The sequence below is a fragment of the Pseudomonas sp. 8(2025) genome (assembly GCF_052665325.1).
This window is the reverse complement of sequence record NZ_JBQOIE010000006.1, coordinates 1-54,872: the sequence shown is the minus strand read 5'-3', so window position 1 is coordinate 54,872 and position 54,872 is coordinate 1. Positions and strand designations below refer to the sequence as shown.

Annotated in this window: 55 protein-coding genes and 3 pseudogenes (1 of these 58 running past the window's edge); 25 read left to right on the top strand and 33 right to left on the bottom strand. The window is 62.2% G+C overall.

All coding sequences use genetic code 11. The features are described 5' to 3' along the window. The 5 genes from ACUXVH_RS13555 to ACUXVH_RS13535 form a co-directional block, all read right to left on the bottom strand. Window positions 1–199 carry the 5' portion of an HsdM family class I SAM-dependent methyltransferase gene (locus ACUXVH_RS13555; RefSeq protein ID WP_445495095.1) on the bottom strand. Its footprint begins 1,241 nt before the window's first position, so 199 of the gene's 1,440 nt are visible here — the first part of the coding sequence; its start codon is at window positions 197–199; the stop codon falls past the left edge of the window. After that, a complete protein-coding gene (locus ACUXVH_RS13550; RefSeq protein WP_445495093.1) occupies window positions 192–773 on the bottom strand; it encodes an HNH endonuclease in 582 nt (193 codons plus the stop codon). The genes ACUXVH_RS13555 and ACUXVH_RS13550 overlap by 8 nt, the downstream gene beginning before the upstream one ends. Further along, window positions 770–1,405, bottom strand: coding sequence for a hypothetical protein (locus ACUXVH_RS13545; RefSeq protein WP_445495091.1), 636 nt, complete (start codon window positions 1,403–1,405; stop codon window positions 770–772). Before ACUXVH_RS13545 ends, ACUXVH_RS13550 begins: the two co-directional genes overlap by 4 nt. Next, window positions 1,402–3,933 carry an ATP-binding protein gene (locus ACUXVH_RS13540; protein WP_445495089.1) on the bottom strand — a complete coding sequence of 844 codons (2,532 nt, stop codon included), beginning with the start codon at window positions 3,931–3,933 and terminating at the stop codon, window positions 1,402–1,404. The genes ACUXVH_RS13545 and ACUXVH_RS13540 overlap by 4 nt, the downstream gene beginning before the upstream one ends. 409 nt (window positions 3,934–4,342) lie before the next feature. Next, on the bottom strand, window positions 4,343–4,624 hold the full coding sequence (locus ACUXVH_RS13535) for a fructose-bisphosphate aldolase (RefSeq protein WP_445495087.1): 282 nt from the start codon (window positions 4,622–4,624) through the stop codon (window positions 4,343–4,345). A gap of 454 nt (window positions 4,625–5,078) precedes the next feature. On the opposite strand from ACUXVH_RS13535, the gene ACUXVH_RS13530 reads away from it, so the two are divergent. The 3 genes from ACUXVH_RS13530 (at window position 5,079) to ACUXVH_RS13520 (ending at window position 7,283) form a co-directional block, all read left to right on the top strand. Then, window positions 5,079–6,047 (top strand): hypothetical protein, encoded by a 969-nt coding sequence (locus ACUXVH_RS13530; protein ID WP_065363265.1) that lies wholly within the window; start codon window positions 5,079–5,081, stop codon window positions 6,045–6,047. Then, a complete protein-coding gene (locus ACUXVH_RS13525) occupies window positions 6,047–6,733 on the top strand; it encodes a hypothetical protein (protein ID WP_065363266.1) in 687 nt (228 codons plus the stop codon). The genes ACUXVH_RS13530 and ACUXVH_RS13525 overlap by 1 nt, the downstream gene beginning before the upstream one ends. Window positions 6,734–6,803: 70 nt before the next feature. Beyond that, window positions 6,804–7,283 carry a DUF4265 domain-containing protein gene (locus ACUXVH_RS13520; RefSeq protein WP_019094115.1) on the top strand — a complete coding sequence of 160 codons (480 nt, stop codon included), beginning with the start codon at window positions 6,804–6,806 and terminating at the stop codon, window positions 7,281–7,283. Window positions 7,284–7,373: 90 nt separating this feature from the next. Here the strand turns inward: ACUXVH_RS13520 and ACUXVH_RS13515 are convergent, their stop codons facing one another. The 7 genes from ACUXVH_RS13515 to ACUXVH_RS13485 form a co-directional block, all read right to left on the bottom strand. Next, a complete protein-coding gene (locus tag ACUXVH_RS13515; protein ID WP_445495084.1) occupies window positions 7,374–8,693 on the bottom strand; it encodes an MFS transporter in 1,320 nt (439 codons plus the stop codon). 48 nt (window positions 8,694–8,741) lie between these two features. Then, window positions 8,742–9,689, bottom strand: coding sequence for a LysR family transcriptional regulator (locus ACUXVH_RS13510; RefSeq protein WP_072444464.1), 948 nt, complete (start codon window positions 9,687–9,689; stop codon window positions 8,742–8,744). A 25-nt stretch (window positions 9,690–9,714) separates the two neighbouring features. Beyond that, a complete protein-coding gene (locus tag ACUXVH_RS13505; RefSeq protein WP_065363269.1) occupies window positions 9,715–11,139 on the bottom strand; it encodes an FAD-binding oxidoreductase in 1,425 nt (474 codons plus the stop codon). Window positions 11,140–11,347: 208 nt separating this feature from the next. Then, a complete protein-coding gene (locus tag ACUXVH_RS13500) occupies window positions 11,348–12,559 on the bottom strand; it encodes a pyridoxal phosphate-dependent aminotransferase (protein ID WP_065363270.1) in 1,212 nt (403 codons plus the stop codon). Further along, the gene (locus ACUXVH_RS13495) at window positions 12,556–13,179 is read right to left on the bottom strand and encodes an RraA family protein (RefSeq protein WP_065363271.1); all 624 of its coding nucleotides are present in this window, start codon (window positions 13,177–13,179) and stop codon (window positions 12,556–12,558) included. Before ACUXVH_RS13495 ends, ACUXVH_RS13500 begins: the two co-directional genes overlap by 4 nt. Window positions 13,180–13,181: 2 nt before the next feature. Next, window positions 13,182–13,844, bottom strand: a complete 663-nt coding sequence (locus ACUXVH_RS13490; protein WP_065363272.1) for an RraA family protein — start codon at window positions 13,842–13,844, stop codon at window positions 13,182–13,184. After that, window positions 13,841–14,509, bottom strand: coding sequence for an RraA family protein (locus ACUXVH_RS13485; protein WP_065363273.1), 669 nt, complete (start codon window positions 14,507–14,509; stop codon window positions 13,841–13,843). Before ACUXVH_RS13485 ends, ACUXVH_RS13490 begins: the two co-directional genes overlap by 4 nt. A gap of 103 nt (window positions 14,510–14,612) precedes the next feature. Here ACUXVH_RS13485 and ACUXVH_RS13480 point away from each other — a divergent pair, with 103 nt between their 5' ends. The 3 genes from ACUXVH_RS13480 (at window position 14,613) to ACUXVH_RS13470 (ending at window position 17,176) form a co-directional block, all read left to right on the top strand. Beyond that, window positions 14,613–15,506: a LysR family transcriptional regulator gene (locus ACUXVH_RS13480; RefSeq protein WP_072452796.1), complete on the top strand. Its 894-nt coding sequence runs from the start codon at window positions 14,613–14,615 to the stop codon at window positions 15,504–15,506. A gap of 124 nt (window positions 15,507–15,630) precedes the next feature. Further along, window positions 15,631–16,449 (top strand): alpha/beta fold hydrolase, encoded by an 819-nt coding sequence (locus ACUXVH_RS13475; RefSeq protein ID WP_065363275.1) that lies wholly within the window; start codon window positions 15,631–15,633, stop codon window positions 16,447–16,449. Window position 16,450: 1 nt separating this feature from the next. Then, complete coding sequence (locus ACUXVH_RS13470) at window positions 16,451–17,176, top strand: alpha/beta fold hydrolase (protein WP_065363276.1); 726 nt, start codon at window positions 16,451–16,453, stop codon at window positions 17,174–17,176. Between the two features lie 87 nt (window positions 17,177–17,263). Here the strand turns inward: ACUXVH_RS13470 and ACUXVH_RS13465 are convergent, their stop codons facing one another. The 3 genes from ACUXVH_RS13465 to ACUXVH_RS13455 all read right to left on the bottom strand — a co-directional run bounded on the left by ACUXVH_RS13465 (window position 17,264) and on the right by ACUXVH_RS13455 (window position 21,565). Then, entirely contained in the window at window positions 17,264–19,447 is a 2,184-nt protein-coding gene (locus tag ACUXVH_RS13465; protein WP_065363277.1) for a TonB-dependent siderophore receptor, read from the bottom strand. A gap of 231 nt (window positions 19,448–19,678) precedes the next feature. Continuing rightward, entirely contained in the window at window positions 19,679–19,957 is a 279-nt protein-coding gene (locus ACUXVH_RS13460; protein WP_065363278.1) for an Arc family DNA-binding protein, read from the bottom strand. Between the two features lie 216 nt (window positions 19,958–20,173). Continuing rightward, window positions 20,174–21,565, bottom strand: a complete 1,392-nt coding sequence (locus ACUXVH_RS13455) for an aldehyde dehydrogenase family protein (RefSeq protein WP_065364682.1) — start codon at window positions 21,563–21,565, stop codon at window positions 20,174–20,176. Between the two features lie 101 nt (window positions 21,566–21,666). On the opposite strand from ACUXVH_RS13455, the gene ptrR reads away from it, so the two are divergent. Further along, window positions 21,667–22,545 carry a putrescine utilization regulator PtrR gene (ptrR, locus tag ACUXVH_RS13450; protein ID WP_065364683.1) on the top strand — a complete coding sequence of 293 codons (879 nt, stop codon included), beginning with the start codon at window positions 21,667–21,669 and terminating at the stop codon, window positions 22,543–22,545. A gap of 12 nt (window positions 22,546–22,557) precedes the next feature. Here the strand turns inward: ptrR and ACUXVH_RS13445 are convergent, their stop codons facing one another. From ACUXVH_RS13445 to ACUXVH_RS13435, 3 genes are all read right to left on the bottom strand, one after another. Further along, window positions 22,558–23,178, bottom strand: a complete 621-nt coding sequence (locus ACUXVH_RS13445) for a LysE family translocator (protein ID WP_065363279.1) — start codon at window positions 23,176–23,178, stop codon at window positions 22,558–22,560. A gap of 208 nt (window positions 23,179–23,386) precedes the next feature. Next, on the bottom strand, window positions 23,387–24,415 hold the full coding sequence (locus ACUXVH_RS13440) for a hypothetical protein (RefSeq protein ID WP_065363280.1): 1,029 nt from the start codon (window positions 24,413–24,415) through the stop codon (window positions 23,387–23,389). 104 nt (window positions 24,416–24,519) lie between these two features. Then, entirely contained in the window at window positions 24,520–25,518 is a 999-nt protein-coding gene (locus tag ACUXVH_RS13435; RefSeq protein WP_015636235.1) for a bile acid:sodium symporter family protein, read from the bottom strand. An 85-nt stretch (window positions 25,519–25,603) separates the two neighbouring features. Here ACUXVH_RS13435 and ACUXVH_RS13430 point away from each other — a divergent pair, with 85 nt between their 5' ends. Next, on the top strand, window positions 25,604–26,401 hold the full coding sequence (locus tag ACUXVH_RS13430; protein WP_015636234.1) for an AraC family transcriptional regulator: 798 nt from the start codon (window positions 25,604–25,606) through the stop codon (window positions 26,399–26,401). 174 nt (window positions 26,402–26,575) lie between these two features. Here ACUXVH_RS13430 and ACUXVH_RS13425 read toward each other — a convergent pair whose 3' ends face one another. From ACUXVH_RS13425 to ACUXVH_RS13410, 4 genes are read right to left on the bottom strand one after another with little or no spacing between them, the layout of a single operon-like run. Next, window positions 26,576–27,028, bottom strand: coding sequence for a response regulator (locus ACUXVH_RS13425; protein ID WP_015636233.1), 453 nt, complete (start codon window positions 27,026–27,028; stop codon window positions 26,576–26,578). Continuing rightward, window positions 27,025–29,352, bottom strand: a complete 2,328-nt coding sequence (locus tag ACUXVH_RS13420) for an ATP-binding protein (protein ID WP_026020087.1) — start codon at window positions 29,350–29,352, stop codon at window positions 27,025–27,027. The genes ACUXVH_RS13425 and ACUXVH_RS13420 overlap by 4 nt, the downstream gene beginning before the upstream one ends. Beyond that, a complete protein-coding gene (locus ACUXVH_RS13415) occupies window positions 29,349–30,017 on the bottom strand; it encodes a response regulator (protein WP_011062112.1) in 669 nt (222 codons plus the stop codon). The genes ACUXVH_RS13420 and ACUXVH_RS13415 overlap by 4 nt, the downstream gene beginning before the upstream one ends. After that, entirely contained in the window at window positions 30,014–31,174 is a 1,161-nt protein-coding gene (locus ACUXVH_RS13410) for a sensor histidine kinase (RefSeq protein WP_065363281.1), read from the bottom strand. Before ACUXVH_RS13410 ends, ACUXVH_RS13415 begins: the two co-directional genes overlap by 4 nt. 173 nt (window positions 31,175–31,347) lie before the next feature. Here ACUXVH_RS13410 and ACUXVH_RS13405 point away from each other — a divergent pair, with 173 nt between their 5' ends. After that, window positions 31,348–31,869, top strand: a complete 522-nt coding sequence (locus ACUXVH_RS13405; RefSeq protein WP_053152622.1) for an SgcJ/EcaC family oxidoreductase — start codon at window positions 31,348–31,350, stop codon at window positions 31,867–31,869. 46 nt (window positions 31,870–31,915) lie between these two features. On the opposite strand, the gene ACUXVH_RS13400 is transcribed toward ACUXVH_RS13405, so the two are convergent. Next, complete coding sequence (locus ACUXVH_RS13400; RefSeq protein WP_011062109.1) at window positions 31,916–32,917, bottom strand: AraC family transcriptional regulator; 1,002 nt, start codon at window positions 32,915–32,917, stop codon at window positions 31,916–31,918. A gap of 246 nt (window positions 32,918–33,163) precedes the next feature. On the opposite strand from ACUXVH_RS13400, the gene ACUXVH_RS13395 reads away from it, so the two are divergent. Further along, on the top strand, window positions 33,164–33,937 hold the full coding sequence (locus tag ACUXVH_RS13395; protein WP_011062108.1) for an EAL domain-containing protein: 774 nt from the start codon (window positions 33,164–33,166) through the stop codon (window positions 33,935–33,937). Between the two features lie 27 nt (window positions 33,938–33,964). Here the strand turns inward: ACUXVH_RS13395 and ACUXVH_RS13390 are convergent, their stop codons facing one another. Next, window positions 33,965–34,354 (bottom strand): YceK/YidQ family lipoprotein, encoded by a 390-nt coding sequence (locus tag ACUXVH_RS13390; RefSeq protein ID WP_011062107.1) that lies wholly within the window; start codon window positions 34,352–34,354, stop codon window positions 33,965–33,967. A gap of 60 nt (window positions 34,355–34,414) precedes the next feature. After that, window positions 34,415–34,714 carry a YceK/YidQ family lipoprotein gene (locus tag ACUXVH_RS13385; protein WP_041118988.1) on the bottom strand — a complete coding sequence of 100 codons (300 nt, stop codon included), beginning with the start codon at window positions 34,712–34,714 and terminating at the stop codon, window positions 34,415–34,417. A 92-nt stretch (window positions 34,715–34,806) separates the two neighbouring features. Here ACUXVH_RS13385 and ACUXVH_RS13380 point away from each other — a divergent pair, with 92 nt between their 5' ends. Beyond that, entirely contained in the window at window positions 34,807–35,118 is a 312-nt protein-coding gene (locus tag ACUXVH_RS13380; protein WP_041118987.1) for a hypothetical protein, read from the top strand. On the opposite strand, the gene ACUXVH_RS13375 is transcribed toward ACUXVH_RS13380, so the two are convergent. Continuing rightward, on the bottom strand, window positions 35,119–35,655 hold the full coding sequence (locus tag ACUXVH_RS13375; RefSeq protein WP_065363282.1) for a DinB family protein: 537 nt from the start codon (window positions 35,653–35,655) through the stop codon (window positions 35,119–35,121). It lies immediately after the preceding gene. A 239-nt stretch (window positions 35,656–35,894) separates the two neighbouring features. Here ACUXVH_RS13375 and ACUXVH_RS13370 point away from each other — a divergent pair, with 239 nt between their 5' ends. The 9 genes from ACUXVH_RS13370 (at window position 35,895) to ykgO (ending at window position 46,087) form a co-directional block, all read left to right on the top strand. After that, entirely contained in the window at window positions 35,895–37,169 is a 1,275-nt protein-coding gene (locus ACUXVH_RS13370) for a cystathionine gamma-synthase family protein (RefSeq protein ID WP_065363283.1), read from the top strand. Window positions 37,170–37,322: 153 nt separating this feature from the next. Beyond that, window positions 37,323–38,759 (top strand): amino acid permease, encoded by a 1,437-nt coding sequence (locus tag ACUXVH_RS13365; protein ID WP_011062102.1) that lies wholly within the window; start codon window positions 37,323–37,325, stop codon window positions 38,757–38,759. Window positions 38,760–38,800: 41 nt separating this feature from the next. Further along, window positions 38,801–39,691: a LysR substrate-binding domain-containing protein gene (locus tag ACUXVH_RS13360; protein WP_011062101.1), complete on the top strand. Its 891-nt coding sequence runs from the start codon at window positions 38,801–38,803 to the stop codon at window positions 39,689–39,691. A 16-nt stretch (window positions 39,692–39,707) separates the two neighbouring features. Further along, complete coding sequence (gene thrC / locus ACUXVH_RS13355) at window positions 39,708–41,084, top strand: threonine synthase (RefSeq protein WP_065363284.1); 1,377 nt, start codon at window positions 39,708–39,710, stop codon at window positions 41,082–41,084. Window positions 41,085–41,106: 22 nt separating this feature from the next. Then, window positions 41,107–41,544 carry an Lrp/AsnC family transcriptional regulator gene (locus ACUXVH_RS13350; RefSeq protein WP_065363285.1) on the top strand — a complete coding sequence of 146 codons (438 nt, stop codon included), beginning with the start codon at window positions 41,107–41,109 and terminating at the stop codon, window positions 41,542–41,544. Between the two features lie 375 nt (window positions 41,545–41,919). Next, entirely contained in the window at window positions 41,920–42,963 is a 1,044-nt protein-coding gene (locus ACUXVH_RS13345) for a homoserine dehydrogenase (RefSeq protein WP_065363286.1), read from the top strand. A gap of 10 nt (window positions 42,964–42,973) precedes the next feature. Further along, a complete protein-coding gene (locus tag ACUXVH_RS13340) occupies window positions 42,974–44,380 on the top strand; it encodes an aldehyde dehydrogenase family protein (protein ID WP_011062097.1) in 1,407 nt (468 codons plus the stop codon). Between the two features lie 156 nt (window positions 44,381–44,536). Further along, entirely contained in the window at window positions 44,537–45,751 is a 1,215-nt protein-coding gene (locus tag ACUXVH_RS13335; RefSeq protein WP_065363287.1) for a TPM domain-containing protein, read from the top strand. 186 nt (window positions 45,752–45,937) lie between these two features. After that, complete coding sequence (ykgO, locus tag ACUXVH_RS13330) at window positions 45,938–46,087, top strand: type B 50S ribosomal protein L36 (RefSeq protein ID WP_011062095.1); 150 nt, start codon at window positions 45,938–45,940, stop codon at window positions 46,085–46,087. Window positions 46,088–46,167: 80 nt separating this feature from the next. Here ykgO and ACUXVH_RS13325 read toward each other — a convergent pair whose 3' ends face one another. Next, complete coding sequence (locus tag ACUXVH_RS13325) at window positions 46,168–46,362, bottom strand: hypothetical protein (RefSeq protein ID WP_011062094.1); 195 nt, start codon at window positions 46,360–46,362, stop codon at window positions 46,168–46,170. Window positions 46,363–46,585: 223 nt separating this feature from the next. Between ACUXVH_RS13325 and ACUXVH_RS13320 the strand changes: the two genes are divergently transcribed. Together ACUXVH_RS13320 and ACUXVH_RS13315 are read left to right on the top strand one after the other, a co-directional pair. Then, a complete protein-coding gene (locus ACUXVH_RS13320) occupies window positions 46,586–47,470 on the top strand; it encodes a LysR substrate-binding domain-containing protein (protein WP_011062093.1) in 885 nt (294 codons plus the stop codon). 186 nt (window positions 47,471–47,656) lie between these two features. Beyond that, entirely contained in the window at window positions 47,657–48,493 is an 837-nt protein-coding gene (locus tag ACUXVH_RS13315; RefSeq protein WP_011062092.1) for a bifunctional allantoicase/(S)-ureidoglycine aminohydrolase, read from the top strand. Between the two features lie 240 nt (window positions 48,494–48,733). On the opposite strand, the gene ACUXVH_RS13310 is transcribed toward ACUXVH_RS13315, so the two are convergent. Next, the gene (locus ACUXVH_RS13310) at window positions 48,734–48,934 is read right to left on the bottom strand and encodes a hypothetical protein (protein ID WP_019094218.1); all 201 of its coding nucleotides are present in this window, start codon (window positions 48,932–48,934) and stop codon (window positions 48,734–48,736) included. 544 nt (window positions 48,935–49,478) lie between these two features. On the opposite strand from ACUXVH_RS13310, the gene ACUXVH_RS13305 reads away from it, so the two are divergent. After that, window positions 49,479–50,135 carry an HD domain-containing protein gene (locus ACUXVH_RS13305; RefSeq protein WP_065363288.1) on the top strand — a complete coding sequence of 219 codons (657 nt, stop codon included), beginning with the start codon at window positions 49,479–49,481 and terminating at the stop codon, window positions 50,133–50,135. Between the two features lie 3 nt (window positions 50,136–50,138). On the opposite strand, the gene ACUXVH_RS13300 is transcribed toward ACUXVH_RS13305, so the two are convergent. After that, window positions 50,139–50,915 (bottom strand): hypothetical protein, encoded by a 777-nt coding sequence (locus ACUXVH_RS13300; protein ID WP_255313401.1) that lies wholly within the window; start codon window positions 50,913–50,915, stop codon window positions 50,139–50,141. Window positions 50,916–51,321: 406 nt separating this feature from the next. Here ACUXVH_RS13300 and ACUXVH_RS13295 point away from each other — a divergent pair. Together ACUXVH_RS13295 and ACUXVH_RS13290 are read left to right on the top strand one after the other, a co-directional pair. Beyond that, window positions 51,322–51,830: pseudogene (locus tag ACUXVH_RS13295) on the top strand (glycoside hydrolase family 19 protein); the annotation flags it as partial. Continuing rightward, window positions 51,829–52,137: pseudogene (locus tag ACUXVH_RS13290) on the top strand (lysis system i-spanin subunit Rz); the annotation flags it as partial. The pseudogenes ACUXVH_RS13295 and ACUXVH_RS13290, both read left to right, overlap by 2 nt. Before the next feature lie 94 nt (window positions 52,138–52,231). On the opposite strand, the gene ACUXVH_RS13285 reads toward ACUXVH_RS13290, so the two are convergent. From ACUXVH_RS13285 to ACUXVH_RS13270, 4 genes and pseudogenes are all read right to left on the bottom strand, one after another. Continuing rightward, entirely contained in the window at window positions 52,232–52,495 is a 264-nt protein-coding gene (locus tag ACUXVH_RS13285; protein WP_073698917.1) for a hypothetical protein, read from the bottom strand. Between the two features lie 245 nt (window positions 52,496–52,740). Then, window positions 52,741–52,992: pseudogene (locus ACUXVH_RS13280) on the bottom strand (SOS response-associated peptidase family protein); the annotation flags it as partial. Window positions 52,993–53,182: 190 nt separating this feature from the next. Beyond that, window positions 53,183–54,160 carry a fimbrial protein gene (locus tag ACUXVH_RS13275; RefSeq protein WP_176707088.1) on the bottom strand — a complete coding sequence of 326 codons (978 nt, stop codon included), beginning with the start codon at window positions 54,158–54,160 and terminating at the stop codon, window positions 53,183–53,185. 295 nt (window positions 54,161–54,455) lie between these two features. Next, window positions 54,456–54,872: hypothetical protein (locus ACUXVH_RS13270; protein WP_445495060.1), on the bottom strand; the 417-nt coding region annotated here is incomplete at its 5' end.

Below are 54,872 nucleotides of genomic sequence, written 5' to 3'. Positions count from 1 at the left end.
CCGCAAGGTTGCCAACCCCACAGCACGGATCTAATGAAGTTAGCTTTTTTGTCGTATTGTCTGTGAACATAGTCGCCATTATTTGTGAGACTCTAGCGGGAGTGAAATACTGTTCCGCTAGTTTCTTTTTTTCATCAGCGATATGGTTTTGCGCAAAAATACGAGAAGACTCAATGTCCTCTAGAAAAAAATTATTCACGCTTTAAGAATCCTGCATATTTAAAATACTCTATTGTAAGTTCACATAAAGCTTTGATTTCAGCGTCGTCTCGTCCGCCAAGTTTTGCAAGTCGCGTAAGTTGGTCTTCCATTCGCTCCATTAACCAGCAAATTTGTCGTCTGCGCAAGTTTAGTTTTAGTCTTTTGTGGATGTAACTACCTAAGGGGGTTAACGCTAAAATCGTGCCGTCTTGGTTTCTTGCTAAGTGTTCATTATAAATTTCGCTGCAAGGATCAATATATCCGATGTCACCCATGAATGAAGTATTTGGGTTGTCTCCTGGCCAGTCATCACTCTTTCCTAAGTTGCAAATAGGGCAGCAGTATACAAGGTTGTTATATTCGTTCTTCAGTAAGTCAAATTTTGATTTTGGCGCGAAATGATCGATATGGAAGCCTGTGCGGCCTCCAGAGTAATAGTCTGGCGTGTCGCAATACCCGCATTTTGAAATAAAGTCCTCTCGTAATTCTGGCTTGTATAACGAATAGCGAGATTTTTTTTGTATTGTGGTGCGTCGAATGGGTCTAGTGGCTTTTATAGGAAGCGGCATCATTTTTTCTCCTCCCGACTTAAAAGCTGATCTACTTGGCTTATTAGCTCTGTCAAAAGTTTAATGCTGCGCTCTTCTTTTAATTCTTCAGGTAGAGCGTGAGATGTCATGCCATGCTCTTCGATGTAGTTGTCAAGCTCAATTATTCGTTTTCTTTGCTGTGCGGTCAGCTCGTTATTCATTATGGCTAATAATGACTCTAGCTCTTCTTCTGCTCTACTCAACTTTACTCGATGATCCTCAATGACCTTAGCTATCTGCGAACGAAAAAGAGATTTTAAATTATCCTCTCCCATCATTACAGCCTTAGCTTGGACTAGGCGTGCGTCATGGGTGGCCTCAAGTGCGTCCGGTGCATGTGAAGTGAGTAAAAAGCACGGAATATGCTTGTTCCGCTCCTGCAATAATTCGATAAGTGCTTGGCCATTAAACCCCACAGTTGCTTTTTCGTTGAGCATGAAATCAGTTATGACTGCATCTGGTGGCGAATTTAAGATGTCATCTACTATATCGCTTAGTTCAGATTCATTGACGACTTGAATGGTTTCTAGTGAAAAGTGGCCATCTACAAAGTCCTGAAAATAAACAATATCATCAGGATCTTCATCAATATAAACTATTCTTCCGTTGTTCATCCCTTTAGCTCCATAAACAAAGCGAATCCATCTTCTTGGCCAAGTGTTGCTCTGCCTCCATATTCTTCAACGGTTTTTTCAATCAACCACATGCCAAGCCCTGTGCCAGTTTCCTCTCCCAGATTGTTGGTTTTAGTTGTAAATGTAGGCCGAAAAATATCTTGAGGGTCCAAAATATCTTTGGAAAGGCCTGGGCCGGTGTCATTATAAGAGAAGTAAATTTTTTCATTTTTACTTTCGGCTTTTATGGATATATTTCTGCGTCCGGAAAAGCCAGGGCGCTTAAAGGCGTCGGCAGAGTTTATAATTAGATTGTTGAATATGCAGTCTAGGTCTATTTCATATGCTCTTAGAGACAGCGCTTTATCGTTGACCTGGACATCCAAGAATACTTGTCTGTCTTCTAGTGTGCTGGTCCACTCATCGCGAAGATTTTCCAAATAGGTCTTTATATTTATTTTTACTCGCTTTCTTTTATCTTTTCTAATGGTTCTTAATGAGTATTTAATCCAGTTTTTAACACGTTCATCATCTCGCTTTAGCATCTCTATCCGTTTGAATGGATTTTTAAAGTCCTGGATCGTGAGGCGGGCGTTCTTATCCATATCTGAATAAGCTAAAATTAGAGTCGCTAATTGATCAAAGCGATTTCCAAGTCTGGCGTTTAGACTATCAAGTTCATGAGTAAAGGATGCTATTGTAATACCACTTGATGCAAAAACTCTCAGGAGTGAGTTCTCCTTTTTCATGTCCTCTAAACGATCATCAATTTCACGAGTTCGCGCTTTTTCTTTCAAAAGAGCTAATGCTAGTTTTGTTGAGTCGTCTTGTGTCTCGTTATGTTCCTTTTTTATATTTTCGAATATTTTTTGTGCAAGTTTTTCAGCGTCCTCTTCTTGTTTTGGGTCTAGTTCCTCGTCGGTAGGTACTCTTTTCTTTTCTAGGCTGTATAGGTAGAACTCACGATATAAAGCGCTACGGTCTTTTTCGAATTCTTTGACTAATGCTTCAATTATTGACTTAAATAGTCCAAATGATTCGTTCTCCTGAATACCTTCTCGGCTTGATTTGTCCTCAAGTCCTAAGTTGTTTATTCTGGAAATATTAATAACTCCTGAGATGTTATTTGGAGTTACTTTCCATCGTCCGGAACGAAGGGCTGAGGGATCCTCTGCCTGTCGACGACCTAATCCCAGCCAGTCCCAGGAGGCTTTACCAATTTCACCATATGGTCTGACTCTAAAGTTATCTCGATATATACGGATCCCATTATTATGTTCTAGCCAACGTTTCCGAGCATCACTATTATAGGTGCGGTGAAAGAACATTTCAGTGCTTTTTTGGTCACTTGTTCGTTTGAGGAAGTACAGTGTGAAGTTGAATTTACCGATTAGTTTATGAGCGGAGCTATTGTGCTCTTTCAATCCAGGAATAAGCTCGTATAAGCTTTTGCTATATTTGAGAGGGTGGCCAAGAAGACTCTCTCTGGTATACATAGGGTTTTTAAAAAATGGCCTTGCTAATACTTCATCTTTTAGTCTCTCTGTATCTATTTCTTTTCTTATTGCATCAAATGTGATGATGCCATCTTGATCCATGCTGGCGCTTAATTTGTAGTCATAATCATCGCAGATGCTAGGTAATACTTGTCCAAATTCACTTTTTTGACGTTGACTGTAGACGAATACATCAAAGCCACCTGCTTCCACGGGAGGGACGAGTGACTCAAGCTCAGAGAAGATTTTTTGTATGTTTTGCGCTCGCCATTGGTCTCTAACATTAGAGACTTTAATGTGGGTTCCCTTGCTTTTGGTATCGATTTTTTTTTCGAATTCGGTGTTTTTTGTTATTAGTTCTTGAAAGTTGTTTTCTATTGAGGCGATGCTATTTCCTAGTTCTGCATTCACACCATTAATTGTAATTCCCTGCTTATCAAAGTCTCCCCAGTTTACCTTCCAAAGTAGAGAGTTTTCTAATGTGATGTTTTTTGTTAAAAGTTCGCAGTTTCCCCCGAGCCGGTCAAGGGCAAACCTCCCAATCCCTTTTGCACCAGATTTTACTCGGCCGGTATTGGAAATAAAATCTTCGTTTTTATTATCTGTGCCAATTGTCATCCATGCGCGTTCAATGACCTCCTCGCTCATGCCCTCACCATCATCTATGATATAGATGTTGATGTTTTCTAGTAGTTTTTTGTCGATTGTTGATCTTTCTTCTGTTGTAAAGTTTTCTTTGTGTTTTTCATTGGAGAAAATGTATGAGTTTGTCGTGCTTTCTAAACTATAAGAGTCGATGGCTTTATGTATGTTGAGCTTTGTTAATAGTGTCTCAAATTCTTTGTAGTCGTTTTGTTCTAAAGTTTGTGGTAGTTCAGAAAATTTATCTTCAAAGTAGACGATGCAGTTTTTTGCATCTGCATCGTAACTATTTTTAACAAGCTCTATAATTGCACCCTCGGCAGAGGAGACGTTTTCTCTACCTATTAGTCTCGCGGTTCGGGCAGATACATTGAAAGGTATTTTTCTCATTAGTCCCTCACTTAGGTGCTTTCCTGGCGTTGTCTGAGCATTTTTCTGCTCAGTCTAAGGAGCTTTAGCTTTACGCGTATTGAACTGGTTACTCGAGGTTTTTGGCTCATACTGGATTGCGACGCTAGCAAAATGCTAGTACCTAGTCTATCTATTCAAACCTGTCTTTTCGTTTATAGCTGACATGAGCTCAATACAGCTAGGTAGGTGCCTCCAGAAGGTCTTGCATGCGATGGTTCTAAAGTCCTGTTGTCAATCAATTTTGTGCTTTGCATTCTGACGTTCAGGATCAGCAGTGTGTTTTCTCCGGGTGCTATCAGAATCGGATTTCCGGAGTATTCAAGCAGAAAAAAGCCAGTCAGCTTATCTGACTGGCATCAGCTCTTGAACTTGCCATCTTCGCTCTGAGTCATCCGTCGTTGGCGTGTGTTTCGATCACCATGAGCACATCTCGAGCGTCCTGAAGCAGCAGTCGCGCAGTATTGACTACGATGCCGATGTCCTTCTCGCTTGAGTCTCGCAACGTAGTACAGGCCATGAGATTCAGATAGTCGAGGGTTGTCAGCAAACGCTCGTTGGCACAGGCACAGAGATCTGCCAACGGCGCGTGGCTATCGATAAACAGCACTGGAATGTCACTGGCGATTGGAGTCAGGGGGATAAAACGTTGGGACTCGTCTTGAGTCTTCATGGCATTACTCCTCGTATCGAAAAGTACGGCTGCCGTTCGCTGCGAATCGAATGGGTGGCAGCTGTGCGCGGGTTCGCAGACCGAAGATACGAGAACTCGGCAGATCCGAAGATCTCCCGCACACAGCCGCCATAAAGCAAACTCCGGACGCGAGGAGCGGCCGGTGTTTTATGGTGCTTGGGTTAATCGTATCTGTAGGGCTGCGAAACCCTGTCGTTGGCCGGAGCCAGCAGACGGGGCGAACTATAAGCTTGGGTATTAATGGGTGCAACAGCGGAGCTGTAGGAAGCGTCTTGATTGTGGGTAGGGAAGGGCTGTTTTGCTGATTTTTGTCGTAAGGAGAGATTCTGAGCTCTTCGTATCTTTCGTCAGCGATTACGCGACCTCATACCATCAGATGCTCACCTGATTTTGCTATCCTGCGCCCCTTTTCCCCACCGCAAGGAGCGCAGGCATGACCCAGCCCATTGGCAGCAGTTCACAAACAAGGGCTGGCCAACAGCGTCACCTGCCACACCTCCTTTTGCGCCTGACCGCAGCTCTCTTGCTCGGCCTCGGGCTAATCACTCCAACCGCCCAAGCCAACCCCACCACCACCTACCGCGGCACCCTCGGCGACACTCCGGTTGAACTGGCGCTCACCTACGACTCCCAATACGGCGGCGGTATGTCCGGCTATTGGTTTTCCGAGTCCGAGCGCCTGCCGATGGCGTTGGAGTCCACCCCTTTCCATCCTGGCTCCGCGCTCTTGATCAACATCATGGACAACCCGACCCTGCCCGCAACGGCGGTGTCGTTGCAGCCGTTCGCCGAGGGGGCAGAGGCGCTGCAGGGCAGTCTGGTGGATCTGCGCACGGGCACGCAGCAGCCGTTGCAGTTGCAGCGGGTGAGGCGCTTTGGCGACAGTCAGCGGGAGGCCTTTGAGGGGGAGTTGTTGCAGCCGGTGTTCGATCGGGATTTCTATTTCAGTGTGCATGCCGCGCGCAAGGCCGGGGAGGAGGTGGCGCAGGTGGACAGTATCCGGGTGATCAGCCGGGCCACCGGTAAGCGGGTGCAGGAGATTAGCGGGCAGTGGTGTCTGTCGTCCGTGGGCACCAGGACGCTGACCTTCGGGCATTTCCATGCCGAGGCGCGGATGGACTTTCAGGTCCAGGGCTATCGCGTGGGGGAGGCGGATGGCCAGGTGTGGTGCTCGCCCACGCAGTACTACCTGTACAGCCGGGATCTGCGGACCTATCGGCGTCATCCGCAGTTGGAGCAGTTCGCGGTGGAGGGTGATCTGCGCTTTTCCCCCAGTGGGCAGATGGAGTTCAGCAAGCAGGACTTTATCAATTACGACAAGCGCACTCGGCGTTGGGATTATTACCGGGTGATCACCCCTGAGCGTTTGGAATATCTGTCGTCGGGCGAGGAGCGTTTCTGATGCGCGGGTTTGATTTTGCTCGGGGGCTGATGGTGCTGGTGTTGGCGCTGTGGTTGTTGCCGGCGCAGGCGTCCCACGGGGTGTATGAGGGGACCTTGGGCAAGCAGGCGATTGTCTTGACCCTGGGTAGCCAGAATGCGGTCTACCAGGGCACCTATGCCTATCAGCGCTATCGCACGCCGATCCGCCTCAAGCCGACCTTCAGCTACAGCAACAAGACGCTGGCCATGGATGAGCTGGACGAGCAGGGCTTGCCGGTGGCGCGTTTGCAGTTCAATGACTTGATGAATTCCCGCCAGCAGGGGCAGGTGCGCGGCACCTGGACCAGTTATCGCACGGGCAAGTCCTTGCCCATTGCGCTGAAGCTGGTGGGGCTGGTGGATTCGGATCGCTCGTGGCCGCAGCCGGTCACCACGCTGCTGCAGAGTGCTTCCACTAAACGCTGGTATTTCCAGGTGCCGATGCCGGGCAATGATCAGCGAATCACGACGGTGGAGGTGATGGACAAGGCCACCGGCAAGTTGCTGCAGAGCCTGGCGGTTGCGGCGCCGGGGTGTCGCAACCTGGGGGTGGATACCTTGCAGGTGCAGGCTGAGGGGGAGCAATTGCGGATCGGCTTTCAGGACTGCACGTTGCCGGGGTTTGCGTGGAATGCGGGCAGTGGGCGTTTTGAGCCCTTGCCCTGAGACAGGGGATGGAAGCGCTGGGTAGCAGAACAAGGGTCAGGTGTTGAACGTGGAAACTGTGGAGCCTCGTATGGACGACAAGCAATCCCCTGTGCTGATTCAGGTGTACATGGCCGATGACGATGGCGCCGTTCGCGAGGAACTGCTGGCGCGGCGCATCGATGAGGATACCTACGAGTTGCTCTCCTCACCGGGCCTGGCGCAGAACCTGGCGCGGGGCGATATCGTTTCCATCCGCAATCCCGATGCGCCGGCGCAAGTGCTGAAGCGGGGCGGGAATTTCTGCATTCAGATCTATGCCGATTACATTGATCCGGCGGTGATCTCGGCACTCGAAAGCGATGTCATTCGTGAGCTGAATGGGACTCTGGATGGGGTGTGCGAGGGGACGCTGGCGTTGGCGGTCCCTGCAAAAAACGGGATGGAGAACATCAACAGGTTTTTTGATGGTTTTCGTGAGCAAACCGGGATCGAGTGGTACTACGCCAATGTCTATAAAAACCTCGATGACGATGAGGACGAGACGCTGTTGAACTGGTGGCTTGACTGATTCAGGTGCTCGGCGATGGTGTTATTTGTGCCGGCGAGTGCGGTCTTGTGGACGCCTTCGCCGGCAAGCCGGCTCCTACAGGGGGGCGCGTCAGGCAGTTTGTAGTCGTGCTGTCTTGCGTACGGGGTTGACCATCAAGCCCAGCCCGCCGCCGATCAGCAGGATGGCCGCCATGAAGTACATTGCGGTCTGGGTGTTTCCCGTTACCTGGGTCAGCCAGCCCACCACGATGGTGCTGAAGAACCCCGCCACATTGCCCAGGGTGTTGATCAATGCCACGCCCGCCGCGGCGGCCGCGCCGCCCACTACGGCGGTGGGCAAGCCCCAGAACACCGGCAGGCTGCTGATCATGGCGGCGGTGCCGACGATCAGGCCGAACATGGCCAGTATCAGGTTGTCACCAAAGAAGGTGCCAAACGCCACGCCTAGCGCACCAATCCCCGCGCAGACCGCCAGGTGCCAGCGGTACTCGCCGTGGCGGTCCGAGCTGCGGCCCACAATGACCATGGCCACCGCTGCGGCGGCGTAGGGCAGGGCGGTGAGGGCGCCGATGGCCCAGGGCTGTTGCACACCGCTGTTGCGGATGATGGTGGGCAGCCAGAAGCTGATGACGTATTGGCCCAGCACCAGGCAGAAGTACACCGCGCCCAGCAGCCAGATCTGGGGGTTGAGCAGGCCGTCGCGCAGGCGGTGGCTCTGTTTGTTGGCAGCTTCGCGGTCGATGGCGGCCTGCATGCCGTGGCGCTCTTCGGGGGTGAGCCAGTGGGCGTCGGCGATGCGGTCGCGCAGGAGGAAGAACACCGCGGCGCCGAGGGCCACGGCGGGCAGGCCTTCGATGACGAACAGCCATTGCCAGCCGGCATAGCCGGAGACGCCGTTAAGGTGTTGCAGGATCAGCCCGGAGATCAGTGAGCCGAACAGGCTGGAAATCGGCAGGGCCATGATGAACAGGGCGGTCATCACCCCTCGGCGCTGGCTGGGGAACCAGGTGGTGAGGTAGAAGATGATGCCGGGGAAGAAGCCGGCTTCGGCAATGCCGATCAGCAGCCGCAACACGTAGAAGGTCAGTGGCGTTTCGATGAACATCATGGCCGCCGACAGCAGGCCCCAGGTGACCATGATCCGCGCGATCCAGCGCCGCGCGCCGAAGCGGTGCAGGGCGATGTTGCTGGGGATCTCGAACAGCAGGTAGCCGACGAAGAAGATCCCGGCGCCGAGGCCGTACACCGCTTCGCTGAACTTGAGGTCGTCGAGCATCTGCAGCTTGGCGAAGCCGACGTTGACCCGGTCCAGGTAGGCCACCAGGTAACACAAAATCAGCAGCGGGATGATGCGCCAGGCGGTCTTGCGGTAGGCCGAGTGCAGGGCTGCGTCGTCGAGGGACGCAGGCGGCCGGGAAGGTGGGTTCATGGCTAGCCTCTTTATTCTTGTTGTCGAAGCAATGGGTGAAACAGCGGTTCAGGCCTCGGGTAGCAGGCGGGTGGCGGGCCATTCGCCGGAGCGGCTCATGTCGCGCACCACCTGGGCGATCAGGTGGGCGATGGCGCTGCGCAGGTTGCTGCCGGGCAAGGCTTCGCAGACGCAGATGCCCAGGGTGCGAAAGACTTCCCGGGGCTGAATGGCGTGGGCCACCAGCCGGCCTTCGGCGACTTCGCGCAGGGCCAGGTTCAGCGGCATGATGCTGGGGCCGATGCCGGCCTCCACGGCGCTCTTGAGGATGTGCACCGAGTTGACCTCCATGGCCACTTGGGCCGGTGGCAAGTGCAGGCGTTCCAGGGCCTGGTCGACGCAGGCCCGGGTGCTGTGGCTGTGGGCGCGGCTGGGAAACACCAGCGGCCGGGCCACGGCTTCGGCCAGGGTGACGCTGCCCGGTGGCGGGGCGTGGCGGTCGTCGGCGCGGTGGATCAGGTAGAAGTCTTCTTCCAGCAGCGGGCTGAAGCTGACTTGCGGCGGCAGGCCGATGGGGGTGAACAGGGCAATGTCGACCCGGCCCCGCACCAGTTGGTCCACCAGGTTGCCGGTGAGCTCTTCATTGAGGTGCAGTTCGACCTTGGGGTAGGTGCGGGCCACGGCCTGGATCAGCGGCAGGGCCACGGTGCTGGCCACGCTCTGGGGCAGGGCGACCACGATGGAGCCGCTTAGGGCGCCGGGTTCGCTGCTGATTGCAGCGCGGGCGTCCTGCAGGTGCTTGAGCAGGCCCTGGGCGTATTCGTAGAACAGTTTGCCGGCGTCGTTGACGCGGATGCCGCTGTTACTGCGATGGAAGAGCTGGGCGCCGAGGTCGGCTTCCAGGGCCGACATCTGCTTGCTCAGGGCCGATTGCGCCACGTGCACTTCCCGGGCAGCGCGGGACAGGCTGCCGGCATCGACCACGGCGACGAAGTATTTCAGCTGGCGGATTTCCATGCTGGCTCCTTGGCGGGCCGCTGCCTTAGTCGACGGCCGGGCCGCGGGGGAAGATCTTGCCCGGGTTCATCAGTTGTTGCGGGTCGAGGGCGGCCTTGATCGCCGCCATCACGTCCACCGCGTTCTGCCCGTGCTCCAGGCTCATATAGGCCTGCTTGGTCAGGCCGACGCCGTGCTCGCCGGTGCAGGAACCCTGCAGGGCGATGGCCCGTTCCGCCAGGCGCTGGGCCACGCCGTCGGCGCGCTGCACTTCCTCGGGGTCGTCGGGGTTGAGCAGGATCACCGCATGGAAATTGCCGTCGCCGACATGGCCGAAAATCGGCGCCAGCAAGCCTTGCTGCTGCAGGTCGGCGGCGGTGGCTTCGATGCATTCGGCCAGGCGTGAGATCGGCACCACGGCGTCGGTGGTCAGGGCGCGGCAGCCGGGGCGCAGGGCCACGGCGGCGAAGTAGCCGTCGTGCCGCGCCTGCCACAGGCGGCTGCGGTCTTCCGGGTGAACGGCCCATTCGAAGTCCTGGCCGCCGTGTTCATCGGCCAGCAGGCGGATGGTTTCCACCTGTTCCTGGACCGAGGATTGCGAGCCGTGCAGCTCGAAGAACAGCGACGGCGCCTCGTTCAATCGGGTTTTGCTGTAGGCGTTCAGGGCGCGCACGGTGAGGGCGTCAATCAGTTCGATACGGGCGATCGGCACCCCCAGCTGGATGGCCTGGATCACCGTTTGCACCGCTTGGTCGACGCTGGGGAAATTGCACACCGCGGCGGAAATGGCTTCGGGAATCGGGTGCAGTTTCACCGTCAGCTCGGCCACTGTGGCCAGGGTGCCGCCGGAGCCTACCAGCAGGTGGGTGAGGTCATAACCCGAGGAGGATTTGCGCGCCCGGCCGCCGGTGTGCAGCACTCGGCCATCGGCCAGCACCGCGGTCAGGGCCAGGACGTTTTCGCGCATGGTGCCGTAGCGCACGGCATTGGTGCCCGAGGCCCGGGTCGCCGCCATGCCGCCCAAGGAGGCGTCGGCGCCGGGGTCGATGGGGAAGAACAGGCCGGTACCGTGCAGCGCAGCGTTGAGCTGCTTGCGGGTTACCCCGGGTTGCACGGTGACGTCCATGTCGTCGACGCGGATTTCCAGAATCTGGTTCATCGCCGACACATCGATGCACACCCCGCCGTGCACCGCATGCAGCCAGCCTTCCAGGGAACTGCCGCTGCCGTAGGGAATGATCGGCACCCGATGGCGATGGCAGGCCTGCTGCACGGCGATGATTTCGTCGAGGTGATTGACGAAGGCCACCCCTTGCGGCGGCAGCGGATCGAGGGCGGAGATGTCCCGGCCATGGTGCTCGCGAACGCTGGCGGAGGTGCTGAAGCGTTGGCCCAGCAGAGTGGTCAGTTCATCCACCAGGGCGACGGGCAGGGGCTGGAGTCGGGCGGTATCGGGGGCAGTGGGCAGCATCAGGCAATCTCCGGTTTGTTGTTCGCACCGCACGGAAGGTCAGGCCGGGGTGGGGAGGGAGTTGCCCATATCGTAACTGCATACGCAGAGGGTGGGTCGTGCAGATTGGAGATGTCGCTATCGCGGGGGCAGATGGCGGCAGGTCTCTGTAGGAGCTGGCTTGCCAGCGAAGGGGCCCCCGAGATCGCCTTCGCCGGCAAGCCGGCTTCTACAGGGCGGTGCAGAAGCGTTCGATGGCGTCGCAGGCGCGCTGCAGCGCTGGGTCATCCAGGGCGTAGGCAATGCGCAGGTAGGGCCCCAGGCCAAAGGCGCTGCCCTGGACCACGGCCACATCGGCTTCCTCCAGCAGGGCATGGGCCAGGTCTTCATCACTGTTCAGCAGCCGGCCGCCGGGGGAGGTGCGGCCGAGCAAGCCGGCGCAGCAGACAAACACGTAGAAGGCCCCGGCCGGCACTGCGCATTTGAGCCCGGGAATGGCGTTCAAACGCGCCACCATCCAGTCCCGTCGTCGCTGGAATACCTCTCGGCTGTGCAGGATAAAGTCTTTGGGCCCGTTCAACGCCGCCACCGCGGCCTGCTGGGAAATGGCGCAAGCCCCGGAGGTCTGCTGGCCCTGGAGTTTTTCCATGGCCGCCAGCAGCCAGCGCGGCCCGGTGGCAAAACCGATGCGCCAGCCGGTCATGGCGTAGGCCTTGGAGACGCCGTTCATGGTCAGGGTGCGCGGTGCCAGGCGCGGTTCCACCTGGGCCAGGGTGTGGAAGGCCTGGCCATCGAAGATCAGGTGTTCATAAATGTCGTCCGCCAGGATCAGCACCTGGGGATGCTTGAGCAGCACCTCGGCCAGGGCCTGCAACTCTTCGCGGCGGTACACCGCGCCGCTGGGGTTGGACGGTGAGTTGAGGATCAGCCAGCGGGTCTGCGGGGTGATGGCGGCTTGTAGGGCGGCCGGCGTCAACTTGAAGCCGCTGCCGGCCTCGCAGCGGATGATCCGCGAGGTGGCGCCGCACAGCTGGACCATCTCCGGGTAGCTGACCCAATAGGGCGCCGGCACCAGCACTTCATCGCCCTCATCGAGGGTGGCGGCCAGGGCGTTGTAGATCACCTGCTTGCCGCCGTTGCACACCAGGGTGTCCTGCCACTCCACTTCCAGGCCGTTTTCCCGGCGGAACTTGGCCGCCACCGCTTCGCGCAGGGTGCGGCTGCCGGCCACCTGGGTGTAGCGGGTGTGGCCATGCTCGATGGCCTGGATGCCGGCCTGGCGCACGTGGGGCGGGGTGTCGAAATCCGGCTCGCCGGCGCACAGCGAGATGACCCTGGCCCCCGCGGCGCGGCGTTCGGCCACCCGATCGATGATGCGGTAGGTGGCTGAAGGCTGGGTGGCGGCCAGGCGCTGGTTGAGGCGTTGCTGGTCTGTGTTCATGCCGGTGTTCTCCAGGCCGTCAGTTGCATCAGTTCCAGGGTCGAATGGCCCTGCTCCAGGGCCTGCATCATCTGCGCTTCCTTTTGCGCTCGGGCTTCGCCCTCGGCCAGGGTGCGGGCGATATGAGCCTGGGGAATGATGATCACCCCGTCATCATCCGCCACCACCAGGTCGCCCTGGGCCACGGCGGCGCCGTTGAAGTTGAAGGGTTGGCCGACCGAGGGCGCGCTGGCCTTGACCGTGCCCTGCACTGAAACGCCTCGGGCGAACACCGGGAAGCCCCGGGCCCTGAGCGCTGCCACATCACGTACGCCGCCGTCGATCACCAGGCCCACCACGCCGGCGGCTTCGGCGGCCACGGTCAGCACTTCGCCCCAGTAACCGGCGATGAAATTGCCGGTGGCCACCACCAGCACGCTGCCCCGGGGCGCCCGCTCCATGGCCAGGTGCAAGGCCAGGTTGTCGCCGGGGGAGCACTGCAACGGGAAGGCCGGGGCGGCGATGAAGGCGCCGTCCCAGATCGGGCGAATTCGGCTGTCCACGGCGCAGGGCAGGCCGCTGGCTTCATACAGGGTCGAGCTGCCCAGGCGCTTGGCCTGGGCCTTGAGGTCGTTGAACATGCTCAGGATTTCCTCTGCAACTGGTGATAGCCCAGGGTTTCCCGGGCTTGCTTGAGTGTCTGGCCCTGGTCGAGCAGGGCGCGGATATCGGCTTCCACCGCTTCGATCCGGCGGGCGCAGGCGGCCACTTCCCGGGCGTGCTCGCGGGGCACCACCACCACGCCATTGGCGTCGGCCACTACGATGTCCCGGGGGCAGACCCGGGCGCCGCCGATGGAGATCGGCTGGTTCAAGGCCTGCACTTGCACCCGGTCCTTGCCGGTGCGCATGTAGCGGCCCTTGCTGAACACCGGGTAGCCATCGCCCAGCGCCTTGCCGACATCACGGCAGACGCCGTCGATCACCGTGGCGGCGATACCCTTGCGCCCGGCGTACTGGGTCATGATGTCGCCCCACACGGTGCAGTCGCTGCGTCCGCCGTTGTCGATCACCAGCACGTCCCCGGGCGCCACGTCGTCGATAAAGTCGCCCACGGTGCCCGGTGGCACGCTGGCGCTGACGTACTGCACGGTAAAGGCCGGGCCCACCAGCGTCTGTCGGTAGTTGTCCAGGGGCATCAGGCCCAGGCATTGGCCCGGCAGGCCGAGCTTGTCCAGGGCATCGGAGACTCCGGGGGTGTCGAGGCCGGCGAACAGCGCCACCAGTTCCTGGTCCTGGCTGTTCATTGGGCCGGCTCCTGCTGGATGGCGTCGAAGTGGCTGTCGTGCATCACCTCGGCCACCGAGCGGCCGCTGCGCACGGCGGCGACCATGGCGTCCTGGCGCCGCGTGATGCGTTCCGCCAGCTCCAGCACTTGCTCGACATGCTCTGCGGCGACGAACACCGTGCCGCAGTTGTCGGCGATCACGTAGTCGTCTTCATTGACCCAGGTGCCCGCGACCTCGATGGCCACGGCGCTGGCCAGCTGCACCACCCGGTTGCGGGCGCTGATCATGGTCACGCCACGGCCGTAGACCGGGTAACCGATGGCCGCGCTACCGTCGATGTCGCGGCTGTAGCCGTCGATCACCGTGCCGCGAACCTGTTTGGCGCTCGCGGCATTGGCCAGGATGTCGCCCCAGCAGGAAATGCCCTCCAGGCCTCCGGCAATCACCAGCACCCGGTCAGTGCTGCAAATCTGCTCCACTACCGGGGTAATCAGGTGCGCCGTGGGCTGCTGGTCGGTCTTGGGCCCGAGCAGTACGGTGCTGGCGCGGCCGACGATTTTTTCGCAGTTCCACAAGGGCCGCAGGCCCAGGGTGGCGCCGGGCAGGGCGAGGAAGTCGAGGGCGTCGGAGACGGTGTTGCTGTCCAGTGCGGCAAGGCGCTGGAGAGAATTGGCACTGGGCATGGGTGGCTCCCGTGGTGAAGGAGGTGCCAGTGTCGAGGCTGGGCCTTGATAGGTATATTACGAATCGCAGAAGCCTTTCATACGTTCAACCTATGGAATTTCCATGATCAATTTCCGCCTGATTCGCCACCTCTGGCTGTTCCTCGCGGTGGCCGAAGAGCAGAATTTCAGCCGCGCCGCCAAGCGCCTGGGCATGTCCCAACCGCCGCTGACCGAGCAGATCCAGGTGCTGGAGCACGCCCTCAAGGTCAAGCTGTTCGACCGCTCGCGCCGTGGCGCGCAGCTGACCCCGGTGGGGGCGGCGATCCTGCCGGCGGTGCGCAAGTTCGCCGAGCAACTGGAGCGCCTGGAGCTGGCGGTGCACGAGGCGGTGGCGGGGCAGACCGGGCTCTTGACCATCGGCGCCATCACCAGCGCCATGCTCGATGTGCTGCCGCCGCTGATCGAACAGCTCAAGGCCGATTATCCGCAGTTGACGGTGTCGGTGCGCGAGATCGACAGCGTCGAGGCGATTCCGGCGCTGGAAGCCGGCGATATCGACCTGGCCTTCGCCCGCCTGGAAGGCGACCTGGGGGCCAGCGTGCGTTCGCTGCCCTTGACCGAGGACCGCCTGGCGGTGGCTTTGCCCGCCGATCACCCGCTGGCCTCGCGTTCGCGCATCAGCCTGTCGAGCCTGGCCAACGAGCCGCTGGTGATGTTTTCCCGGCGGGTCAGCCCGGTGTATTTCGACAACCTGATCGCCACCTGCCGCGACAGCGGTTTCTCGCCCCGGGTGCTGCATGAAGTGCGTTCGGTGGCCTCGCAGATCGCCTTTGTCAGCTGCGGCCAGGGCATTGCCCTGGTGCCGGCCTCGCTGAAGACCGTGGCGCCGGACAACGTGGTGTTGCGGCCTCTGAGCCAACGGCTGAACGTGGTGACCACCGCCATGGCCTGGAATTCGACCCGGGCCAATCCCCTGGTGCAGGCGCTGGTGGCGCAGTTCCAGGGCGCCAACTGAGTGGCGGGGTTTTATAGCTTTGCCCTATGGCTGTGTTCTGCAATGGGGAATTTACAGGCAGCTTGCCGGCCCCGAGACTGGCCTTCCTGTCGCCTGCGCCTGCCTGAAGCCCAAGGATTGTTTCGTGCCATCAGCCCCCGAGTTCACCCACACCCATCTGCCGCTGAACGTGGCCGGCGTGCCCCTGCAAATCGCCACCCTGCATCGCGGCGGCACCCGTGCGCCGATCCTGTTCCTCCATGGCTTTGGTTCCACCAAGGAGGATTACGCCGATATCACCCGTCACTCGGCCTTCGCCGGCCAGCCCTTTATCGCTTACGACGCGCCAGGTTGTGGGGCAAGCCAGTGTGAGGACCTATCGCGGATCTCCATCCCGTTCCTGCTGGAGACCGCGTTGCAGGTACTGGAGCATTTCGGTATCGAGCGCTTCCATCTGGTGGGGCATTCCATGGGCGGCCTGACGGCCCTGATGCTGGCGGACCGCTGCCCTGAGCGGGTGCTGAGCTTTGTCGATATCGAAGGCAACATCGCCCCTGAGGACTGCTTCCTCAGCCGGCAGATTGTCGACTACCCCGAGGCGGACGCGCAGCGTTTCCTCGACGATTTCATCGAGCGCGCGCGCCATGCCCCGGCCTATGCCAGTGCCCTGTATGCCGCGAGCCTGGGGCACAAGGTGCGGGCAGGCGCGGTTCGCGGCATCTTCGAATCCATGGTCCGGCTATCCGATCACGGCAATCTGATGCAGCGTTTTCTCGGCCTGCCGTGCCCGCGCATGTTCATGTACGGCGAGCAGAATGCCGGGCTGTCCTACCTGGCGCAGCTCCAGGCCCGGGGTGTGCAACTGGCACGGATTCCCGACTGCGGGCATTTCCCCATGTATTCCAACCCGGGCCTGATGTGGCAGCACATCGCCCGGTTCCAGGCGGCTGCCAATGGAGGTTGAGATGCCGGGTTCAGGCACTGACAAACCATTGCCCCTGGTCCTGCTGCCCGGGCTCTTGTGCGATGAACGCCTGTGGCAGCAACAGGCACGGGCCCTGGGGCCAGAGCGCGAGGTGCAGATTGCCGACCTCAGCCTGGATGCCAGCATTGCCGAGATGGCCCGCCGCACCCTGCAACAGGCGCCTGCGCAATTCGCCCTGGCGGCCTTGTCCATGGGCGGCTATGTGGCCATGGAAATGTTGCGCCAGGCCCCCGAACGGGTGCTGAAGCTGGCGCTGTTCGACACCATGGCCCGCCCTGACGACGAGGCCCGGGCGCGGATGCGTCGCGGCTTGCTGGCCCTGGCCCGTCAGGGCCGTTTCAAGGGCGTGACCCCGCACCTGCTGCCGCGGCTGATGCACCCGCGCTGCCTGGACACGCCGGTGGCGAAACTGGTGCAGGACATGGCCCTGGCCATTGGCAAAGAGGGGTTTGTGCGCCAGCAACAAGCGATCATCGACCGTGCGGACTACCGCCCGCTGCTGGCGAGCATCAAGGTGCCGACCCTGATCGTGGTGGGCGAAAACGACGCCATCACCCCTCTGGCCGAAGCGCAGTTCCTGCACCAGGGCATTGTTGGTTCACGCCTGCAAGTGCTGGCGCAATGCGGTCACCTGCCGCCCCTGGAGCATCCCCAGCGCACCACCGAACTGCTGCGCGACTGGCTGACCCCGACCGCTGGCCTGTAGAAGCTGGCTTGCCAGCGAAGGGGCCCCCGAGATCGCCTTCGCCGGCAAGCCGGCTCCTACGGGAGAGGCAGGTAGGGGCCGTCTGCATCAGAAATTCACCGAAGCACTCAACCGAGCCGTCAGCGGCGCGCCCTGGAACAGGTAGTCGTCGCCCATGTATTCCCCGGTGTCGCGCCAGTAGCGCTTGTCGAACAGGTTGTCCACGGTCAGGCGAAACACCGTGTCGTAGCCATCAATTCGAGTGCTGTAGCGGCTGCCGATGTTGAAGATGGCGTAGGCGCCGGTGGCGACGTTGCCCTGGCGGTCGGCGTATTGGCTGGCGCTGTATTGCATGCCGCCCAGCAGGGCCAGGCCGTCGAGCCAGGGCAGGGCGTAGTCGCCCTGCAGGCTGGCTCGCAGGCGCGGGACGTTGAGGGTCTGGTGCCCCTCGTAGGCCGGGGTACCGGTGCCCTCCACCCGGGAGCGGATCGCCGCGACGCTGGCGGCAATCTGCAGGCGTTGGGTGGCCCAACCGTTGGCGGAGAGCTCCAGGCCGGTGTTCTTTTGCTGGCCCTGCTGGACGTAGGTGAAACCGCCAGCAGCATCCGGGCGTGAGTACTGGTAGGCCTGGCGCATCTGGAACAGGGCGGCGGTAAAACTCATGCGCTGCCAGTCGTACTTGACCCCGGCTTCGATCTGGCGCGAGACGGTGGGGGCGAGGGTGTTGTAGGCGTTGCTGGCGAACCACGGTGCCTGGCCACCCAGGCTCAGGCCCTTGCTGTATTGGGTGTACAGCGAAATGTTGTTGAGCGGTTTGTAGATCAATGCGGCCTGGGGCAGGAACACATAGCGTTGGGTGTGGCGCTGGGTGCCGTCCTGACTGTTGAAGGCTTTTTCATCCAGGCGCACTTCACGCCCGCCGAGAACCGTCTGCCACTGTTCGCTGAAGCTGATGCGGTCGCTGAGGAACAGGCCGTATTGGCGGCTGTCCAGGCGTCGATGAGAGTCGCCGAGTGGGCCGTCGTAGGGGGCAAAGTGCTCGGGTTCGCTGTCGATATTGCCACTGCCGATGGGGTGCATGACCTGATCGCGATTGTCCACCACACGACGAAACGCACTGGTCCCCACGCTCAACTCATGGCCCAGGCCTGCGGTGTCGAAGCGGCCATTGAGCACCGCCTGCACTTCATCGTTGCGCCGGGTGTCGTCGGGGCTGCGGAAGTCGTAGATGTCGTAGTTGCCTTCGGGGCTGAAGTAGTTGCCGTTGGCGTTGATGCAGCCGGTGGTACAGCCGCCCCAGGCAAACGAACTGTAGTCATCGATCACCACCTTGCTGCGCGACGCACTGAGGTTGCCCTTCCAGTCATCGTTGAAGCGGTACTCGAAGTTGCCGCCGATGTTCAGCGATTCATTGGTCACAGGCTTTGAGCCGCTCTGGTGCCCCAGGAGTCTTTTCGGCGAGGCGTGGTGGGGCAGGCTGGAGCCTCCCAGCAGTTGATAGCCCGGTGCCGAGCGCTGTTGCTTGTTCTGGTATTCGATGTCCAGTTGCAGCAGGGCGTCGGGGCTGATGGTCCAGTCCAGGGCCAGGGAGGCGAAGTCGCGCTGGCCGTTGGTGTGCTCGACGTAGGAGTGCAGGTCTTCATGGGCCAGGTTGGCACGCAGGCCGAACTGCTGTTCGCTGCCGAACCAGCCGCCGACATCGGTGGCCAGGTAGCCGCTGCCACGGTCGTCGGTGGAAACGGTCACCGAACGAATGTCCGTGGGCCGCTTGGTCACGTAGTTGATCAGCCCGCCGGGCTCGCTGACCCCGCTTTGCAGGCCGGAAAGGCCCTTGAGCAATTCCACCCGCTGCTTGTTTTCCAGGGCGACGTTCTGCTCGCCGGTGATGGTGCGGTTGTTGATCTTGTAGCTGCTGGCGGCATTCAGCGAGAAGCCGCGCACCTCGAAGTTTTCGTAATAGCCCACCGGCGCGTAGCTCTGGCCCACCGAGGCATCGTTCTTCAGCACGTCGCTGAGCAGCCGGGCCTGCTGGTCGAGGATCATGTCTTCATTGGTCACGCTGATGGAGGCCGGGGTATCCAGCAAGGGCGCTTCGCTGAAACCACCCACCGAGGCGCTGTCGACGCGATAGCCGTAGGGCTCTTCGCCGCTGACGGTCTGGGTCGGCAACTGGGTGCCCGCGGCGTTGGCCACGGCGCTGCTGCCGGCCAGCAGCAGGCCCAGGGTCAGGCGGTTGAGGGGCAAAGCTGAGCTGCAGGTGCGCGCGGGGGCAGTCGGGTGAATCCGGCTCATGAACAATCCTAGAAGGCGACGCGGCCCCATGGCAGAAGCCGAGGGAGGTTCCTGGGAAGGCTAGGAGCGTCGACCTGCGTGTGTAGTGAGGAACAGCGGGGGAGCCCTGCGAGCATCAGGCCGGGGCCTGGCGGTTGCCGCTGGGTACTGTCGGGCAGGCGCCATCATACAAGCTGCAGCGAGGGGGTAAAGACGGGAAAGGTAGAAGATCGCGTGGCGGGAGTGGCCGCTTCAAGTCCTTGCGTAACACGGCGGTGGGCAATCCTGCTCGGGCTCCGGGTGGCCCATCTGCAGGTACTTGATCCGCTCCTCCATGGAATCGACCTTGCGCAGCAGCAGGCTGATGAGCTTCTCATTCATCTCGCGGGTTTCATCGACGACCAGGGACTTTTCCAGGCGGTCGACGATTTCATTGTTCATGCTGCGGTTTTCTCGTTTGGCAATGTGTTTGAGCTGGTTGTGCAGGTCGCCTGGGAGACGAACGATGAACTTTTGCAGGGAGGAGCACATAGCGGACCTCAGAGTAATGCCAAAGAGCAGCATCATAAGAATGAGGCAGGCTTGCTTGCTTCAAGAAAATTCTTAAAAGAATGAAAAAAACGACGCTTTTTCATTAGGAAAGTTCTGATTCGCACCAGAACCGGCCTCTAATCCGATTAAAAAGCGGACCTGATCCAGGTCCGCTTTTCACCGGGGGCGTTCAGCCTATGACGTGGCCTCCGAGCCTCAACGGCGATCCAGCCACACCGTCTGCGCATTGCAGAATTCGCGTACGCCAAAGTGCGACAGCTCGCGCCCGAAGCCGCTTTTTTTCACTCCGCCGAAGGTCACCCGGGGGTCGCTGGCGCTGTAGCCGTTGATGAACACGCCGCCGGTTTCCAGCTCGTCGGTCATCTGCCGGGCCCGTTCCAGGTCCTGGGTGAAGATCGTGGCGGTGAGGCCGAACTCGCTGTCGTTGGCCAGTTCCAGGGCGTGTTGCGCATCCCGGGCGCTGATGATGGCGGCCACCGGACCGAACAGTTCCTGCTTGAAGGCGGTCATCTGCTCGGTGACGTTGGCCAGCACCGTGGGTTGGTAATAGTTGCCGGCGCCTTCGACCTTGTCGCCGCCCAGCAGCAGGGTGGCGCCTTCGGCCAGGGTCGCCTGGACCTGCTGGTGCAGCTCGTCACGCAGGTCGAAGCGGGCCATGGGGCCGATGTAGGTGTCGCTGGCCAGCGGGTCGCCCATGACCAGGGCGCGGGTGGCTTCGACGAATTTGCGGGTGAACTCCGCGACCACCCCTTGCTCGATGATCAGGCGCTTGGCGGCGGCGCAGACCTGGCCGGTGTTCTGGTAGCGGCCGATCACCGCGGCCTTGACCGCTTCGTCGAGGTCGGCGTCGTTGAGCACGATAAAGGGGTCGGAGCCGCCCAGTTCCAGCACGCACTTCTTCAGCGCGGCGCCGGCCTGGGCGCCGATGGCGATGCCGGCGCGCACGCTGCCGGTGAGGGTCACGGCGGCGATGCGGCGGTCGGCGATGGCGCTGGATACGCCGTCCGGGGTGACGTTGAGCAGCTCGAACACCCCTTCAGGGAAACCGGCGCGCTGCATGGCGTCCAGCAGCAGGTAGGCGCTGCCCATGACATTCGGGGCGTGCTTGAGCACGTAGGTGTTGCCCGCCAGCAGCGCCGGCACCGCGCCGCGCAGCACCTGCCAGATCGGGAAGTTCCACGGCATCACCGCGAGGATCGGGCCCAGTGGCCGGTACTCGATGCGTGCTTTGTCGTTTTCTACCAGGGTCGCTTCCGGGGCCAGCATGGCCGGGCCGTGCTCGGCGTACCACAGGCACAGCTGGGCGCACTTTTCGATTTCGCCCCGGGCCTGGGGCAGGGGCTTGCCCATTTCCAGGCTGATCATGCGGGCCATGGCCTCGCTGTTGTCCCGCAGGGCCTGGGCCAGTGCGTTCAGGCGGCTGGCGCGCTCGGCGATGCTCTGGCGTTTCCACTGGGCGAAACCAGCGGCGGCACGGCTCAGCGCGGCGTCCTGCTCAGCCTCGGACTGGTAGGGGTAGGCGCCGATCTGCTCGCCAGTGGCGGGGTTGATCGACAAGGCGTGGGTGTGGCTGGAAACAAGGCTCATGGCACCGTCCTGCTCGGGTGGGAATGGCGGCAGGTTACGGTGCTGGATCTTTGCTGAAAACTGAATAATATTGAGCAAGTCGTTCATGTTTGGAGAATGCCGTGGATCTGGTCCAGCTGGAAATTTTCAAGGCCGTTGCCGAGCAGGGCAGCATCAGCGCCGCCGCGCAACTGATCCACCGGGTGCCGTCGAACCTGACCACCAGGATCAAGCAACTGGAGCAGGACCTGGGGGTGGAGCTGTTTATCCGCGAGAAGAGCCGCATGCGCCTGTCCCCCGCCGGCTGGAATTTCCTCGACTACGCCCGGCGCATTCTCGACCTGGTGGCCGAGGCGCGCCTGACCGTGGCCGGCGAGGAGCCCCAGGGCCCGTTTGCCCTGGGCTCGCTGGAAAGCACGGCGGCGGTACGCATCCCGGCGCTGCTCGCGGCCTACAACCAGCAGTACGCCAAGGTGGAACTGGACCTGTCCACCGGCCCCTCCGGGACCATGATCGACGGCGTGCTGTCCGGCCGTCTGGTGGCCGCCTTCGTCGACGGCCCGGTGCGCCACCCGGCCCTGGAAGGGCTGCCGGTGTTCGAGGAGGAAATGGTGCTGATCGCCCCGCTGGGCCATGCGCCGATTACCCGGGCGCGGGAGGTCAACGGCGAAAGCATCTACGCCTTTCGCGCCAACTGCTCCTACCGCCATCACTTTGAAAGCTGGTTCACCCAGGACACCGCGGTGCCGGGCAAGATCCATGAAATGGAGTCCTACCACGGCATGCTGGCCTGCGTCAGCGCCGGCGCCGGGCTGGCGCTGATGCCCCGCAGCATGCTGGAAAGCATGCCCGGCTGCGCCACGGTCAGCGTCTGGCCGTTGTCCCCGCGTTTTCGCTTCCTGCGCACCTGGCTGGTCTGGCGGCGCGGCACCGTGTCCCAGAGTTTGAGCAGCTTTGTGAAGCTGCTGGAGGAGCGTGGGGCGGTGCTGGCTGAGGTTTGAGGGGAGCGATGTTCAGCGCCTGCTCAAGGCCAATCGAGCGGCAAACAGTACGAAGATCATCCCTGTGGTGCGGTCCATCCACTGGATCACCTTTTCCCGCTGCAGCACACCGGCCAGGGGCCGGGTGGCGGCGATCAGCAGTAGCGACCAGACCAGCCCCAGCACCACGTGAATGCTCACCAGGCCGAAGGTCCAGGCCACCAACGGCTGGCCCTGGGGAATGAACTGCGGCAGAAAGGACACGTAGAACACTCCCACCTTGGGGTTGAGCACATTGCCCAGCATGCCCTTGAGAAACCAGTTGGTGCCGGGGTCGCTGTTCGCGCCTGTGGGAGCAAACGAGTGGCGCGGGCGCAGCAGCATGTTCAGTCCCAGCCAGGCGAGGTAGGCGGCGCCGCAGTACTTCAACAGGTTGAAGGCCAGTTCCGACACCGCGATCAAGGCCCCCAGGCCGAAGGCCACAGCCGCGCCCCAGATCAGGCAGCCGGCATTGATGCCCAACGCCGCGCGCAGCGCCTGCCGCCGGCTTTCTACCGTGGCGGTGCGCAGCACCAGGGCGGTGTCCAGGCCCGGGGTCAGGGTCAGCAGCGTGGCGGCCAGGGTGAAGGCCAGGAGATTCTCAGTGATGGACATGGGGCAGGGTTTCAAGCTTTGGGGTTGGCGAACGTTAGCACAGCCGTGGGGTGCCAATGCGCGCCACGGGTGCGGGTGATCACGGAAGGGGCGGTGAATCTGTAGGAGCGAGCTTGCTCGCGATGATTTCCAAAGCGCCGCAGCTTCCCTGCAAGTGCGCGTTATCGTTGACGTCCTTCGCGAGCAAGCTCGCGCCTACAAGGGTGGGTCAATAGGGGCCGCGGGGTTCAGGAATGCCCAGCTGCTGTTGCCGGGCGTCGAGCTGTTTGTCCACGGCGCGTTTGCCACTGAGCAGCTTGAGGTGCTGCACGCTGGCCGGTAGGTGGCTATCGATCAGTGTCAGCAGATCCAACTGTGGGGCCTTGATGATGCGCAGGTCAGCGATGTTCGAGGTTTTCAGGCCGCTGAGTTCCCCCAGGGTCTTGAGGTTGATCAGGCTCATCTTGCGCAACTGCGGCGCCCCGCCAAGGTCCAGTTGGCTCAGTTGCGCCTGGTCCTCGATCTTCAACACTTCAAGCAGGGGAAAGCCATCCAGGTCCAGGCGGTTGAGGCCGCGCACCCGCATGATCTCCAGTTCCTTGACCTGGGGATTGCGCAGCTCCGGCATCTGTTCACGGCTGCCGAAAGTCACCGAGAGGCTGTGCAGGCCGGTCATGCCGGCGACCATGCCCAGGGGCGTCTTGGCCGGCATGCGATGCAGGTCCAGGTGGCGGATGCCCGGGCACTGGCTCAGTACATCCAGGTGATGGCTTTGCACGCTGAGGGACAGGGTGTGCAGCTCGGCCATGGTGGCCAGGGGCGCGAGATCGATGGCCGGGCCTTTGTCCAGGGACAGGCGCAGCGTTCGCAGCCCCCTCAAGTTGGGCAGGGCCAAGAGGCCCGGCAGGTCGGCGCTGATGACTTGCAGGGCGAAATCCTTGAGCTTGTGCAGGCTGCCAATGGTTTCGAAGTGTTCCAGCGTGTCCAGGCAATCCAGGCTCAGGGAGTGGACATTGGGCAGGGCGAGCATGGTGCGGCCGTCAAACGCGCTGCCCGGATAGTGGCTGTAGAAACGCACATTGAGGCGCTCGCCGAAACGGGCGCAGAGCGTGTCGAGCTGACTCAGCAGTTCGCCGTCGTACTGTTCGGCCTTGGCGAACTGGACGATGACCCGGGCCTGGTCATCGGCCTCCAGCCGGGCGCTAACCTGCAGTTCCAGGTCGGCCTGGCTGGGGGCTTGAATTCGATGGGGAAACATCAGCGGTCCTTGATGATTTTCGCCGCGGCATCATGCCATTGCGCGATCTTCACCGCCATCTGCGCGCAGGCCCGGCCAGCCACCGGGCCGCCTTGCAGGAAAGGCTACGGGTCGACCTGGCCCATCAGCTCGGCCACCGACTCCGGGCGCTTGGCGTAGCGCTGGGCCAGCACCGCGCAGACCATCAGCTGGATCTGGTGGAACAGCATCAGGGGCAGAATCAGCACGCCCATGGTGCTGCCGGCAAACAGCACCTGGGCCATGGGCACGCCGGTGGCCAGGCTCTTTTTCGAGCCGCAGAAGAGGATGGTGATGCGGTCTTCCTGGTCGAAGCCGAACAGCTTGCCGAGAAAGCTCGACGCCAGCAGCACCAGCGCCAGGAGGACGCAGCAGGCCACCACCAGGCCGGCCAGTTCCCACAGCGGGATCTGGTGCCAGATGCCTTCGTTCACCGCTTCGCTGAAGGCGCCGTAGACCACCAGCAGGATCGAGCCCTGGTCGACGAAGCGCAGCCAGTTCTTGTTGCGCCCGACCCAGGCGCCGATCCAGCGTCGGGCGATCTGCCCGGCGATAAAGGGCAGCAGCAACTGCACGCTGATCTTGAGGATGGCGTCCAGGGTCGAGCCGCCTTCGCCGTGCACGTTCAGCAGCAGGGTCACCAAGAGCGGGGTGAGGAAGATCCCGAACAGGCTCGACGCCGCAGCGCTGCAGATGGCTGCCGGGATGTTGCCCCGGGCCAGGGAGGTGAAGGCGATCGCCGATTGCACCGTGGCCGGCAGGGCGCACAGATACAGCATGCCCATGTACAGGTCGTTGCCCACCAGCGGTGACAGCAGCGGCTTGAGCGCCAGGCCCAACACGGGAAAGAGGATGAAGGTCAGGCTGAACACCAGCAGGTGCAGGCGCCAGTGGCCGGCCCCTGCAATGATCGCCTCGCGCGAGAGCTTGGCGCCGTGGAGGAAGAACAGCAGGCCGATGGCGATGTTGGTCAGCCAGCCGAAACCTATGGCCACCTGGCCGCTGGCCGGCAGGAAACTGGCCAGCAGCACCACGCCGATCAGGGTCAGGGTGAAGTTGTCGGGCAAAAGACGCGAGCGAGTCATAGCGGGATCATCCGGGGGTTGCCAAGTGCGGTGGGGCGACTCTAACGTGGCTGCGTTTTACCGACTAACGCCAAGGAGCCAGTTAATGCCGCCTAAAGGACATGAAAAGATCGTCCGGCGCAGTATTCCCGGTTTGCCCAGCCTGCCGCGGCCGGTGTACGGGCGCACCGAATCCTTGCCCAATCGCGCCTTGACCCGGCGCCACAGCCACCCGTGGGTGCAATTGTCCTACGCCATTGCCGGGGTGCTGGAGATCCAGACCAGCGGCGGGCGCTTTATCGCCCCGCCGCAACGGGCGGTGTGGATTCCCGCCGGGGTGCCGCACCGGGTGTTCAGCTCGCCGCGCACCGAGATGCGCAGCCTGTATCTCGATTGCAGCGTTACCACCTGGGCGGCGCCAGACAGCTGCCAGGTGCTGGCGGTCAGCAGCCTGCTGCGGGAGTTGATCCGCGCCTTCAGTGAATTGCCGGTGGAATATGTCGAGGACAGCGCCGACGGGCGCCTGGCCCAGGTGCTGCTGGACCAGTTGGCCGCCGCGCCGCAGCTGGACCTGATGCTGCCGCTGCCCCACGACGTGCGCCTGCGGGCGATCTACCGCAGCCTGCAGGCGCACCCGGAGCAGGCCACGACGCTGGGCCAGTGGAGCCAGAAGCTCGGGGTGACGGAGAAGACCCTCAGCCGCCTGTTCCTCAAGGACACCGGGCTGACCTTCCGTGCCTGGCGCCAGCGCCTGCGCCTGCTGGGCGCCCTGACTCCCCTGGAGCAGGGCGAGCGGGTCACCGATGTGGCACTGGCCTGTGGTTATGACTCGACCTCGGCATTTATCGCCGCCTTTCGCCAGCAGTTCGACGCCACCCCGGGGGAGTTCTTCCGCGACCTCTGACACCCCGAGCTTCCTGTAGCCGCTGCCCCAGGCTGCGATGGGCTGCGCAGCAGACCCGAACCGGGTTCCTGGCCCTGCGCGGCGCCCGCCCGGCGGTCGCTGCGCGACCGTTCGCAGCCTGCGGCAGCGGCTACAGGGGGCGGTGGTGGGGCCAGGTGCGATAGGTGCGGCAGGTCAGGTTCTTGGTGGGCGCAGCAGTTCGATGCGCTCCGGCGGCACCAGGGTGCGCAGGGTCTTGTACAGGGCCCGGGTCTCCAGCAGGTTCCAGATCCGCAGCAGGGTTTCCAGGGCATCCAGGGGTTTGCTGATGAAGTCCCGGGCGCCCAGGGCCAGCGCCCGCAGGCGGGTGTCGCGGGTGGCGTCGGCGGTGAGTACCAGGATCGGCAGGTAGTCGTTGGCCGGGATCCGTCGGTTGAGCTGTTCCAGTACCGCAAAGCCATCGAACTCGGGCATGTGCAGGTCGAGGATCACCAGGTCCGGCTCGAAGCTGTTGAATAGCTCCAGGCTGCGCAGCGGCTGGGTGCTGCTGAGGACGTTGTGCAGCCCTTCGCGGGCCAGCAGCTGTTCCATCAGGTCGAGGTTGGGGCGCTGGTCATCGATGATGAGGATGCGCAGATCGGCAGTCATGGGAGCTCCGGGAGACAGGCATCGAGGTGGGCGAAGAACACCGGGATGTGGATGGGCTTGGTCAGGATCGCCGTGGCCCCGGCGTCGAGCAGGGCGCGCCGGGTCGGTTCGCTGGCGTCGGCGGTGATCATCAGGATCGGGGTGTCGGCCGTGGCGCTGGAGGCCCGCAGGCGTTGCAGCACCTCCAGGCCGGGCAGGTCCGGCAGGCTGACGTCCAGCAGGATCATCTGCGGCGCGTGCTGGCGGGCCAGGTCCAGGCCCATCTGGCCTTGCATGCTCGACAGCAGCCGGATGCCCGGGCGCCGTTGCAGCAGGGTTTCGATCAGCGCCAGGCTTTGCAGGTTGTCTTCGATGCACAGCACCTTGCCCTGGTAGCGGCTTGCGGGCTGTGGCGCCGGCACGTTCAGCGCCGGGGCGTTGCAGGGCGCCACGGCGGCTGCAGCGGCCAGGCGCACGAAGGGCAGCTCCAGGGTGAAGCAACTGCCGCTGCCCGGGGTGCTCTGTACGCCCAGGCTGCCGTCCATCATTTCCAGCAGGCTCCTGCTCAGGGCCAGTCCCAGGCCGGTGCCTTCGACCCTGGGGTCGGCGTCCAGGCGTTCGAAGGGCTTGAACAGGCGCTCCAGGCGCTCGGCGGTGATGCCGGCGCCGGTGTCGAGCACGCTCAGGCGCAGGCGCGATGCCTCGATCGCCACGTCGATGCTGACCCGGCCACCCGCGCGGTTGTACTTGATGGCGTTGGACAGCAGGTTGAGCAGCACCTGGATCAGGCGCTGGCGGTCGGCGATCACGCCGCTGTCCGCCGCCAGTTCCGGCAGCGGCGCCAGGGTGATGCCGGCGTCCGCGGCCATGGGTGACACCAGGGTCAGGGCTTCGTGCAGCACCGCCGCCAGGGCCATGGGCTCGACGTTCAGCGGCAGGCGCCCGGCCTCGATACGGGCAATGTCCAGCACCTCGTTGATCAGCCCCAGCAGGTGCTGCCCGGCCCGCAGGATATGCCCGACCTGGGGCCGCTGGCCGGCACTGGAATCCATGTCCAGCAGTTGGGCGAAGCCGAGGATGGCGTTCAGCGGCGTGCGCAGTTCGTGGCTCATGCGCGAGAGGAATTCGCTCTTGGCGCGGCTGGCGCTTTCCGCTTCCTCGCGGGCGGTGCCCAGGGCGATTTCCGCGGCACGGCGATCGGTGATGTCCCGGGTGATCTTGGAAAAACCGCGCAGGGCGCCGCTGGCGTCGTACTGCGCGGTGATCACCACGCTGGCCCAGAAGCGGCTGCCGTCCTTGCGACAGCGCCAGGCCTCTTCCATGTAGTGGCCGTGGGCGGTGGCCTCGCGCAGGGCCATGTCCGGGTGCTGGGGGCACTCTTCGGGCAGGTAGAACAGGGAAAAATGCCGGCCGATGATTTCCTGCTCGCTGTAGCCCTTGATACGTTCCGCACCGACGTTCCAGGTGGTAACCCGGCCTGCGGTGTCCAGGGCGAAGATCCCGTAGTCCTTGACCCCGTCGATGATCAGCCGCAGGCGTTCCTCGTTGTCGCGCAGGGCCCGTTCGCGCTCGGCCAGCAGTTGCCCGGCCTCCACCAGGCGCGTGCCCAGCTGGCCGATTTCATCCTGTTCCGGCGCTTGCGGGCGCAGCGGCTGGCCCAGGGCCAGGCGCTGGGCATTGCCCTGTACCTGCTGCACCCGGGTGACGATGCCCCGGGACAGCAACAGCACCGCGACGATGGCGCCGAACAGCCCGCAGCCGGCGGCCAGCAAGGTGGCGAACAGCAGGCGCATGCGGGTTGCCGCGGCGGCTGCGCTACGTTCGGCCAGCAGCGCATCCTCGCGCACGCGCATGGCGCTGATCTGCTCGCGCAGCACGTCCAGTACCTGCTTGTTGTCGATCAGGATCGCGGTCACCGTGGCGGCGTCGTCGCGGCTGCCGTTGCGCAGGGCCACCAGGCCGTCGAGCTTGGTGCGGATCAGCGGGGTGATGGTCTGCAGGTAGTCGCGCATTCGCGGGTCCTGGACATTCTGGTCCAGGCGTTGCAACGCGGCCTCGATCTGCGGCCGGGCCTGGAGGTAGGCGGGTAAAAAGTCCTCGCGCCGGGTCAGCAGGTAGCCACGCACGCTGGCGGCGGCCTCGGCCAGGAGGGTGTGCACCGCCTGGATATCGCCCTGCACCAGCAACACCCGACGCACGTCCTCCTCGGCGCGGGCGGTCTGGCGCTCGGTGCTGTAGATCAGCACCAGCGACAGCAGCAGGATCACCAGCGGCAGGGAGATCACCACCAGCGCCTTGCCCCGCAGCGGCAGGTCGGCCCAGCGCCGGGCGCTGAGCAGGTTCACGGCCACTGCCCGGCAGGTTGCGCCACCAGCCCCAAGGCCATGCCGCGCACCGCGGCCTGGGTGCGGTCGGCGGCGCCGAGCTTGCCGATCACTCGTTCCACGTGGGCCTTGGCGGTGCCGGTGGTGATGCCCAGCTTTTCACCGATCTCGCGGTTGCTGAAGCCGCCGGCCACCAGCCCCAGCACCTGGCGCTCGCGGGCAGTCAGGGCCTGAGCCTGGGGCGCCTGGCCGTTGCCGCGCTCGCTCATGCGCCGCAGCAGGCGGGCGCTGACCGCACTGTTGAGCGCCTCTTCGCCGCGGGCCACGCGCTGCAGGGCGTCGAGCACCTCTTCGCGGCTGGCGTCCTTGAGCAGGTAGCCCACGGCGCCGGCGGCCATGGCGGCTTCCAGGTGATCGGGGCTGTCGTCCATGGTGAAGATCACCACCTTGACCTCGGGCTGGCGCTGTTGCAGCAGGCGCGCGGCCCCCAGGCCGTTGAGCAGGGGCATGCGGATATCGAGGATGGCCAGGTCCGGGCGCAGTTGCTCGCACAGGGCCAGGGCTTGCTCGCCATCCCTGGCTTGCCCCACCACCTCGAACTCCGGGTTGCCCGCCAGCAGGGCGATGAAGCCGGTGCGGGTGACTTCATGATCGTCCGCCAGGACCAGGCGTATCACCGCTGTCATACCGCGTGCTCCAGGGAGGGGACGGGGACGCGGGCGAGAATCCGCGTGCCGCTGCCGGGCCGGCTGTGGCAGGTGAAACGCCCGCCCAGCAAATGGGCGCGTTCCTGCATGGCCACCTGGCCCAACTGTTCGATGCCCTGGCCGGATGCCGGCTGGAAACCTGCGCCGTCGTCGCTGATGCCGAGCACCGCCTGGCCTGCTTCCAGGGCCAGGTTCAGGCTGACGCTGTGGGCCCGGGCATGCTTGAGGATGTTGTTGATGGCTTCCTGGGCGATGCGGAACAGGGCGATTTCCAGGGCCGCCGGCAGGCGCTCCGGGTAGCGCTGCTGCCAGTGCACCGCCAGCCCGGCGTCGCGCAGGCGGTCGGCCTCGCGGTCGATGGCCCGCAACAGGCCGAAGTCGTCCAGCACATGGGGGCGCAGGCCGCCGATCAGTTGCCGGCCTTCGCCGACGCAGCCCTGGGCCAGTTGCAGGATGGTCTGCAGTTCATCGTGCAGGGGCTCCGGCAGCGGCGGGCAGCGCCCGGCGAAACCCTGCAGGCGCTGGTGCAGCCCGGCCAGGGTTTGCGCCAGGCCGTCGTGCAGGTCGTAGGCGACGCGCTTGCGCTCATCCTCCTGGGCGCTGAACAGGCGCTGCACCAGCTCCGACATGCTGCGCTCCCGGGCTTGCAGGTCCTGCAGCAGGCGCTGGTTTTCCAGGTGCGTGGCCAACAGCGTGGCCAGCAGTTGCAGGGATTCCAGGTCTTCGCTGTCCGGCGCGCTGATGGGCACACTGTTGGCCAGCAGCAGGGCGCCGAAGGGCTGGCCGTCGGCGCGGTGCAGCAGTACGCGCAGCACCCCGGTTTGCGCAAGCGGGCGCTCCAGCCACTGGGCCTGCCCGGCCACGGCGCGCAGGGCTTGCAGGCATTCGCCGTGGCCCTGTTCGGCGCTGGCGTGGGCCACGCCGTCGCGGCTCCATTCCAGTAACAGCCCCTGGTCCATGGCGACAAAGGCGCAGGCCCGCTGCACCACCCGCTGGCGCATCTGTCCGGGGGGCAGTTGCAGCAGCTCCTGGCCGGTGTCCACCAGCAGCCGCAGGCGCGCGGCGCGGCTTTGCGACTGCCGGTACTGGCTGCGCAGGGCCAGGGCGCTGGCGGGATCGAGGGGCGGGCTGGGCATCGGGAAACTCCAGGGTGGGGGCGGTGCAGTGGCTCGGGGCAGGGTATTAGACCCCCGTGCCCGGTATCGCGCCTATCTGCCAAATGGCATAGGCCGCAGGCTCCAGTTGGCCGATGGCAGGGGCGACGGCCCGAGGCACAGTGGGGCTCATTGAAACCCACTGGAGTCCGTGAATGAAACTGAAAAGCACCGCCCTGGCCCTGTTCTTCGTGCTGAGCGCGCCACTGGCTCAGGCCCTGGAAGCCACCCCTTACGTGTACCGCACCGTGGCCGAGCAGCCGCAGAACCTGCAGGACCGGGAAATCGCCGGTCTCTTCGACCGCTGGAACAGCGCCCTGCAGACCGGCAACCCGCAAGCCGTGGTCAGCCTCTATGCGGCCAATGCAGTGCTGCAACCCACGGTCTCCAACCAGGTGCGCAGCACCCACGCGCAGATCCAGGACTACTTCGAGCACTTCATGGCCTCGCGGCCGGTGGGCCAGATCAACTACCGGGAGATTCGTCACCTGGGCCCGGATGCGGCCATGGACAGCGGCGTCTACACCTTCACCCTGACTGCCGCCGACGGCAAGAAACAGCAGGTCCAGGCCCGTTACACCTTTCTCTACGAGCGCCTGGGCGGACAGTGGAAAATCCTCAACCACCACTCTTCGGCCATGCCGCAAGTGCAGCCGCAGTTGCAAGCCAGCCACTGATCCAGGCTCCTGTCGCCTTGCGCCGAGCCTTTGCTCGGCGCTGCTGTCACTGCTCGCGGTAGCGCCCCGGGGTCATGCCGAACCAGCGCAGGCAGGCCTTGTGAAAGCTGCTCTGGTCGCGAAAGCCCAACAGGGCGCCGATGTACTTGACGCTGCGCATGGAGTTGCGCAGAAAACTGTGGGCCAGCATCAGCCGCGCCTCGTCCTGCAGCGCCGAGAAGTGCACGTCTTCATGGCCCAGGCTGCGTTGCAGGCTGCGGGTGCTGACCCCCACTGCCTGGGCGATATGCGGCAGGTCGCTGGGCGCGCCCTGGGCCAGGGATTCGGACAGGGCGCGGCGCACCCGCGCAGTCATCGAGCCGCTGAGCAGCACATTGAGGCGGTTGCGGGCGTATTCCATGTGCAGCACATCCAGCGCCGGGTCGGCGGTGGGCAGGGCGATGGCGCAGTCCTGGCTGCTGAAGGTCAGGCTGTTGTGGGGCGCGCAGAACTGCAGGTTGTCGCCCATCAGCCGGCGCAGCATGCGCGTGTCCGCAGGCTCGGGGTAGGTGAAGGCCGCCACCAGCGGCCGCGGCTTGTGCTGGGGCAGCAGCCAGTGCAGCAGGCCCAGGGTCTGGGCGGCGCCGGCGTCGATCACCGCCCGGGGGATCAGCGAAGGCTCGGCGGTGACGTCGAAACCGATCAGTTGCAACGCGTCGGGCTTGCGTTCCAGGCACATGCAGAAGCCGTTGCTGGTCAGCGCCTGGTAATCCACCAGGCGCTGCAGCGCTGCCCCCAGGGTCGCGCAAGACATCACCGCATAGCCCAGGGCCTCCAGGTTGGCCGGGTGGGCCTTGCTGTAGGCCAGCAGCCCGAGGTCCGGGTTGCCGGTGCGGCGGGTGGCTTCGCGCATTACTTGATAGACCAGTTCCAGCCTCACGCCCTTGGGATTTTCCTCAACGTCCTGGATGCTGCTGCCGAAGGTTCTGAGCAGGGCGTCGACATTCGCGCCGCCTTCTCTCATGACATCGGCAAGCACCCGAAAGCTGGCGCTGGTCATTCTGTGCATAGGTCTTCCTGGACTAGTGGCTAAATGATATCGATGAGGCCTTTTGCATGATTGCAATAAACAAAAGGCCACAGACGAATAAGCACCGGCCCAGGTTTCCGAGGACAAGCGAAAGGTATCCGGGAACACTTCCGGGTGGCCCGGGCAGGGTCGATCATGGTTGGGCAGGGACCCTTGGGCGAGTGCGGCGGCGGGCTCGTCGTGCCACGTTCGAGGGTGCGTCGTTGGCTTGCCTATGGATCTGTCATGCAAAGCATCAAAGACTTTTATCGTGAATTGGCCGAGGGCCATTTGATGCTGGCATTCCAGCCGGTGGTGTGGCTGCCCGACAGCAGCCGGGTGCTCTACCACGAAGGGTTGCTGCGCCATGTCGATGCCCAGGGCGGGGATGTCTACCCCCTGGCGCTACTGGAAAAACACCAGGTGATGCGCGAACTGGACCGCAGCGTGGTGCTCTGTGTGATCGACAGCCTGCAACGGGACGAACGCCTGCGCCTGGGGTGCAATATCTCGGCCCAGAGCGCGATCATCGATTCATTCTGGTACCCCATTGTCCAGCAGTTGCGGGACTTTCCCGGCGTGGCCGCGCGGTTGGTCATTGAGATCACCGAAAGCGCCACGCCACCGAGCATCGAGGCGGCCAGCGAGTTTGTCCTGTGCCTGCGCGAACTGGGCTGCCGGGTGGCCATCGACGATTTCGGCGCGGGCCTGGGCACTCTGGAGTTCATCCGCCAGACCCGGCCGGACATCGTCAAGATCGACAAGGGCTACATCCAGCGCGCCCGCAGCGAACTCAACAGCGCCCAGACCCTCAGCCACCTGGTGCAACTGTGCAAGACCCTGGCGCCCTGCGTGATCATCGAAGGGGTGGAGACTGCCACCGACCAGGGCCTGGCCACGGCCTGTGGTGGCGAGTGGGGGCAGGGCTACCTGTTCGGCCGCCCCCAGGTGGATCGCCTGGGGCGACGTTGCCGCCTGGCGCAGCGGGTGCCCCAGCTGTGCACGCCGGATCAGGCGTAGCCCGGGTGCATGCCCGCCTGAAGGGGTTCAATCAGCCTGCGGGGTGATGGGCGGGGTGTGGGCCGTCGGGTCTTGCACCTCGGCACTGATGGGCAATGCCTGCAGGTCTTGCTCGGGAATCTCCTTCATATCCACGTGCATGTTGCGCTTGGGCCGCTCCGGCTGGAGCGCGTCGTAGGGCAGCAGCACGGTGTCGAGCGCCGCGTCCAGGGGCAGGCTGGCGATCATCAGGATCGGGCACACCACCATCACCCAGCAGCCGCCGGTGATCATGCGTGCGTAGCCCATGTCGTAGCCGGTGAGCACTTGGGCGTTGGTCTTGACGCTGCGGTAGTAGCGGTCGTCGCGAAAGTCCAGGGCATTGCCGCGAGTCATGTAGGTGCCGCAGCCGGACAGCAGCAGGGTGTTGAGCAGCAACAGGTAATTGATGATTCGGATGATCGCTCTTCCATTCAGGCCATTGGCAGGGGGCGCGAATCAGTGATTCATCGCGTCATAGGGCAGCAGCGCGGTGTCGGCCACGGCGTCCACCGGCAGGCTGACGATGGCCACCACCGGGCAGACAATGCTCATCCAGCAGAACAGCGTGACGTAGCCGTCGTAGCCGCTGGCTCCGCGCATGGTCAGCAGTTCGATATTGGCCTGGGTGCCTTTGTAGTAGTCGTAGCTGGTATGGGCATTGGGGGTGCGGGCGATCAGGGTGCCGCAGCCCACCAGGGACAGCAGGGACACAACGAACAGAGCATTGAGGGCTTTGATGGCGCCATTCCTTAGCAAGCGGGTTTTTCCGCGCGCATGGTCGCAGAAGCCCGATGCAGACGCTAGATTGGGCGCTGAATAAATACTGGGCGCAGTGCCGGGAGGGTTCGATGGAGGGAGAGCGCAGCGTCGCACGGCTGTTCGCCGAGGAACCGCTGTCCTGGGGGCTGCGGGGTGACCCCTATTTGTGGCGAGCCATGGCCACGCATCTGGCCCACACGCCCTGGCCGGCCACGGCGCAGCAGTTGGAAGCCCTGATCGTCCAGGCCTTCGAGCAACTGACCGGCAGGGCCTGGAGCTCGGCAGGGCACTTCTTCGTCGAGGCCTTTGCCCATGGCGGCATGTCCAGCGGCGGGATTTCCATGGGCTTCTGGCACGAGCGCGGCCTGCCCCTGTTGTGCGCCCGTTGGGCTCAAGCCTGATCAGATATCGCTGGGTATCAGCATAAGCAGGTCGGTATCGCCGATATCCACCCCGGCCTGGGTCAGCAGGGTGCTGGCCTGGCCGCGGTGGTGGGTCTGGTGGTTGAAGAAATGCACCAGCAGGCTATAGAAATCGCGCTCGGCGACCACGCCCCGGGTGTTGGCGTAATGCAGGCTGCTGTCAAGGTCGGCGTCGCTCAGGGAATGGCTGAAATCGAGGATCAACTGGTCCAGCCACTGACGCTGCTGCCAGAGCCCGCCCAGGTTTGGGAACAGCAGGGTCTTGAGGTCCTGTGGCAGGGCCACCTGCTGCAGCGGCGCCAGGGCCGCAAACCGCGCCGGGTGCTGGGCAAAGCGCTTGAGCCAGATGGTGTCGCCGGCCAGCAAATGATTGAGGGTGCCGAGGATCGAGCCGAAAAAGGCCTGCCGGTCCAGAGCCAGTTGCGCATCGGACAGGCCCATGGCGGCGCTGTACAGCTTGCTGTTCATCCACTGGTTGTAGCGAGCCATCAGGCACAGGTGCTCGGTGCGGTTCATTGCGGCTCCTTTCGGGGTTTGCGGGCTGGCGCGCAGCAGCTTCGCAAGCCCCGGTGCCGCAATGCAAGAGGTGTCACAAAAGCCTCGTGCGCAGGCCGTTTGCAGGGCTGTGCAGCCATTAAAAAAACCGCCCCTTTGGCCCCGATAACATCGTTTCTCGGGGCTTGGGCTTTTCTCTATATTGGCCACCAGATCCAGCGCGGCAACAGGCCGCGCACCCTTTATGGTGAGCCGTTGCAATGAATAAAAAACCTGAACGCACAGGGCTGGAAAACCCCGGGACCGCTACCCGGGTGGTCTGGGGCGGAGAGCAAGTCCGTCATCCCTACAACGCCACGCAACCCCCGATTGTCGCCAGCGCCGCCTATGGCTACGACGACATCGACCAGTGGTACGACGTGGCCCTGGGCAAGGCCCCTGGCTTTATCTACAGCCGCATGAGCAACCCCACGGTGCAAACCCTGGAAGCCAAGCTGCAGGATCTGGAAAACGCCGAATCGGCGGTGGCCTTCAGCAGCGGCATGGCAGCCATCAGCGGCGTGCTCTACAGCTTCCTGCGCCACGGCCAGCGGGTGGTGTCGACCAAGGACAGCTACGGTGGTACCAACAAGATCTTCGAGGAATTCCTGCCGCGCATGGGCGTGGCCGTGACCCTCTGCGAAACCTTCGACCAGCAGCAGATCGAGGCCGAGGTCGCCCAGGGCTGCGACCTGCTGTACCTGGAGACCCCGACCAACCCGACCCTGAAGATCGTCGATATCCAGCGTCTGGTCGCCGCGGCGAAACAGGTCGGCGCCCTGGTGGTGGCGGACAACACCTTCGCTACGCCGCTGAACCAGAACCCCCTGGCGCTGGGCGTGGATGTGGTGATCCACAGCGCTACCAAGTTCCTCAGCGGTCACGGCGATGTGCTTGGTGGCGTGGCCTGCGGCAGCGAAGCGCTGATGAGCCAGGTGCGTCACTACCGGGAAATCAACGGTGCCAGCCTCGATCCGTTCTCGGCCTACCTGATCATTCGCGGGATCAAGTCCCTGGCGCTGCGCATGCGCCAGCAACAGCACAGCGCCGCGCAGCTGGCGCAGTTCCTGCTCAACGAGCCGTTGGTGGAAGCCGTGAACTACCCGGGCCTGCCCAACCACCCGAACCACGCCGTGGCCTGTGCGCAGATGCGCGGTTTCGGCGCCATCGTCAGCTTTGTCCTGGTGGGTGGCATGGACAGCGTCAAGCAGCTGTTGCCACGCCTGCGCTATGCCCACTGCGCCGGCAACCTGGGGGCGGTGGAAACCATCTACGGCCCGGCGCGCACTACCAGCCATGTGGAGAACACCCTGGAAGAGCGCCAGGCCCTGGGCATTTCCGAAGGCCTGGTGCGGATTTCGGTGGGCATCGAAGACACCGATGACCTGCTGGCCGACCTGCAGCAGGCCTTCGCCTGGCTGCGCCAATCCCTCAAGCAGAATGCGGCGCCTGGCGCCATCCCATCCCAGGACCCGCGGGCCGAGGTCGCCCACTGAAAAGAGCGCGCAACACCCCCACAGCAAGGCAGCCAGTGGGGGCTTCATGAAGAGGAATAACAATAAAAACCTGGTGGCATCCGATTTGTTTTCTGCCCATTTCCACAGTCGCAGAAATTGAGACTTGCCCTGACAACTTTCATGAGAACCATCATGTCCCTACAAGAACAACAGACCGACTTGCGCGGCGGCTTCAAGCAAGAAATGCAGACCCGGCACATTGTCATGCTCGCCCTGGGCGGGGTGATAGGCACCGGGCTGTTCCTCACGTCCGGCTACACGGTGAACCAGGCCGGCCCGCTGGGCGCGGTGATCGCCTACATCATCGGCGCGCTGATGGTGTACCTGGTGATGATGTGCCTCGGCGAGCTGGCGGTGCAGATGCCCGAGACCGGCTCCTTCAGCACCTACGCCACGCGCTTTCTCGGCCCAGGCACCGGCTACACCGTGGCCTGGCTGTACTGGCTGACCTGGACCGTGGCCATCGGCTCGGAATTCACCGCCGCCGGGATCCTCATGGCCCGCTGGTTCCCCGAGACCCCGGTGTGGATCTGGAGCGCGCTGTTCGCCATGGTGGTGTTCTTGTCCAACGTGGTGTCGGTGCGGCTGTTCGCCGAGACCGAGTTCTGGCTGTCGCTGGTCAAGGTGATCACCGTGCTGGCATTTTTGGTGGTGGGCGGCGGGGCGATTCTCGGTCTTCTGCACATCGACCAGGCCCACAGCATCGGCCTGAGCAACTTCACCCGTGAGGGGCTATTCCCCACCGGCTTCATGCCGATCGCCATGACCCTACTGGCGGTGGCCTTCGCTTTCTCCGGCACCGAACTGATCGGCATCGCCGCTGGCGAAACCCGTGACCCGCAACGCAATGTGCCACGGGCGATCCGCACCACGGTGCTGCGCCTGGCGATCTTCTTCGTCGGCACCATCTTCGTCCTCGCCACCCTGTTGCCCCGGGAGCAGGCCGGCCTGGTGGAAAGCCCGTTCGTCACGGTGTTCACCTACATCGGCATTCCGTACTCGGCCGACATCATGAACTTCGTGATCATCAGCGCGTTGCTGTCCGCCGCCAACTCCGGGCTGTACGCCGCCTCGCGGATGCTCTGGACCCTGAGCGACCAGGGCCACCTGCCCAAGCAGTTCTCGGCCCTGACCCGCATGGGCACGCCGCTCAACGCGATCATCGTGAGCATGGCCGGTGGCGCCGCCTCGCTGCTCAGCAGCGTGTTCGCCCCGGACACCATCTACCTGGCCCTGGTGTCGATTTCCGGGCTGGCGGTGGTGGTGGTGTGGATGAGCATCGCCGCCAGCCAGATCGCCTTTCGCCGGCACTTCGTGGCCAACGGCGGTGACGTGCGCGACTTGAAATTCCGTGTTCGTGGCTACCCCTGGGTGCCGTTGGGGGCGCTGTTGTGCTGCGCCCTGGCCTGTGTCGGCATTGGTTTCGACCCCGAGCAGCGCGTGGCCCTGTACTTCGGCCTGCCCTTCATCGCCTGGTGCTACCTGGTGTATTACATTACCCGCAGTAGCCGCCAGCGGCGCCTGTCCCTGGCAGCCCTGGCTCGGCCCTCCGATGCCCTGCAGGGTTGACGGGTGCGCCCGGCGCCCAGGGTGTCCATGAGAGCCAGGCCATGAAGCAGAAAAGCTTGCCCCCGCTGAACTGGCTGCGCGCCTTCGAGGTGTCCGCCCGTTGCCTTAACTTCACCCACGCCGCCGAGGAACTGTTCCTCACCCAGGGCGCGGTCAGCCAACAGATTCGCCAGCTGGAAAGCCACCTCGGGGTGGCGCTGTTCAAGCGCCTGCCCCGCGGCCTGGACCTGACCGAGGAGGGCCGCTCCTACCTGCCGGTGGTGCAGGACGCGATCACCCGGTTGGCGGTGGGCACCAACGAAATTTTCGGCCAGCACAAGCGCCGGCCGATCAAGGTGCGCGGCAGCCTGGCGTTTTTCGTCCACTGGCTGGCGCCCAAACTGGCGGATTTTCAGCACAGGCACCCGCTGGTGGATATCCGCTACATCAGCAATATCTGGGTCAAGGAGCTGGACGGCGAAGACGACCTGGAAATTCGTTGGGGCCACGGCCACTGGCCGGGGCTGGTGGCCCAGCGCCTGACTTGGGACACGCTGTTCCCGGTGTGCGCCCCGGCCTTGCTGGACAAGGCGCCGCTAGAGGTGCCGGCGGACCTGGCCCGGCACCCGCTGCTGCATGTGCTGGGCTACGAAGAGGGCTGGGGCTACTGGCTGCAGCGGGCCGGCGCCGAGCAAGTGGATTCGTCCCGGGGGATGCAGTTCGACACCCTGATTTCCACCTTGCGCATGGCCGAACTGGGCCTGGGCGTGGCTCTGGCCCGTTCCTCCATGGTCGACCAGATGCTCGCCGACGGGCGCTTGTTGGAGCCTTTCAGTCAGCGCATCGAGGCCAGCGAATCCTTTTACCTGGTGCGTGGCGCCGGGGCCGATCCACACCCCGATGCGCTGGAATTTTCCACCTGGCTGGTGGAGCAGGCTCATCGCCATAAATGACTGGCCGGAGCCAAACATGCGTTATGTGAGTACCCGCAGTACCGCCGAGCAGGTGGATTTCGAAAGCGTGGTGTTATCCGGCGTGGCCGCCGATGGCGGACTGTACGTGCCTGCCGAGCTGCCACGCTTCAGCCCCCAGGAGATCGCCAATTGGTCGACCCTGGATTACCCCGAACTGGCCTTCCGGGTGCTCAGCCCCTTTGTGGGCGACTGCCTGCCCGAGGCGGACTTCAAGGCCTTGCTCAGCCGCGCCTACAGCGGCTTTGGCCACCGCGCGGTGGCGCCCCTGCGACAGATCGACCGCAATGAATGGGTGCTGGAACTGTTCCATGGGCCCACAGGCTCGGCCAAGGATTTTGCCGCGCGGTTGCAGGCGCAACTGGTGGGCTATTTCCTCCAGCGCCGGCAGCGCCACGGGGTGCTGGTGGGGGCCAGCAACGGCGATACCGCGCTGGCGGCCATCGACGCCTTCAAGGACTGCCCGCAGACCCAGGTGCTGGTGTTCTATCCGCAGCACGGCGTGCCCGAGCAGCAAGGGCAGCAGTTGCAGGCGGCACACAACCCCGGGCTGTGGCGCTTTGCCGTGCAGGGCAGCTTCGACGACTGCCAGACCCTGGTGGCCCGCCTGCTGCGCCAATGGCCCCTGGCCGAGCGCGAGGTGATCGGCTTCAACTCCAGCAATTGGGTCGGGGTCATGGCCCAGCTGGTGCTGTATTTCCATGCCGTGCTGCAACTGGGGGGCGGCCAGCGGCCCATCGGTTTCAGCGTGCCGGCGGCCAGCTTCGCCGAGGTCTATGCCGGCTATATCGTGCAGAAGATGGGCCTGCCCATCACCCAGATGATTGTCGCCACCAACCGCAACGACGCCCTGCACCAGCTGTTCCTGAAGAACCGCTATTGTCGCGCCGAGGCCAGCCAGAGCCTGTCACCGGCCATGGACCTGTCGCTGTTCGCCAACCTGGAGCGCTTTGTCTGGGAGCTCTATGGCCAGGACCCGCAAGCGGTGGCGGGCCTGATGCAGCGCTTTGAAGGCAGTGGCGAGATGACCCTGGGCAACGAGTTCTGGCTGCAGGCGCGGATGATCATCGACTCCTACTCGGTGAGCGATGAAGAGACCGGCAAGGAGATCAGCAACCTCTATCGGGACACCGGCTACATCATCGACCCCCATGCTGCCATCGGTGTCCTGGCGGCGCGCCTGTACCGCCGCAGCCTGGTGGCGCCCATGGTCACCCTGGGGGAGATCGCGCCGGCCAAGTCGGCTCGGTTGCTGGGCTCGCTGGGTATTCCCGGGCTGGCACCGCAGCCACTCGCGGCGCCTTCCACGGCGCAGTGGCAGGCACTGGCGGCGGATGATTTTGCCGCCGTACTGCACTGCCTGAAGGCACTGTGATGGGCACCGCGAAGGAGGCTTCATGAAGCGGATCCTGGATCCACTGGACGAACGCATCATCGCCGAGCTGACCCGCAATGCCCGGGCGGCTCATGCCGAGCTGGCGGCCAAGGTCAACCTGTCGCGCAACGCGGTGCGCCAGCGCATCGAACGCCTGGAGCGCGACGGAGCGATCCAGGGCTACACCATTCGCCTGGGCGAAGGGCGCGGGGCGGATACCCGGATCAATGCGCTGATCTTCGTCTACCGCTACGACCGCATGCGCGGGGCCGATGTATTGCAGGCGCTGCGCGCGATGCCGGAGATCATCCAGTGCGAAGTGCTCAGCGGCGAGTTCGATGTGCTGGTGCGGGTCAGCGCCGCCAGCGTAGAGCGGGTGCACCGGGTGTGGAATGACATCGCCGCCTTGCCCGGGGTGGAAAACACCGTGACGTCCTTTGTCTTGTCCTCTGTGGCCTGAGCGCAGAGCCGGATCTTCTGGCCTCCTGTAGCCGCTGCCGAGCCTTTGGCGAGGCTGCGAAAAGGGCCGAAGGACCTTCCTGCGCGGTCAATCAGCATGTTGCGATGAATGGAACCCTGTGTGGTGTCCTGTTGGACCGCACCGCCAGGGTTAGCGTCTCCTGCGGAGCCGGGTGCAGCCTTCGGCAGCGGCTACAGGGGCAGTCTTGGTTGCGGGTTTTGCGTAGCCAGCGCCTGTGAGCGCAGCCTTCGGCAGTGGTCACCGGCGCTGGGCAAAATGCTCAGCAAATACAGCAAAACGGCATATTTCACTGCCCGGTCCCGACCCCTAACCTTGTGTCCATCAGCTTCTCAACCCGGATGGAACACAACAAAAATGACTGAATACAACATCGCCCTGGTGGGCTTCGGTGGGGTCAACCGGGCCCTGGCGCAACTGATTGCCGAGCGCAATCAGGCGTGGAAAAAACAACTGGGTTTCAGCTTGAAGATCGTTGGCATCAGCGATCTGTTCCTGGGCTCCATCGTCGCTCCCCAGGGGCTGGATGCCGGTCTGCTGAGCAAGCTGCCGGCAACCAAGGGCGCCTTGGCGCAACTGCCGGGCGGCCAGGTGGAGGCGCTCAACGAACAGGTGATCAAGGACTCCGGCGCCGACATCATTGCCGAGGCCACTTTCACCAACCCGGTGGACGGCGAGCCAGCGAGTACCTTCTGCCGTTGGGCCCTGGAGCAGGGCAAGCACGTGGTGACCACCAACAAGGGCCCCATTGCCCTGCACAGCGCCGAGCTCAAGGCCCTGGCCCGGCGCAATCTGGCGGCCTTCGAATACGAAGGCGCGGTGATGAGCGGCACCCCGGTGATCCGCATGGCCAAGCAGTCCCTGGCCGGCAGTGGGCTACTGGGGTTCGAGGGCATTCTCAATGGCACCTCCAACTTTGTGCTGACCCGCATGGAGGCCGGCCTGGGCTTTGCCGAAGCGGTGGCCGAGGCCCAGGCCCTGGGGTATGCCGAGGCCGATCCGAGCGCGGATGTCGAAGGCTTTGACGTGCGCTTGAAGGTGGTGATCCTGGCCAACGAATTGCTCGACGCGCAGTTGACCGTCAGTGATGTCAGTTGCCGGGGTATCTCCGGCCTGACGGCCAAGGACCTGGAGCAGGCCCGTGCCGAGGGCGCGCGCTGGAAGCTGATCGGTTCGGCCCAACGCCTGGCCGATGGCTCGCTGCAAGCCAGTGTCGAGCCGCGCCTGTTGCCCCTGGCCCATCCGCTGGCGGGCATTGGCGGGGCGATCAACGCGGTGTCGTTCAACACCGAACTGCTGGGCGCGGTGACGGTGTCCGGGCCGGGCGCTGGGCGCATCGAGACCGCCTTTGCCTTGCTCTCGGACATCATTCACATCCACCAGTCGCGCTTGGCCCGCTAGGAGCATGCCCATGAACCTGTCACGTCTGGCGCTGGCCGCCGATTCGATTGATGTCTGCAGCCCCTTCGATGGTCGGCTGATCGGGACAGTGCCACGCCTTGAGGCCTGTGCCGTGCCCTACCTGTTGCAGCAAGCCCGCCAGGGTGTCAGCGACTGCGCGGCGCTGCCGCGCTATCAGCGGGCACGGATTCTGGAGCGGGCGGCCCTGAACATCGAGCGCGACGCCGAACATTTCGCCCGGTTGATCGTCGATGAAGCGGGCAAGACCCTGAAACAGGCGCAGAAAGAGGTCAAGCGCTGCATCAACACCCTCAAGCTGTCGGCCGAAGAGGCCAAGCGCAATGCCGGCGAGGTGCTGCCGTTTGATGCCTATGAAGGTTCGGAAAACCGCCAGGGCTGGTTTTCGCGCGAGCCCTTGGGGCTGATCCTGGCGATCACGCCTTACAACGATCCGTTGAACCTGGTGGCGCACAAGCTGGGCCCGGCCATCGCCGGGGGCAACGGGGTGATTCTCAAGCCCTCGGAGCTGGCGCCGCTGTCGGCGATCAAGCTGGTGGACTACTTGCGCGATGCCGGCCTGCCGACCTCGGTGGTGACCCTGGCCACCGGTGGTGCGGACCTGGGCAAGGCCCTGGTGGAAGCCCGTGAGGTGCGCATGGTGTCGTTCACCGGCGGCTTTGTCACCGGGGAGCAGATCGCCCGCAGCGCCGGGTTGAAAAAGCTGGCCATGGACCTGGGAGGCAATGCGCCGGTGATCGTGATGGCCGACTGTGACCTGGCGGCGACGGTGGAAAGCTGCGTGTCCGGGGCCTTCTGGGCGGCGGGGCAGAACTGCATCGGCACCCAGCGCCTGCTGGTCCAGGCCTCGATCTATGAGGCGTTTCGAGAGGCTTTTGTGCGCCTGGCTCGGGAGCAGGTCAGTGGCGACCCGCTGGCCAGCAGCACGGACATCGGGCCGATGATCAGCCTGCAGGCGGCGCAGAACGCGCAGAAGGTCGTGGATGAAGCGCTGCAACAGGGCGCGCGTTTGCTCTGTGGGCATCAGCGCCGGGGTTCCTGTTACGCCGCCACGGTGCTGGAGAATGTCGACCACGGCAGTCGCCTGTGGCAGGACGAGGTCTTTGCGCCAGTGGTGGTCTTGCAACCGTTCGACGATCTGGATCAGGCCATCGCTTTGGCCAATCAGCCCGAATACAGCCTGCATGCAGGGATCTTCACCAATGACCTGCGTATCGCTATGGACGCTGCGCGGCGGATCGAGGCGGGTGGGGTGATGATCAACGACTCTTCCGATTACCGTTTCGATGCCATGCCCTTTGGCGGCTTCAAGTACGGCAGCCTGGGCCGAGAAGGGGTGCGTTTCGCCTATGAGGAAATGACCCAGCCCAAGGTGGTGTGCCTCAACCGCCTGGGCTGAGGCTGATTGCAGCAACACGACAGGTCGCCGGGCACCGGGCAGGTTTGGTCACCTGCCCGGTGTTTTTTTGCTGGCGGTGAGGTGCGGTGAATCGGTCGCGGTACGGGCAGTGGTAAAGTTCGCCGCTTCAGGATGAACGATGCGGGAAGCGGGCCGATGATCAAGGTGTGGTTGCAACAAGGGCGTGGCCTGTGGCTGGCGCTGTTTCTCGGGCTGCTGTCGCCGGCCCTGGTGCACGCCGAGGAGGCGCCGCCGGGGCTGGTGAAGGTGCCCCTGGACCGGCGGGTGATCGACCTGACCGCGACCTTGGATAGCGCCACCCAGGAGCGGATGGTGCACAAGCTGGAGGCGCTGGAGCAGCGCCGCGGCGCGCAGATCGCGGTGATGCTGCTGCCCAACCTGGGCCAGCAGAGCATCGAGGCCCTGAGCAACCAGTTGTTTCGCGCCTGGAAGCTGGGGCGCAAGGGGGTAGACGACGGCATCCTGCTGCTGGTGGCGAAGAACGACCACAAGGTGCGGATCGAGGTCGGTTATGGCCTGGAACCGGTGGTCACCGACCTGCTGGCCGGGCAGATCATCGCCCAGGACCTGACCCCGGCCTTTCGTCAGGGCGACTTTGCCGGCGGTATTGACCGTGCCCTGGATGACTTGATCCTGCTGGTGGACGGGGGCTCGTTGCCCGAGCCTGCGGGGCTGGCGGTGCCGCTCGAAGCCTATGCCTTGCTGCTGGCGTTCGTTTTCGGCTCGGTGGCGGGGGTGATGCTGGCCGCCGGCTGGAACTGGCGCCGGGTGCTGGGGGGCGCAGTGGTGCTGATGGCGGTGCTGGTGGGAGCCGTGGGCGGCCATGAGTGGCTGGCGCAGTTGTTCCTGGTGCCGCTGTGCATGTTGATCGGCGGTGCGACCTTCGCCGGGCTGTGGCAGGCGCGGCGGGTGTTCTACGGGGTGCTGGGGCTGCTGCTGTACATCGGCCTGCTGACCCTGGTCAGCCAGTATCTGGGCCGTTTGACTTTCCTCTACGGCCTGGCCTGGCCGGCGGGGGTGCTGCTGGTGCTGGGCGGCCATTGGCTGCTGTACTGGATGATGCGCAACAGCTGGCGCAAGAGCCCCCGGGGCTTTTTATGGCGCTTTGCCGTGTTGCTGACGCTGGTTCTGCTGATGGGCCTGGGTGTGGATGCCTGGCAGGCGGCTCAGCGTTGGCTGCGGGTCGTGCCGTTCGCCTATTTCCTGAGTTTCATACTGTTTGCCGGCGGCAGTGGCTTTCGCTGGAGCAGTGGCGGTGGCAGCAGCAGTGGCGGCCGCTCAAGCTCGGGTGGCGGTTTCTCCGGGGGCGGCGGTTCCAGTGGCGGCGGCGGGGCGTCGGGCAGTTGGTGAGGCTGGGCGCGGTAATGATCACGCAGCCGTCCTGCTCTCCCAAGCCTGCGGGGCCGGGCAACGGGCCGATGGCGGCGCAGAGAATCGTTGAGCGGTCAGGGTGGCGGAAACTGATGGTTGATAATAATTCTCATTGGTGAATATGATATGTTATTACATTGATTTCAGTCCCAAGGAAGCGTTGCCATGAAAGTCCTGTCGTCCCTCAAAGAAGCCAAGAATCGTCACCGCGACTGCCAGATCGTCAAGCGTCGCGGTCGCATCTATGTGATCTGCAAATCCAATCCGCGCTTCAAGGCTCGCCAGGGCGGGGCGAAGAACCGGAACAAGGGGTGAGTGCGGGGGCGGTCGGGAGTGACAAGGCGCTGCTGGAGCGAGCCACTCCCGACAGCACCCAGGCATGGGGGGCAGGTTTTTCAGTCGTGCAGCAGGGTCGAGCCGTACTCGTTGAAGCTGTTGCCCAATGCGCTGTTGCCGTTGAGATTCAGATTGCTCACGCCACCGCCAAGCCGGCACTTGTCCGAATAGCAGGGGTGGGTGGTCGCGCTGGAGCAGGCGCCCAGTAGAAGGGTGGCGCCGATCAGCAACACCTTGAGGCAGTTCAACTTCATTTTCAGCATCTCCAGAGCAGGGTCAGGGATAGAGCGAACCGGAGACTCATCCTACGCCGTTACATGTCGATACACATTGCCAATCAGGCGGGCCCGGAAAAAATATCTGCCGTGCTTGCAGGATGCCGCCTTGGCACGGGGCTGCTCAGCGCCGCGGGGGCAATTGTGTCCTCGGGCCAGACCCGGTAGAAAGGCGCAACGCATTCAGAAAACAGATACCAGCATGAGCGACATTGAGAAACCCAATAGCCGCCTGTTCGACCTCGACTTGCTGCGGGCCATTGTCACGGTGGCCGACTGCGGCAGTTTCACCACGGCCGCCACCCGCCTGCATTCCACCCAATCCACCATCAGCCAGAAGATTCGCCGCCTGGAGGAGATGGTCGGGCAGCGCCTGCTTGAGCGCGGCAATCGCGATGTGTTGCCTACCGATGCCGGCGAGACCCTGCTGGGATATGCCCGGCGCCTGCTGGCACTGAACGATGAAATGTTCGAGGCGCTGTCCGGGGCCACGGTGGTGCTGACGGTGCGTATCGGCGTGCCGGACGACTTCGCTGCCGGCCGCACCACCGAGCAACTGGCTGCGTTCAACCGGCGCTATCCCCAGGTCAAGCTGGAGGTCACCAGCGGCATGAGTCGCGACCTCAACGCCAGTTATGACCGTGGCGAACTGGACCTGGTGGTGCTCAAGCAACTGCGCAACAGCCGCGAGGCACTGGCCTGCTGGCCGGAGAAGACCCGATGGGTGGATAGCGCGAAAAACCCCTGCATCGATCTCGACCCGCTGCCTATCGTTACCTTCCCGCCGCGCGGGGTGTACCGCGATGCCATGATCAATGCCCTGGAGGCGGTGGGCCGGCGCTGGCATATCAGCTTCACCAGCTCCAGCCTCAGCGGCCTGCAGTCGGCCATTGCCGATGGCATGGGCATAGGCCTGCTGCCATTGCGTGCGGTCACGGCTGGCCACCAGGTCCTGTCCAAAAGCACCGGGCTACCCTCGGTGGACGTGTTCGAGGTGGCGTTGCTGCACCGCCCGGCGGCAGATCCCATGGTCAAGGAGCTGGCGCGAGTCTTGTCGCGGGTGCTGGCCCAGGACACTCAGGGCTGAAGTCGCGAGGCATTCGATAAATGAATATGGCGGATTCCAGTATTTAATTTGTGCATGTGCGTAACGCTGGATATCGTGGTGGCCAGCAGCGGTCCGCGCCGCTTCCCTGGCGCGTCGACCCGCAGGTTTGTTCACCCTGGCGGCGTTGCCGCGCGGGGCAGCAAAACAACAATGAGGAGAGTCTCCATGTCCAAAACCACCTATTACGCGCCTCACGGCGGGCACCCGGCACAGACCGAACTGCTCACCGACCGCGCAATGTTCACCGAAGCCTACGCCGTGATCCCCAAGGGCGTGATGCGCGACATCGTCACCAGCCACCTGCCGCACTGGGACAACATGCGCATGTGGGTCATCGCTCGTCCGCTGTCGGGTTTCGCCGAAACCTTTTCCCAGTACATCGTTGAAGTCGGCGCCAATGGCGGTAGCGACAAGCCCGAGCAGGACCCCAACGCCGAAGCGGTACTGTTCGTCGTCGAAGGCGAGGTCAACCTGACCCTGCAAGGCCAGGTGCACGTCCTCAAGCCCGGCGGCTATGCCTTTATCCCACCGGCTGCCGACTGGAAGCTGCGCAACACCAGCGGCACCGAGGCGCGTTTCCACTGGATCCGCAAGCACTACCAGAAAGTCGATGGCGTGCCATACCCGGACGCTTTCGTCACCAACGAGCAGGACATCGAGCCGCGGGTCATGCCCGATACCGAAGGCCGCTGGAGCACCACGCGTTTTGTCGACATGAGCGACATGCGCCATGACATGCACGTCAACATCGTCAACTTCGAGCCGGGCGGCGTGATTCCGTTCGCCGAGACCCATGTCATGGAGCATGGCCTGTACGTCCTGGAAGGCAAGGCGGTGTATCGCCTGAACCAGGATTGGGTCGAGGTCGAGGCCGGTGACTTCATGTGGCTGCGCGCCTTCTGCCCACAGGCCTGCTACTCCGGCGGCCCGGGTCGTTTCCGCTACCTGCTGTACAAGGATGTGAACCGCCAGATGCGCCTGACCCTCAACGCAGCGCATTGATCCGACGGCAGTGCAGGGGCCGTTCTGGCCTCCGCACTGCTGAACGGCGAGTGACAGGAACCGGCGATCATTCGCCGGTTTTCTTTTGTCTGAGGGGTAGAGCCTGGAGTGCAGTACAGAGTGGGCGCAGGCAATCGCCCCTGGCAATGTCTTGCTCTTTTGCGCGGTGCCCAGGTCCAAGGTCGTTGAGGGCCTGCTGGAATCTGCCGCGAGGGAGGAGGGCGCGCAGGTGCGCCGGCATCACATCTCGATGGTTGGAATGGTGGTCTTGCCGCAGCTTATAAGTTGCCCTGCGGTTACCTGGAGCCCGTTGCTGGGCTTGATGCTGTAGCCGATAAGGACGCCTGCCATTACCAAGGCCATGTATAGAGCCGTTTTTCTCAAGATCATGCCGGTGCCCACTGAATGATTGATCGGAAAGCGTGCAGCACTGATTGCCATTCCGGAAAAAGGTTCCTGCTACAGGTGAGCAACGGATACAGCGTGTAGCATTGGCCAGGGTTGTCGATTGGCTCGCCTTATCGGTAAAGTCCCAGCGCGTCGTCAGCGTGCTTGTCAGTCGTCCTAATCCACCTGCGGACACAGCCCATGGTTCATTCGGACCACCTTGCCAGCTACGTCAGTGCGAGCCTGGGAGTTGCATCGCCTCGCACCGCGCTACTTGACAACGCGAGTCAGGAAAGCCGGCTCGATCAGGGGGACACCGTCACCGCCGACGATGACAGGGCACTCATCAAGCGGCTAGCAGAGCAGGGCGGTTTCCCAGCGATGCAGCCTGCGTCGAAGGCTGGATCCGCCATGAGGGGGTTCGCCAACCTCTCGACAAAATCATCCGCCCTGCTCACATCAGCTTCACCAATGAATGCCGGGATGCTTATTGGCTCAAGTACTTCTCTGCTTAGCCGCCGATTCTCTATAGCGCCGAGATATCTGCTCGAGTCGTTTCGCCGACGCTGCAGGATCAGTACTTCCATGGAGCCACGAAATGCTTGAAGAGCCGTTTTTTCCTTACCAGAGCCTGGCGTCCGACTTGCTCGCTTTCCTGCCTGAGGACAGCACGGACGGCTCTCACGATCTTTCTCATATTCATCGGGTCTGGATGAATGTTCGGCGCCTGCAGGACAAGGAAGGTGGGGACCTGGAAGCGTTGCTTGCCGCAACCCTCTTGCACGATTGCGTGGCCGTCGAGAAAAACTCGCCATTGCGGTCGCAGGCATCCACTCTTTCGGCCAGTAAAGCAGCGTCTATTCTGCAGCGCATGGGCTGGCCTGCCCCGCGTATTGAGCTTGTTGCCCACGCGGTCCAGGCTCATAGCTTCTCCGCGGGCGTCGAACCCCTCACCCTGGAAGCCAGGATCCTTCAGGACAGCGACCGCCTGGACGCCATCGGCATGATCGGAGTCGCCCGTTGTTTCTACATCGCTGGGCGAATGGGCTCTGCGCTGTACGACATCACAAACCCCACCGCCATCGGCAGGCCCTATCAAGACAAGCGTTTTACCATTGAGCACTTCCACACCAAGCTACTCTCCCTTGCCTCGGGATTTCAGACGGTCGAAGGGGCGCGGTTAGCGGCAGTCAGGCATGCGCGCCTGAAGGATTTCCTGGACGGATTCATGGAGGAGATCGGAGCTCCCGATTAATCGTCAGGCCGTAGGCCTGACGCGGAAGGCCAGGTACACCGGGCCGAATGGGAAGGTGCTGACTTCCAGCTCATCCAGGGGATTGAGCGTGCGCGTGCGGCCCCCTGCGTTGCTGTAGATCATGTGGCTGCTCGATACCGTGATGTTGATCTTGCCTGCTGCAGCCTGGATCAGAGTGGCCTTGAACCCTTCAGTCACATCGTCACCTATCGTGAGCGTGACGTCGGTGTCGCTAATGACCAGGATCGACTTACCTGAATCCGCCATGGTCAGGGGCCTGCTGCCGGTGATCGAGACATTGGGGTGCACATGGCCCCCAGCGTGGTAGCTGACCATCCTGGGGTCGGCGAAGACGCGGGCGAAGGAGCCGACATAATTGACACTGGCGCGCATGTCATCGAATTGTTCGACCACATAGGTGCCGATGCTGCCCGAGACTTCGCCGTTGGGGTCCATGACCCATTTGCGTCCCACCATCAGCCCGATCTGGGTGTTGGCTCGTACACCGGCACGCATCTCCTCGAGAAACAGCTGGCTGATCTGGCCGCCGCCTTTGCCCTGGACATAGGTAAAGCGTGCTATGGAGTGGCTGTCCCCGGTAGGGCTGCCTTGGGCTGTATCGACTCGGTAGTCGACAAAGTCCGCTGATACCGTGGTGGTCGTGGTGTTGGCGTTAGGTGCCCAGGTGAAATCCAAGACCCTTCCGGTTTTCACCTGCTCCAGCGAGGTGGTGGTCTGCGAGGTCGTAGTAGAGCCTGACTGCTTCAAATCATCGTTCATGCTGCTCATCCTTAAGTGAAGTGCGTGCTTGAGTGCGGGCCGAAATGGCCCGAGGCATATGACCGCCGCCATATCGCCACTTTTCCTGAAAAGCCGTGGTGTCTCGCTTGATACGTATGGAGTTCCTGCCTCGCTCCAGGGGCGTGAGGGGAAGCAGACAATCGGCTGTTGCGGTGCCTCCAGTGTGTGCGGTGCTGACTCGAGTTGGTTGCTGTATATATATACAGTATTCGAAACTTGAGCACGGCGCGACTTGCGCCGACGAACTGTAGGGGGGGAGGGGGTGGCGCTGGGTCGGCAGAATGCCGGAGGCGGGCTACAGCAGTACCCGTTCAATCCACAGCTGTAACTGAAGCGTCCAAATGCGCCCGCCCTGAGCGGTTTTTTATTGCCTGGAGAAAACACAATGCCACTCACAGAGCAGCAATCGCTGCAGGTCCTCCCCAGCGCCCGCCCGTTGCGGGCGTTTTTGTTCCTGCGCTCAACCGCGCCATGGCCCGCTGGAAGATCGACAGGCTGGCGCGTCAGGCGGTGTTCCTGGCCCAGGTCGGCCATGAGTCCGGTCAGCTGCGCACCCTGGTGGAAAACCTCAACTATCGCGCCGACCGCATCCGCCAGATCGGTCAGGTCTGCGCTGTAGCCAGCCGGTGGCGTTCGTTGGTGCCGCGGGCGGATGAACTGGGCGGTAAGCCGGAGCGCTTCGGCAATGCTGTCTATGGTGGGCGCATGGGCAACGGCCTGGAGGCCACGGGCGACGGCTATCGCTCCCGTGGCCGTGGCCGTGGCCTGGGCCAGCTCACCGGCAGATCGAACTACCGCGCCGCCGGCGAAAGGCTGGGCCTGCCGCTTGAAGCCCAGCCCGAATTGCTCGAGCAACCAGAGCAGGCCGCTCAGTCTGCGGCCTGGTGGTGCTCGCTGTGCTCTGGAGGATCGGCTGCAAGCGAATGACGAAACCCACTACAAGGAATTGCGCGATGCTCAATCGAATCAGGTTCGCCTGCGTGACAAGCTTGCTACTACTGAGCTGCGGTTGTCAGTCCTACTCGCCAGCACCGCCACGGGTGGTGGCGGTGGGTTGCCAGCTGCCACCGGCGCCGGCGGCCTGGTTCATGGAGCAGCGAGAGCCGAACTTGACCCAGCGGCTGCTCAACGAATTGTCGCCATTGCCGGAGAGGGTGACCAAGGATTGATCGCTTTGCGGGCGTGTCAGGCGTACGTCTGAGAATCATCAACGATAGCGTCGTTTGTTAACTATTGATCTGCTTTAGCTTTAAAAAACAAGGTGCCTGGCAGGCACCTTGAATGATATTTTTCAATTAATTACTTAGTGGGGTAAGAACGCGACCGTTGTCTTTCACGTCTGTATTTCCAACCACAATTGAACTATCAGACTGTACATAATATGGCTTTTCAGTGCCTCCTTTTCTCAATGAGAGTACAAATCCCCGGCTATCGCTTCTATCCCAGGTATCTGATCCGTCTACGCTGAGAGCAAAGTAACCAGTTTTGCCGTTATCGCCCCATTGGTTAATGGCAACTTCAATTTTATTTGATGAATTGTTTTTGACGTTAATGCTCATGTCTATATTCCTTTTAGACTGATGGTTGTAGATTTTAGTTGCCCGACTCTCTCCCTAAGCAATTGAGGGCAGTATGGCCGTATGCACCGCCTTTAGGGCTTTTAATCGGAATAGGCAACCACTCGCAAGCGTAGCTGCATTGTTGAAAGCAGCAAATTTTTTACGGCTCGCAAGGGAGGTTCACGTCTCTTCTGATATCCGAAGAAGGTAGTGAGTTATCCATCAAGCCTGGTGGCAGATGCAGATCAAAGCCGGAGCAGGGGAGTGATCTGTGAGCGGGCCTGCGATGGCATCGTCAAGGGCTCGATCAGTTCAGGGCCGTGATTGTTGAGGTTACCGACGGCAGTGCCGATCTTGAACCACTCGAAGGCCTCGGCAGCCTCGCGCTGGTTCAAGGCCATCTGCTCGGCGCGCTCGTTGGGCGTTGCAGGGTCGAGCCATTCCCGAAGCTGGTCCGGGGCCAGGACTACCGGCCGGCGGTCGCGAATGTAGACTATTGTGTCCAAGGTACTGCGTACGTTCTCAGCCGCATCAGCAACTGCCTCGCAGCTCCACTCAGTTCGACAACTCGATGATGGGGGCTTCGAGGACCAGTTGGTGTTCGTAGAGCTTTGAAAGCAGAGAAGGGGTGGGGGCCGTTGTTTCTCCATGGAGTGAAGAGGCTTATATTTTTTAGACCCCGGAAGACTATTCATAAGTAATGGTGTAAGTGGTAGTGGCGTTAGCCTCACCCGCCTTGAGCTTCTCCACACTCCTGTAATAACGAGCCTGAAGGGGAATGTCGAAGGTTCCTTCGATGGTTTGCACGCCGACATCTAAAGACTTCCCAAATGTCACAGGCACATTATTTGATAGTATTTGAATCTTCACACCTTGGGCGGTATCTGCTGAAGCAGGGTTGGTAAGATTGAGTAATCCATTGGTATTGTCATAAACGCCGGCGGGGCCTGCGTCGAGGGTTAGTTTGACTTTTGTCCCGGTGTCGCAGCTCAGGGGAATCGAAAAGGGTTTCTCCGCAGCAGTAATACCTGAGCTGCTTAGTTCTTTGGTTTCGACGTTGCCAAGTGGAACTTTGATGTTGGCGGTATTAAGTGTACAACCATGCGTTATCACCGTGAATGGTGTTGTGTGTAAGTATGACTCTGGGCGATGCCAATCTTTTTTGTTGTTACGCAATATTAGGGAAGCTACTTTTTGCTCGGTTTTTCTGCCGGGAGTGATGTTCCCGATTTTGTAAAATACTAATTTTATAAAGCCTTGTATTGGCTTCGCTGAAAATGTTCCATTTACAGAGCAAAAAAGCTTGTGGTCACCATCGTCTAAGGGGAAGAGATAATTGTTGCAAGTGTTAGGGCTGTTAGCGTATATGGCATATCCTATTCCGGCTGAATTTGATCCTAATTTATAAACATTCAGCCCATTTATTTTTGGCGCCGCAGTGCCATATCCCTTGATGCCAAACTCTTGATAGCTGAATCCTTTTGTGCAAGAAAATGCATCGATGGTTGTAGAAGAAGCTCCGATTTCTGTTCCTATGGGTGTGTCTCGTCGTATTGTAAAATCAGGAATATTTAAAAAAGTTGTCTCACTATTTGTAGTGCATTCCCCCGCGAAGCCAAGAGCGGAGTAGAAAAATAATATCGTGGCGATAATTTTTCCTTTCATTGATTTTAATCGTAGGGGTTGTCGGCTGCAGGTATGGGGTCCGTAGTTAAGTAGCATTTTTCTTTGGTCTGTTTTTGAATTGGAAGCCCCCTAGTTTATTAATTGCGTTGGCTGTTGAGTTTAAGGCGTTTCTGAATTTTCTTGCGGCTACAGCTATGGCGCGTCGCCAATGATCTGCGGAGGCTTTTTCTGTTCGAGGGCCGGCTATGTATAGATCTCATGGCGAGTCATGTTCGGCGCACAGGGCGCCTTGGTGGATCCGGCACGAGCGAGTGCTGGTTACCGCGGTAGAGGCTTACCAGTAATTGCCGAGGGCGGGCGCCAACAGGGATCTGCCGACGCAGATCCCTGTTGGCGCCCGGTCCTTGCTTCGCACTGTCAGTTCAAGGTTGCTGGCTTTCTTCCACAGCCCCGCAGCTTCTCCGGCCTTTGCACGCAGCCTGGTCCGAGCCTTGTCGCGGCCTTTCCTGTCTGCGCTTGCATGTTGACCAGTTTGAAAATGGTTTCCCGAGCTGCGCGCAGCTGCCGGTTCATTTTCCAGCACCAGTATGTGCTGCTTGCAGGTTTCCGGGGGGGTGGGGATACCCAGCCAGTCTTCGGCTGTGTCGGTGTCTTCGGCGTGCACGGTACTACCTCGAATCCAATGCTGTATGTGCATGCAGTCGTCGAGGTTTGAGCGAGGCGCGATTTGCGCCGAGGAACTGTAGGGGGA

Coding starts and splice junctions, on each gene's coding strand:
- ACUXVH_RS13550 (WP_445495093.1), bottom strand. CDS start 773: ATGATGCCGCTTCCTATAAAAGCCACTAGACCCATTCGACGCACCACA.
- ACUXVH_RS13545 (WP_445495091.1), bottom strand. CDS start 1,405: ATGAACAACGGAAGAATAGTTTATATTGATGAAGATCCTGATGATATT.
- ACUXVH_RS13540 (WP_445495089.1), bottom strand. CDS start 3,933: ATGAGAAAAATACCTTTCAATGTATCTGCCCGAACCGCGAGACTAATA.
- ACUXVH_RS13535 (WP_445495087.1), bottom strand. CDS start 4,624: ATGAAGACTCAAGACGAGTCCCAACGTTTTATCCCCCTGACTCCAATC.
- ACUXVH_RS13530 (WP_065363265.1), top strand. CDS start 5,079: ATGACCCAGCCCATTGGCAGCAGTTCACAAACAAGGGCTGGCCAACAG.
- ACUXVH_RS13525 (WP_065363266.1), top strand. CDS start 6,047: ATGCGCGGGTTTGATTTTGCTCGGGGGCTGATGGTGCTGGTGTTGGCG.
- ACUXVH_RS13520 (WP_019094115.1), top strand. CDS start 6,804: ATGGACGACAAGCAATCCCCTGTGCTGATTCAGGTGTACATGGCCGAT.
- ACUXVH_RS13515 (WP_445495084.1), bottom strand. CDS start 8,693: ATGAACCCACCTTCCCGGCCGCCTGCGTCCCTCGACGACGCAGCCCTG.
- ACUXVH_RS13510 (WP_072444464.1), bottom strand. CDS start 9,689: ATGGAAATCCGCCAGCTGAAATACTTCGTCGCCGTGGTCGATGCCGGC.
- ACUXVH_RS13505 (WP_065363269.1), bottom strand. CDS start 11,139: ATGCTGCCCACTGCCCCCGATACCGCCCGACTCCAGCCCCTGCCCGTC.
- ACUXVH_RS13500 (WP_065363270.1), bottom strand. CDS start 12,559: ATGAACACAGACCAGCAACGCCTCAACCAGCGCCTGGCCGCCACCCAG.
- ACUXVH_RS13495 (WP_065363271.1), bottom strand. CDS start 13,179: ATGTTCAACGACCTCAAGGCCCAGGCCAAGCGCCTGGGCAGCTCGACC.
- ACUXVH_RS13490 (WP_065363272.1), bottom strand. CDS start 13,844: ATGAACAGCCAGGACCAGGAACTGGTGGCGCTGTTCGCCGGCCTCGAC.
- ACUXVH_RS13485 (WP_065363273.1), bottom strand. CDS start 14,509: ATGCCCAGTGCCAATTCTCTCCAGCGCCTTGCCGCACTGGACAGCAAC.
- ACUXVH_RS13480 (WP_072452796.1), top strand. CDS start 14,613: ATGATCAATTTCCGCCTGATTCGCCACCTCTGGCTGTTCCTCGCGGTG.
- ACUXVH_RS13470 (WP_065363276.1), top strand. CDS start 16,451: ATGCCGGGTTCAGGCACTGACAAACCATTGCCCCTGGTCCTGCTGCCC.
- ACUXVH_RS13465 (WP_065363277.1), bottom strand. CDS start 19,447: ATGAGCCGGATTCACCCGACTGCCCCCGCGCGCACCTGCAGCTCAGCT.
- ACUXVH_RS13460 (WP_065363278.1), bottom strand. CDS start 19,957: ATGTGCTCCTCCCTGCAAAAGTTCATCGTTCGTCTCCCAGGCGACCTG.
- ACUXVH_RS13455 (WP_065364682.1), bottom strand. CDS start 21,565: ATGAGCCTTGTTTCCAGCCACACCCACGCCTTGTCGATCAACCCCGCC.
- ACUXVH_RS13445 (WP_065363279.1), bottom strand. CDS start 23,178: ATGTCCATCACTGAGAATCTCCTGGCCTTCACCCTGGCCGCCACGCTG.
- ACUXVH_RS13440 (WP_065363280.1), bottom strand. CDS start 24,415: ATGTTTCCCCATCGAATTCAAGCCCCCAGCCAGGCCGACCTGGAACTG.
- ACUXVH_RS13435 (WP_015636235.1), bottom strand. CDS start 25,518: ATGACTCGCTCGCGTCTTTTGCCCGACAACTTCACCCTGACCCTGATC.
- ACUXVH_RS13430 (WP_015636234.1), top strand. CDS start 25,604: ATGCCGCCTAAAGGACATGAAAAGATCGTCCGGCGCAGTATTCCCGGT.
- ACUXVH_RS13425 (WP_015636233.1), bottom strand. CDS start 27,028: ATGACTGCCGATCTGCGCATCCTCATCATCGATGACCAGCGCCCCAAC.
- ACUXVH_RS13415 (WP_011062112.1), bottom strand. CDS start 30,017: ATGACAGCGGTGATACGCCTGGTCCTGGCGGACGATCATGAAGTCACC.
- ACUXVH_RS13410 (WP_065363281.1), bottom strand. CDS start 31,174: ATGCCCAGCCCGCCCCTCGATCCCGCCAGCGCCCTGGCCCTGCGCAGC.
- ACUXVH_RS13405 (WP_053152622.1), top strand. CDS start 31,348: ATGAAACTGAAAAGCACCGCCCTGGCCCTGTTCTTCGTGCTGAGCGCG.
- ACUXVH_RS13400 (WP_011062109.1), bottom strand. CDS start 32,917: ATGCACAGAATGACCAGCGCCAGCTTTCGGGTGCTTGCCGATGTCATG.
- ACUXVH_RS13395 (WP_011062108.1), top strand. CDS start 33,164: ATGCAAAGCATCAAAGACTTTTATCGTGAATTGGCCGAGGGCCATTTG.
- ACUXVH_RS13380 (WP_041118987.1), top strand. CDS start 34,807: ATGGAGGGAGAGCGCAGCGTCGCACGGCTGTTCGCCGAGGAACCGCTG.
- ACUXVH_RS13375 (WP_065363282.1), bottom strand. CDS start 35,655: ATGAACCGCACCGAGCACCTGTGCCTGATGGCTCGCTACAACCAGTGG.
- ACUXVH_RS13370 (WP_065363283.1), top strand. CDS start 35,895: ATGAATAAAAAACCTGAACGCACAGGGCTGGAAAACCCCGGGACCGCT.
- ACUXVH_RS13365 (WP_011062102.1), top strand. CDS start 37,323: ATGTCCCTACAAGAACAACAGACCGACTTGCGCGGCGGCTTCAAGCAA.
- ACUXVH_RS13360 (WP_011062101.1), top strand. CDS start 38,801: ATGAAGCAGAAAAGCTTGCCCCCGCTGAACTGGCTGCGCGCCTTCGAG.
- thrC (WP_065363284.1), top strand. CDS start 39,708: ATGCGTTATGTGAGTACCCGCAGTACCGCCGAGCAGGTGGATTTCGAA.
- ACUXVH_RS13350 (WP_065363285.1), top strand. CDS start 41,107: ATGAAGCGGATCCTGGATCCACTGGACGAACGCATCATCGCCGAGCTG.
- ACUXVH_RS13345 (WP_065363286.1), top strand. CDS start 41,920: ATGACTGAATACAACATCGCCCTGGTGGGCTTCGGTGGGGTCAACCGG.
- ACUXVH_RS13340 (WP_011062097.1), top strand. CDS start 42,974: ATGAACCTGTCACGTCTGGCGCTGGCCGCCGATTCGATTGATGTCTGC.
- ACUXVH_RS13335 (WP_065363287.1), top strand. CDS start 44,537: ATGATCAAGGTGTGGTTGCAACAAGGGCGTGGCCTGTGGCTGGCGCTG.
- ykgO (WP_011062095.1), top strand. CDS start 45,938: ATGAAAGTCCTGTCGTCCCTCAAAGAAGCCAAGAATCGTCACCGCGAC.
- ACUXVH_RS13325 (WP_011062094.1), bottom strand. CDS start 46,362: ATGAAGTTGAACTGCCTCAAGGTGTTGCTGATCGGCGCCACCCTTCTA.
- ACUXVH_RS13320 (WP_011062093.1), top strand. CDS start 46,586: ATGAGCGACATTGAGAAACCCAATAGCCGCCTGTTCGACCTCGACTTG.
- ACUXVH_RS13315 (WP_011062092.1), top strand. CDS start 47,657: ATGTCCAAAACCACCTATTACGCGCCTCACGGCGGGCACCCGGCACAG.
- ACUXVH_RS13310 (WP_019094218.1), bottom strand. CDS start 48,934: ATGGCAATCAGTGCTGCACGCTTTCCGATCAATCATTCAGTGGGCACC.
- ACUXVH_RS13305 (WP_065363288.1), top strand. CDS start 49,479: ATGCTTGAAGAGCCGTTTTTTCCTTACCAGAGCCTGGCGTCCGACTTG.
- ACUXVH_RS13300 (WP_255313401.1), bottom strand. CDS start 50,915: ATGAACGATGATTTGAAGCAGTCAGGCTCTACTACGACCTCGCAGACC.
- ACUXVH_RS13285 (WP_073698917.1), bottom strand. CDS start 52,495: ATGAGCATTAACGTCAAAAACAATTCATCAAATAAAATTGAAGTTGCC.
- ACUXVH_RS13275 (WP_176707088.1), bottom strand. CDS start 54,160: ATGAAAGGAAAAATTATCGCCACGATATTATTTTTCTACTCCGCTCTT.